The sequence below is a fragment of the Nocardioides ultimimeridianus genome (assembly GCF_054777895.1).
The window spans coordinates 111,947-167,786 of sequence record NZ_BAAHAB010000017.1 but is presented as its reverse complement, the minus strand read 5'-3'; the positions used below and the strand labels follow the sequence as shown (position 1 = coordinate 167,786).

The following is a 55,840-nucleotide window of genomic DNA, read 5'->3' as shown; positions in this document are numbered from 1 at the left end:
ACGCGCGCCCTCGACCATGACGTTCGCCATCGAGCGCTCGGCCCCGAACTCGGTGTTCAGCCGCTCGGTCGCCTGGTGCGCGGCCGAGCTCGCCGGCAGCACGCGGTAGTCGACGCTGCCCCAGCGCACACCCAGGAACGGCGATGCCACGGCGAGCAGGATCACCACGACACCGGCGGCCACCAGGACGGGACGGCGCATGACCGCGTTGCCCAGGCGGGCCCAGGCACCGCCGTCGGCCTGGTCCGCTCCCGCCCGGTTCAGGAACGGGATCCGGCCGGCATCGATGCGGGTGCCGAGCAGGGCCAGCGTGGCGGGAAGCACCGTCAGGGCGGCCAGCATCGCGACGAGGACGGCCGCGATGCCGCCGTACCCGATCGACTTGAGGAAGGTCTGCGGGAACACCAGCAGCGAGCTCATCGAGGCCGCGACCGTGAGCGCCGAGAACATCACCGTGCGCCCGGCCGTGGCCATCGTGCGCAGCAGCGCGCCGTTGGTGTCGGCGGGGGTGCGGGCCACCTCCTCGCGGAAGCGGGAGACCACGAAGAGCGCGTAGTCGATCGCCAGGCCCAGGCCGATCAGGGTGATGATGTTGGGGGCGAAGATCGAGACGGACACCAGGCTGTTGAGGCCGGCGATGACCGCGCGGGCGCCGAGCACGGCGACGATGCCGACCAGCAGGGGCATCAGCGCGGCGACCATGCTGCGGAAGATGATCAGCGACAGCAGCAGCACGAACGGCAGCGAGATCAGCTCGGCACGCGCCAGGTCGGTCTTCGTGGCGTGGTTGACGTCGTCGTACACCGCGTACGAGCCGGCGAGGTCGACGTCGAGCGTGCTGTCCTCGAGGTAGGGCTTGATGGCGTGGAAGCTGTCCATGAAGCTGTTCTGGTCGGTGCCCGCCAGCGAGATGTAGACGGCGGTCGCGTGCCGGTCACGGCTGACCATCGCCGGGTCGTGGGTGCGGTAGTAGCTCGCCACGGCGGTGACGTCGTCGGCCGGGATCCGGCTCAGCGTCGCCTGCACGGCGGCCCGGAACTCCGGGCTGGACACCACCGCGTCCTCGTCGGTGAAGATCGCGACCACGTCGACCGAACGGTTGCCGAAGGTCGCGCGCTCGAGGTCGAGCTCCTTGGCGGACTGGCTGGAGGGATCGTCGAACCCTCCGGCGGACAGCTTGCTCTCCAGGCCGGTCCCGGCGACCGCGGCGGCCGCGGTCAGGATCAGCCCCACCAGGAGCACGACGACTCCGCGACGTACGACGACGCCGGCCCAACGCTCGATCATCTCGATCCCCATCTCGTTCCAGTGACACACCATCAGCATGGTTAACGGCGTTAACGGTAAACGGTGTAAACTGCGGTAGTCAAGTGTTCACTGGTGTGATCGCACCTAGACTCCGACCACCCGCCGCGAAAGGACCTCGATGCCGCACCTGCAGGCTCCGCCCACCCGACGGGAGCGCCAGCGCGAGGCGACGTACGACGAGATCGTGCGCGTGTCGGCCGAACTGCTGGCCGAGGGCGCGGACCTGTCGCTCCGGGCGGTCGCCGGACGGATGGGCATGACCGCGCCGGCGCTGTACCGCTACGTGGCGAACTACCAGGAGCTCATCGACCTCGTCGCGTTCGAGCTCGACAAGGCGGCGACCCTCGAGTGGCAGCGGGAGGCCGCCCGCGCCCCCGAGCACGACGCAGCGGCCCAGCTGTGCATCGCCTGCTGCGCCTTCCGCCGGTGGGCCCTGGCCAAGCCGGCCGAGTTCCGACTGGTCTTCGCCAACCCGATCGCGACCCTGGAGTCGAAGCGGCGGGAGATGCTCACCGTGTCGACGTCGGGCAACTACTTCACCGACCTGCTCTACCGGATCTGGGAGCTCTACCAGTTCCCGTTCCCCGCCCTGGACGAGCTCGAGGACGTGGTGCGCGAGGCCGTGCTCGACCCCCTCATCCCCGCCACCACCGAGCACATCGCGCCCGAGGACCGCGGCCTGCTGTGGATCTACATGCGGTCCTGGTCGGCCCTGTACGGCGTGGTCACCCTCGAGTCGACCGGCCACTGCGACCCGCGCGTGATCGCGTCGGGCGCACTCTTCCGCGCCACGCTGCTGGACTGGCTCGCCCCGCTGGGCCTGGACGCCGAGCGCGATCGCCTCACCCGGATCCTCGACGAGGAGATCGCGCGGGCCTGACCGCCGATCGACAGGCTCTCAGCCGAGCAGCTCGTCCACCCAGACGGGCACCAGGTCCCCGGCGCGACCTTGCCGCGCCTCGTGGAAGAAGAAGCTGCCCTCGCTCGGCTCGAGGTTGAGCTCGAGGGTGCGGGCGCCGTACCGCCGCGCCTGCTGGACGAAGCCGGCGGCGGGGTACACCGCGCCGGACGTGCCGATCGACACGAACAGCTCGGCCCGCGAGAGCTCGGCCTCGATCCGGCTCATCTCGTACGGCATCTCGCCGAACCACACGACATCCGGTCGCAGCGCGCGCTGCCCGCAGCCCGGGCACGGCGGCTCGTCGACCAGCGTCGTGCGCCACGGGTAGCGGTGACGGCACTCGGTGCAGAGCGCCTTGTAGGCCTCGCCGTGCATGTGGATCACGCCGACCGAACCGGCCCGCTCGTGCAGGTCGTCGATGTTCTGGGTGACCAGCACCAGGTCGTCGCCGATCGCCTCGCCGAGCCTGGCCAGCGCGAGGTGCGCGGCGTTCGGCTCGACCAGCTCCATGGCGGCGCGCCGCTCGTCGTAGAAGCGCTGCACCGTCTCCGGGTCGCGCGCGAACCCCTCCGGGGTGGCGACGTCCTCGACGTGGTGGCCCTCCCAGAGACCGTCGGAGTCACGGAACGTCGGCACCCCCGACTCCGCGGAGATGCCGGCACCGGTGAGGACGACGACGCGAGGCACGGATCGGAGGCTACCCGGGCCTGCGGTGACCCGGATCACGCGTCTCGGGTACAGAAGCGCCCGTCGCGACTTATGGTTCCGCTGTGACGCAGAATCCCGGCAGCTCGGAGCCCTCGCAGGAGCCGACCGCGCCCACCTATGGTCAGTACCCCGCCAACCCCGCGCAGCCCGGCACGCCGCCGCCTCCGCCGACCGGCCCGGGCAACCCGAGCTCCCCGACGTACGCCGCCCCGCCCACCTACGCGAGCGGCCCGCCACCCCAGGCCCCCAACCGTCGCCGCCGCTTCGGCCGCATCGGCGGGCTCGTCGCCCTCGTCCTCGTCGTCGGCGGCAAGATCGCGCTCGTGCTCGGGCTCGGCAGCGCGCTCGGCTTCGCCCACGACAAGGTCGAGCACAAGGTGCCCGAGGCCGAGACGGTCGTGCAGACCGTGCTCCAGTCGAACTCCTCGTCCGAGATCAAGGGCTACCTCGCCTCCGGGGTCACGCTCGGCACGGTCACCGACACCCAGTGCGGGGCGTTCCTGAGCGACAAGTCCTGGACCAAGTTCACGATCCCGAAGTCCACCAAGGAGGACGACGGTTCGGCGGACGTGAAGGTCGACGTCGAGGGCAAGTCGACCAACATCAACTTCCACATGGTCGACCAGGGTGGTTGGAAGGTCGAGCGCTTCACCTGCGACGGCTGATCCTCAGGCCGCGGTCCGCGACCGCAGCCCGAGCACACCGGCCGAGACGCAGGCGAGCGCGACGGCTGCGGTGAACCACGGGAACACCGCGGCCAGGCCCCAGGTCGTGGCGGCCCAGCCGGCCAGGATCGTGGGGACGGCCATGGCGCCGTACGCCAGCAGGTAGTACGCCGACATGACCTCCCCGCGCCGGCCGGCGGGCACCACGCCGCCGAGGTGGCGCAGCGAGCCGCCGAAGGCGAGCCCGAACGCCAGGCCCATGACGACCGCGGATCCCGCGACCAGCGCGGGCTGGTGGGTGTCGAGGGCCGCGACGCTCAGGCCGAGGGTGGCAGCGGTCGCGAAGTCGCCGAAGATCGCCGCCTTCCGCGGGACGATCCGCCCGCCCAGCGCCTGGCTGACGGCCGCGGCGCCGGCCATCGCGGCGACCACCGGGCCGCCGAACACCAGGCTGTGCATGCCGGTCCGCTGCCCGGCGAAGGCCGGGAACAGCGACAGGTAGACCCCCAGCACCGACCACGCGGCCATCACCCCGAGCACCGAGAACCGGAAGTCCGCCCGGATGCTCTCCGGTACGCCGGGGCGGGCGATCCGCAGCGGCGCCGCGCCCCGCCCGGCGTGCGGCTCGGGCACCGCCAACAGGGCGAACAGCAGCACCAGGACGACCAGCGCGACCACGGCGTACGGCGTCACGAGCGGGTCGGGTGCGTACTGGGCGAGCAGCGCGGCGCCCAGGATCGTCACCGCCATGCCGACGTTGAACATGATCCCGGTCAGGTGCCCGCTGCGGGCCCCGTGGTCCGGACGCAGGTCGAGGAGCGCGGCCGAGCCGACGACGACCGTCGTACCGACCGCGGCGCCGTGGAGGGCGCGGGCGACGATCAGCGCGGCGACGCCGTGCGCGGTCATGAACACCGCGAGACCGGCGATCATCGCGACGACGGCGCCGATCAGGAGCGGCTTGCGGCCGACCCGGTCCGACACCACGCCGGCGAGCAGCACCGCGGCCAGCGCGCCGACGGCGTACACCGCGAAGACGACGGTGGTGGTGATGGGGGCGAGCTGGAACTTCGCCTCGTAGAGCCCGTAGAGCGGGGCCGGCGCGCCGGAGACGCCGAGGGCGACGGCCATCAGCGCGATCAGCAGCGGGTACGCCGGCACCGACCCGGCCCGGGGAAGGGAGAGCGTGCTCATGGGAATGCCTCTCGTCCGGATGGTGTTCGATGGGTGTCGAACCACGACACAGACGACAAGTTCGATGATCGTCGAACTATTCCGACGCACAGCGGGGAGCAACGAGATGCCCGTCACGGACCCGGCCGCCGACCTGAGTCGCGACAGCGCGCTGACCCCGGTCGCGGGCCTGCAGGACGTGCTGGCCGCGCTGGCCGACCCGGTCCGCCTCGAGATGGTGCGCCGGCTCGCCTCCACCGACGGGCCCGTCGCGTGCGGCGCCCTCTACGACGGCATCAGCAAGTCCACCGCGAGCCACCACTTCAAGACGCTGCGCGAGGCGGGTGTCATCCAGCGCGTGGTGGTCGGCGGCAACACCCATCAGCGGCTGCGGGCCGAGGACGTGGAGGCGGCGTACCCGGGCGTGCTGGACGCGATCGTCCGCGCCGCGCACTGACCCCTCGGAAAATAGGTACGCCGCTTCCGCATCACCACGGTGACCTTCGGGGTCATCGGGTCGTTGACCCGGTACGAACGATGCCGAGCACGCGGGGAGGCGGGCCGTCATGACGACCGACACGGACACGACAGAGATCAACCGCATCCGAGCCATGCTGCTCGAGCTCGCCCTCCGCCAGGACGAGCTCGCGGCCCAGGAGCTGGCCGCGACGCCGTACTGGGCCACCGCTCCGGAGACGGTCGCCGGGCACCGCGACGCGGCCGAGGCGCTGCGGGCCGCCGCCGACCTGCTGCTCGCCGGCTGAGGGCCCTGAGCCGGAGGCGCTCCCCGCACCCGCGGACTAGGGTGCGCCCATGCCGCACCTGACCCCCGAGCACCGGGCGTGGATCGACGAGGCGGTGCGCCGCGTCGAGGCGGACGCCCAGCGCTCGGCGGACACGCATCTGCACGCCGTCACGCTGCCGGGCGGGAGCGACGTGCAGCTCTACCTCAAGGACGAGTCGGTGCACCCGACCGGCTCGCTCAAGCACCGGCTGGCGCGCTCGCTGTTCCTCTACGCGCTCTGCAACGGCTGGCTGCACGCCGGGTCGACCGTCGTCGAGGCGTCGTCGGGCTCGACCGCGGTCTCCGAGGCCTACTTCGCGCGGCTGATCGGCCTCCCGTTCGTGGCGGTGATGCCGTCGTCGACGTCGCAGGAGAAGGTCGACCTGATCCGTTGGTACGGCGGGACCTGCCACTTCGTCGAGCGCGCAGGCGACGTGTACGACGCCGCCCGCGACCTCGCCGCGGAGCTCGGCGGGCACTACATCGACCAGTTCACCTACGCCGAGCGCGCGACCGACTGGCGCGGCAACAACAACATCGCCGAGTCGATCTTCGAGCAGCTGTCGCGCGAGCTGCATCCCGTGCCGGCCTGGATCGTGGTCTCCGCGGGCACCGGCGGTACGTCGGCGACCATCGGCCGCTACCTGCGCTACCGCCGCCTGCCGACCCGCCTGCTGGTCGCCGACCCGGAGGGCTCGGCGTTCTACCAGGGGTGGCTCGAGGACTCCTCGGCCCCGGTCGCGCGCGGCTCGATGATCGAGGGCATCGGCCGCCCGCGGGTGGAGCCGTCGTTCGTCGGCGGGGTCGTCGACGAGATGGTCCGGGTGCCCGACGCCGCATCGATCGCGACCATGCGCTGGCTCTCGGCGCGGCTCGGCCGCCGGGTGGGCCCCTCGACCGGCACCAACGTCTGGGCCGCGCTCGGCCTCATCTCCTCGATGCGGTCGCGGGGCGTGGAGGGGTCGGTCGTCACGCTGCTGTGCGACGCGGGCGAGCGCTACCTGTCGACCTACTACGACGATGCCTGGGTCGCGGCGAAGGGCATCGACCTGGCGCCGTACGCGACCGCGCTGGCGGCGTACGACGCGAACGGGGAGCTCGCCTTGCCTAGCGTGTAATCATGATTACATGATTACTAACGAAGCAACAGAGCGGGTGCGCGGCTGGTTCACCGGCCGGCTCCCGAAGGACTGGACGAGTGCGGCGCCGCGGGTCACCGTGGACCGCGAGGAGATCACGGTGGTGCTGACCATCGAGGACGCGGCCGTTGCGGCCGAGGCGTCCCCGGCGGAGGCCGCCGAGACGCGGGCGGGACGGGCTCGGGCGTTCCGCGAGGAGACCCGGGAGGCGCGGATGGAGATCGCGCGCGAGGCCCAGCACCGCTTCGAGCGCAAGGTCTCGTGGGGCGTGGTGGTCGGCGAGCACGAGGAGCTCTGGACCCACGTCGCGGCCCCCGTCATGACCCGCCTGCGGCAGCCCCAGCGGCTGGTCCTCGACACCCTGGTCGAGGCCGGCGTCGCGAAGTCGCGCGCCGACGCGCTCGCCTGGTGCGTGCGGCTGGTCGGTCAGCACCAGGACGAGTGGCTGGAGCAACTGCGGACGGCGATGCAGTCGGTCGCCGACGTACGACGCAACGGGCCGACCGCCTGAGGGTCCCCGACCGGATCAGCCCCCGGCCCGCGGCCGCCGGAAGAGCGGTGGGAGGAACCGGAGCATCAGGGCCGACCACGTCAGGTGGGTGAGCAGTGGGGCCTGGATGCCGCCGGAGGCCCGGCGCTGTCCGGCGAACAGGGTCCCCATCACCGCGGCGGCGAGGACCAGGGCCGGGTTGCGGGTCGTGGTGGTGGCCAGGGCGTACACCCCGGTCGAGCCGGCGACCGGGTGGTGCTCGAGCGCGGAGTAGAGCGCGCCGCGGAAGAAGATCTCCTCGGCCAGGCCGTTCGCGAGGGTCGTGGCCATCACCAGGCGGTCCTCGCCCTCGTCGGCGAAGCGCAGCACCTCGATGAGCGCCTGGTCCAGCACCGGGATGCGGCGGGCGACGAGCGCCGCGCCGTAGAACGCGGCGAACGCGCCGACCCCGGTGAGCACCGGGGTGACCAGCGGCCGGCGCAGCTCCTGGTCGCGACGCTCGATCCAGCCCAGGTGCAGCGGCCCCGAGAGCAGGCCGCCGACCGTCCAGGTCGCCGCCACCGCGGCGGTCGAGGTGTAGAAGTCGCGCGAGCCCGGCTCGGTGGAGGACAGCGACCGCCCGAGGAGCACGGCCCCGCCCAGGGCGGTGGCGGCCACGACCCGGCGGCGCCGGCGGCGTACGACGAGGGGCTCGGCGGCCACCAGCGGCGGCGTGTGCCAGATCGACGTCGGGAGGAGGCGGCGCCACCGCTCGGACCGGGTACGCCGGCTCACCGGTCGGCCTCCCTCTCCGCGAGCGCGATCCGCACCGCTTCGTCGTACCCCATCGGCTCGAAGGGCACGACCTCGCGGATGGCGGTGTCGTGCACGACGACGGTGTTCGTCATCGAGTCGACCAGGTTGCGGCCGGTGCGGGTGTCGACGTCGGTCACGAACGCGAGCCAGCGCGCGGACAGCCCCGGCGTGAGCAGCGGCACCGGCAGGATCGGCAGCGGCCGGCCCTCGATCGCGGCGACCCGCTTGAGCATGTCGGCGTAGGCGAGGACGTCCGGGCCGCCGATCTCGAAGACGCGGCCGCGCGCCTCCGGCCGGTCGAGCACACCGGTGAGGTAGCGGATCACGTCGTCGACCGCGATCGGCTGGGTCAGCGTCCGCACCCAGCGCGGCGTGACCATGGCCGGCAGGTGCTCGACGAGCTGCCGGGTCATCTCCCACGAGATGCCGCCGTGGCCCACCACGATACCGGCCCGCAGCACGGTCACGGGCACACCGGCCGCCCCGAGCAGGCCCTCCACCTCGCGGCGGCTGCGCAGGTGCGCCGACAGGTCGTCGCCGTCGGCACCGAGCCCGCCCAGGTAGACGATCCGGTCCAGTCCGGCCGCTGCGGCCGCCTTGCCGAACGCCCGCGCGGCGACCGCGTCGTGCGACTCGAAGTCGCTGCGGTCCAGCGAGTGCACCAGGTAGTACGCCGAGGCACAGCCGGCCACCGCAGGGGCGAGCGTGTCCGGCTGGCTGACGTCGCCGCCGACAGCGGTCCCCGGGCCGCGGTAGCGCTCGGGGCGCCGCGTCAGCACCCGCACCTCCCGTCCGGCGTCGGCGAGCGCAGCGACCAGCCGGCGACCGACGAAGCCGGTCCCACCGGCCACGAGCACAGGACCGTCCGCGGCCATCAGCTCGCCACCGCGATCTCGCTGCGGACGTCCACGCGGGCGGTCGGCACGTCGAGTGCGATCAGCCAGGCCAGCGGCGACCGCCCACTGGTCGCATGCTCGGCGGCCGCGGCCCAGGCGGCGACGTACCGGTCGCGGGCGGCCTGCTCGGCGATCTCGTGGATCGGTCCGCAGCAGCGGCCGCCGGCCTGCGCCCGGGCGAGCTCGTAGGCGAGAACGCGGGCGCAGGTGAGGTCGTAGAACCGCGCGAAGGCGGCAGTGTCGCGCTTCGCCGAGCGGCGCAGGAGGACAGCAAGCTCCGCCGCTCCTCCCCGGCTGCTGGTGCTCATGACGCCTCCCCAATATGTGAACAACGATATTCAACGGCTTGTTTAGATTATGCTACGAGCATGGACCCTGACGTGCACTCCGCGCAACCCCGGCCCGCCACCACGGCTGCCGGCGCCGCGACCCTGACGATCGGCGAGCTCGGCGAGCGCACCGGCCTGAGTCCCGCGGTCCTGCGGATGTGGGAGACCCGGCACGGCGTGCCGAAGCCGCACCGGCTCGCCTCGGGTCACCGGCGCTACACCGAGGCGGACGTCGCGCTCGTCGCGCAGGTGCTGCAGCGCAAGGAGGCCGGGCTGCACCTGGAGGCCGCGATCGCGGCGGTGACCGCCGCCTCCGCGCCCGCGCCGGCCTCGATCTTCGCCGAGCTGCGCCGCCGGCACCCGGGGCTCGCGGTCCAGCGGCTGCGCAAGCCCACCCTGGTCGCCCTGTCGCGCGCCATCGAGGACGAGTGCTGCGCGGCCGCCGACCGGCCGGTGCTGTTCGGTGCGTTCCAGCGCGACGAGTTCTACGCCGCGTCGGCGGCGCGCTGGTCCGACCTGGCGCGTACGGCGCGGACCGCGATCGTCTTCGCCCACGACTGGGGCGCGGCCGATGCCGGTGCACCGGTGCGCGCCGCACTGCCCGACGACGCCCCGCTGCGCCGCGAGTGGGCGGTCGTCTGCGACGCGCCCGACGCCACGGCGTGCGTGTCCGCGTGGGAGCTGCCCGGGCAGGCCGGCGTACCGGACCGGGAGCGGATCTTCGAGGCCGTCTGGACCGTCGACCCGGTCGTGGTGCGCGATGCGGCCCGGGTGGCCGCCGGGGTCGCGGCGGGCGTGGACACCCCGGGCGCGGCCGCCCTCGTCGCCGAGCTGGCGGACCGGCCGCTCGCCGCGGGCCCGCCGCTGGCGACGACCACGGCGCTCTTCAACCGGGTCGTCGCCTACGCCGACCGGCTCAGCCGCCGCTGACCCCTGCTCCGACCGGAAATACGTAGCCGAACAGGTATCACCACGGACGCCCGCGCGGTCCTCCTGACGTTGACTCGGTACGACGCTCCCGAGCACCCGGAAAGGCGGACCGTCATGGACATCAGGATCGAGACCTCAGTGGCCGGCCGGATCCGCGCACTGCTGCTGGAGCTCGCGCGCAGCCAGGAGGACATGGCGGCGGAGGAGCTGGCGGCGACGCCGTACTGGTCCTCGACGCCGACGACCGTGCTCGGCCACCGCGACGCCGCGCTCGCGCTGCGCACGGCCGCCGACGAGCTGCTCGCGAGCTGACCCGGCGGTCAGCCGGTGATCCGGTCGCCCGTCGCGGGGTCGAAGAGGTGGATGCCCGGCCGGTCGACGGCGACATGGACGACCTCGCCCTTGCGGACGACATCGCGGCCGGGGAGCCGGACGGTCAGCGTCGTCGGCGTACCGCCCAGGTCGGCGGTCCCGTAGGCATAGCCGTCGGCACCGAGCTCCTCGACGACCTGCACCTGGACCGGGATCCCGTCGTCCGCATCGCCCACGAGGCGCCACGCGTCGGGTCGTACGCCGACGGTCACCGCTCCGCTCGCCGGTACGCCGGTGGCCAGCACCCGGCCTCCGACCGCGACCTCGGTGCCGGTGGCGACCCCGTCGAGGAAGTTCATCTGCGGCGAGCCGATGAAGCCCGCCACGAACCGGTTGACCGGGGCGTCGTACAGGCGCAGCGGGGTGTCGACCTGCTGCAGCTCGCCGTCCTTCATCACCGCGACCCGGTCGCCCATCGTCATCGCCTCGACCTGGTCGTGGGTGACGTAGACGGTGGTGACGCCGAGGTCGGCCTGCAGCTTGGCGATGTCGGTGCGGGTGCTGACCCGCATCTTCGCGTCGAGGTTGGAGAGCGGCTCGTCCATGCAGAACACCTGCGGCTCGCGGACGATCGCCCTGCCCATCGCGACCCGCTGCCGCTGACCGCCGGACAGCGCCTTCGGCTTGCGGCGCAGGTACTCGGTCAGGCCGAGCAGCTCGGCCGCGTGCCCGACCCGGCGCTCGCGCTCCTCCTTGCCCACCTTCGCCATCTTCAGCGCGAAGCCCATGTTCTCCGCGACCGTCATGTGCGGGTAGAGCGCGTAGCTCTGGAACACCATCGCGATGTCGCGGTCCTTGGGTGGCAGCCTGCTGACGTCGCGGTCCCCGATCAGCACGCGGCCGGAGGTCACGTCCTCGAGACCGGCGAGCATCCGGAGCGTGGTCGACTTCCCGCAGCCCGAGGGGCCGACGAGCACCATGAACTCGCCGTCCTCGATCTGCAGGTCGAGCCCGGCGACCGCGGGCTCCTCGGCGCCCGGGTAGAGGCACCGGGCCTTCTCGAAGGTGATCGAGGCCATCAGATGCTCCTGTCCAGCCCGTTGCGGGCGATCGTCTCGGCGTACCAGCGCGCCGAGTCCTTCGGCGTACGGTCCAGGGTGTCGTGGTCGACGTGGATGATCCCGAAGCGCTTGTCGTAGCCCCAGGCCCACTCGAAGTTGTCGAGGAAGGTCCACAGGAAGTAGCCGCGGACGTCCGCGCCCTGCGCGATCGCCGCGTGCACGGCCGCGAGGTGGGCGTCGACGTAGTCGATCCGGTCGGCGTCGTGGACCACTCCGTCCGGGCCGACGACGTCCGCGCAGGCGATGCCGTTCTCGGTGATGGCCTGGGGGATGCCGTACTCGCGGTCGACCCGCAGCAGCAGGTCGGTGAGGCCGGAGGGCTGGATCGGCCACTCCATGACGGTGCGCGGGCCCTCGATCTCCCGGTAGAACGCGCGATCGGTGCCCGGGAACGGCAGCCCGTCGGAGGCCGCGACCGCCGCGGGGTTGTAGAAGTTGACGCCCAGGAAGTCGAGCGGCTGGTGGATGACCTCGAGGTCGCCGTCCTCGACGTAGGACCAGTCGGTGAGGTGGCGGGTCTGCTCGACCAGCTCGGCCGGGTAGTGACCACGGAGCATCGGGTCGAGCCAGATCCGGTTGGCCACCAGGTCGGCGTGCTCGGCGGCCGCCTTGTCCGCCTCGCTGTCGGAGGCCGCCCAGATCTCCTGCAGGTTGAGGGTCACCGACACCTCGGATGCCTCCGGGAGTACGGCGCGCAGCGCGGTCACCGCGCGGCCGTGGGCGAGGTTGAGGTGGTGCGCGGCCCGCAGCGACAGACCGTTGTCCTGGAGGCCGGGCGCGTGCTCGCCCTTCGCATAGCCGAGGTACGCCGAGCACCACGGCTCGTTCAGCGTGGTGAACGTCGGCACCCGGTCGCCGAGGACACGGCCCATCAGCTCGGCGTACTCCGCGAACCGGTCGGCGACGTCCCTGCTCAGCCAGCCCTGGTGCGGGCCGTCGTCGAGGACCTGCGGGAGGTCCCAGTGGTAGAGCGTGGCCATCGGCGTGATGCCGCGCTCGAGCATGCCGTCGACGAGCCGGCTGTAGAAGTCCACCCCCGCCCGGTTGACCGTGCGCGCGTCCGGGAGGACCCGCGACCACGACATCGAGAAGCGGTACGACCGGGCCCCCAGCGACGCCATCAGGTCGAGGTCCTCGGCCCACCGGTGGTAGTGGTCGCAGGCCACGTCGCCGTGGTCGCCCCCGGCGATCCGGCCGGGTGTGTGCGCGAACGTGTCCCAGATGCTGGGGCCGCGGCCGTCCTCGGCCACCGCGCCCTCGATCTGGTAGCTCGCGGTGGCGACCCCCCAGACGAAGTCGGCGGGGAAGGTCAGGGGCGCGCTCATGGAGGTCTCCTCGTGGGATGGGTCGATGGACGCGACGGCCGCGGTGGCGGCCGACGCGCTGGAACGTTCGGGTGGGGTGGGGATCAGACCGAGTCGCGGCGTACCAGCTCGGGGACGAAGATGACCCGGCGTGGCGCACCGCGGCCGCCCTCGTCGATCACCTCGGTGAGCAGCCGGCAGGCCTCCGCGGCCATCTGATCGACAGGGCTGTGCATGGTGGTGAGGGCAGGGGTGGTGCGCTCCGCGGCGCCGAGGTCGTCGTAGCCGATGACGGCGACGTCCTCGGGCACCCGCACACCCCGCGTCGCGAGCACCCGGATCGCGCCGAGGGCCATCAGGTCGGACGCGGCGAAGATCGCGTCCACGTCGGGGTGGGCGTCGAGCAGTGCGGCGCACGCGCGCGCGCCGCCCTCCTCGGTGAAGTCGCCGTAGGCGACGCGGTCCGGGTCCATCCCCTCGGCGGCGAGCTGCTCGCGCCAGCCCTCGAGCCGGTCGTGGGCCGCGCGCATGTCGAGAGGGCCCGCGATCGTGCCGATCCTGGTGCGGCCGGCCTCGACGAGCACACGGACCGCGGCCCGAGCCGCGCCGCGGTTGTCGGTGTCGACGAAGGAGACCCGCTCCTCGCCGGTCCACGGACGGCCGACGAACACGCACGGCAGCCCCAGGTCGGAGAGGTGCTCGGCCAGCCGGTCGCCGCGGTGGTGCGAGGCGACGATCGCGCCGTCGACGTACCGGCCGCGCAGGTAGCGGAGCAGGCGCTCCTCCTCCTCCCCCGGCTCGGCGATGAGCAGGACCAGCTGGAGGTCGTGCTCGCGCAGCGATCGCGCGATGACATGCAACATCCGGGCGAAGAACGGATCGGTGAAGATCCGCTCGTCGGACTCCGGGAGGATCAGCGCCACCGAGCCGGTACGACGCGTCGCGAGCGACCGTGCCGCGGCGTTAGGCGTGTAGCCGAGCTGGCGGACGGCTGCGTCGACGGCGTGCTGGGCCTTGGCGCTGACCTTCGATCCCCCGTTGATCGCCCGGGAGGCGGTCGCCTTGCTGACACCGGCCATCCGCGCGACCTCGTCCAGGGTGGGAGCCTCTCCGCCGCTCATCCCTTCACCGCCCCCTGCATGATGCCGGCCACGAGCTGGCGGCCGGTCGCGATGAACAGCAGCAGGAGGGGCACGGTGGCCATCATCGTCCCGGCCTGCAGCACCGCCATGTCCGACAGGCCCTGACCGGGCGCGATCTTCAGCTGGTCGAGCGCGGTCTGCAGGGTCTGCGTGCTGGAACCCTGCAGCACCAGCAACGGCCACATGAAGTCGGTCCAGGTGGACATGAAGGTGAACAGCGCCAGGATCGCCATCGCAGGCCGGGCCGCGGGGACCGCGACGGTCCAGAACGTCCGCAGCATCGAGCAGCCGTCCACGCGGGCGGCCTCGATCAGCTCGTCCGGGATCGCGTCTACCAGGTACTGCCGCATGAAGAAGACGCCGAAGGCCGTCACCAGCCAGGGCAGCACCACGGCGGTCCGGGTGCCGCTGAGCCCGAGGTTGCTGAACTCCTTGAGCAGCGGCACCAGCGCCAGCTGGGTCGGCACCGCCATGGTCATCACGACGACCACCATGAGGGCGTTGCGCCCGCGGAAGCGGAGCTTGGCGAAGGCATAGCCGGCCAGGGTCGAGAAGATCACCACCGAGCAGGCCGCGATGCTGGAGACGATGACCGAGTTCGCCAGGGCCGACCAGAAGTCGATCTGGTCGAAGACCCGGCGCGCGTTCTCCAGGAAGTGGCCGCCCGGGTAGAGCGGCAGCGGCGTCTGTCGGGCGCGCTGGGCCGTCACCGAACCGATGACGAAGGACCAGTAGAGCGGGAAGACCGAGCCGAGGACGAACGCCGAGAGCAGTCCGTAGACGACGAATCCGGGACGCCGGTTCATGCGGCCGACCTCCGTTGCAGGACACGCGTGAGCAGATAGTTGAGCAGCGCGATGCCGACGATGATGAGGACCAGGATCCAGGTCGCCGCAGCGGCCCGCGGGTACGGGTTGGTCGCGCTGTTGGCGGTGTTGACGACGTACATCGTCAGCGTCTGGTACTGGTAGTCCGCGCCTCCCTGCTGCTGCAGGTTGGTGTCGAACAGGCTGGGCTCGGTGAAGATCTGCAGCCCGCCGATCGTGGATGTGATGATCACGAACAGCATGGTCGGCCGGATCGACGGCAGGGTCAGGTGGAGGAACTGCCGCACCCGGCTCGCGCCGTCGATGCACGCGGCCTCGTACAGGCTGCGGGGGACGGCCTGCATCGCCGCCAGGATGATCAGGGTGTTGTAGCCGGTCCAGCGGAAGTTCACCATCGACGCGATCGCGACCCAGCTGGCGAACCGGTCCGAGTGCCACTGCACCTCGGGGAGCCCGATCGTGTGCAGGACCTCGTTGACCAGACCCGACTTGTCGGCGAACAGGGAGCCGAAGATCAGCGCGATCGCGGCGGGCGCGACCACGAAGGGCAGGAGCACGCTCATCCGCCACCACGTCCGCCCGCGCAGCTGCGAGTCGAGCAGCGCCGCGATCGCCGTGGCGATCAGGATCTGCGGCACCGACGACAGCAGGAAGATGCCGATGGTGTTCCAGAAGGCCTTGTGGAAAACGGGGTCCGAGAGGACGTGGGCGTAGTTGGCCCACCCGACCGCGGCACCGTGGCCCGACCCGAACCGCGGCCAGGAGAAGAAGGACAGGTAGCCGGTGTAGAGAATCGGGTAGAGCCCGATGACGATGAAGACGAGGAAGAAGGGCGCGACGTACAGGTACGGCGACACCGCCGCGTCCCAGCGCGAGAGCCGCTGACGCAGCGTCAGCCGGGTCGGGGTGGTGGCCACGTCGCTCCTCCTCGCTCGTCGGGGCCCACCCCGGGCCGGGGACGTGGTGTCCCCGGGCCCGGAGCGGAGGTTGGTCATGGACATCTCGGTCGGCTCAGGATCAGCTGAGGCTCGCCACGGCCTGGACGAACGTGTTCCAGGATGACGTCGCAGGCGTCCCCTCGTCGACCCGCTGGATGGCGGTCTGGAAGAGGCCCAGGATGTCGGAGTACTCGTCACCCTTGAACGGCAGGTTCGGCTTCACGGCCGCCGCGCGGTCCGCGAGGATCTTCGACGTGGGGGCGTTGTTGAAGTAGGGGTCGGTGGCGTTGGCCTGGGACAGCGACTGCTCTGCGGCGACGTTGGCCGGGTAGGCACCGGCCGCCTTGAAGGCGCCGAGCTCCTGGTCCTTGTCGGTCAGCCAGGCGGCGAACTGCTTGGCCTCGGCCTGGTGCTGGGACTGCTGGGGGACGGCCAGGAACGATCCGCCCCAGTTGCCGCCGCCGCCCGGGAAGGCGTCGACGATGTTCCAGCCCTTCACGTCGGGCGCGGAGGACTTGATGTTGGCGAACATCCACCCCGGGCACGGGATCGTGGCGAACCCGTCGTTGGTGAAGTTGGCGGTCCAGTCGTCGGACCACTGCACGGTCTTCGTGGACAGGGTCGGGGCGTGCTCGGCCACCGTGGTGAACACCGCCTTGAGGCCGTCGTTGTCGACGGCGACGGTGTTGTCGGCCGTCTGGAACGGATACTCGGTCTGGTTGAGCATGGCCTGGGCGATGGAGCCGCTGGAGTCGTACCACTTGGTGTTCGGCAGCTTCTTGACCAGCTGCTCGCCGGCCCGGAAGTAGCTGTCCCAGCTGCTGAAGATCGACTTCACGGCCTCGGGGGAGCTCGGCAGGCCGGCCTTCTGGAACAGGTCCTGGCGGTAGCAGAAAGCCTCCGGGCCCGCGTCGGTCGGGTAGCCGATCTGCTCGCCGCTGCCGGTCTGGCCGGCCTTGTACTTGTAGTCGACCCAGCGGGACGCGAGCGAGGAGTCGGTGAGGTCGACGAACTGGTCGGAGGCACCGTCGGCGAGGAACTGCGGCATCGAGTCGCCCTCGATGGCGACGATGTCGGTCAGGCCGGTGCCGGCCTGGAGGTCCGAGGTGAGCGTCTTCTTCCAGGTGTCCCACTGGGCGATCGTGGTCTGGTGGACGGTGAACGGACGGTTCGGGTCGGCGTTCCAGGTCTTGATCAGGTCGTCGTACCCGAAGTCGCCGAAGGTCGTGATGGTGAGGACGTCGTCCTTGCCGAGGGCGGTCTGGCTGCTGCCGGACCCGTTGCCGCAGGCGGCGGTGAGGCCGACGACCAGCGCCGCAGCGGCACCGAGGGCAGCCCCTCGTCGTACGGCGGACCGGCGGGCCGGCCCGAGGGAGAGCTTGCGCATCGTGGACGCTCCTGGTGATGGGGGGGTGTGGAACCGTTTCCACTTCTGTGACGCCGTAACTATGACGGGGGTCACAACGGGAGTCAAGAGTAAGCGTGAAAACGGTTCCACAATTTCGATGCCGTGGGTGGGAGCGCTCCCATTTCTTGTGTCGAAGAAGCGGAACGGCACCGATCCCCGGTCCTCCTCGAGGGCCGGGGATCGGTGCGTTCGGTGGCGGCGTCCTCAGTCGAGCAGGGCGCCGACCGCACCGGCGGCCACGGTCCGGCCGCCCTCACGGACGGCGAACCCGAGACCGGCCTCCATCGCCACCGGCTTGCCGAGCTGCACCACCACCTCGACGGTCTCGCCCGGCAGCACGGACTCCCGGTCCTGCAGCTCGATGGCACCGGACACGTCGGTCGTCCGGATGAAGAACTGCGGGCGGTAGTCGGCCGCGAACGGCGTGTGCCGGCCGCCCTCCGCCGCCGTCAGGACGTGCAGGCTCGCGACGAACCGTGCATGCGGCGTGACCGAGCCGGGAAGGGCGAGCACCTGGCCACGGCGTACGTCCTCACGGCGCACGCCGCGGAGCAGGACCGCCGCGTTGTCACCGGCCCGGATCTCCTCCAGCCTCTTGCCGAAGGTCTCCAGCCCGGTCGCCACACTCGAGGCCGTCGGACCCAGCCCCACGACCTCGACGCCGTCACCGACGCGCAGGGAGCCCCGCTCGACGGCACCCGTGACCACCGTGCCACGACCGCTGATCGTGACGACGCCCTCGATCGGCATCAGGAACGGCTCGCCCAGCGCCCGCTCGGGCACCGGCACGTAGCGGTCGACGGCCGCCAGCAGGTCGAGGATCGACGCCGTCCACCGCAGGTCGCCCTCGAGCGCCTTCAGCGCCGACACCCGTACGACGGGCACCTCGTCGCCCGGGAACCCGTACTCGCCGAGGAGCTCGCGCACCTCCAGCTCCACCAGGTCGAGCAGCTCGTCGTCCTCGACCGAGTCGGACTTGTTGAGGGCGACGACCAGGTGCGGGACACCGACCCGCCGCGCGAGCAGCACGTGCTCGCGCGTCTGCGGCATCGCGCCGTCCTGCGCGGACACGACGAGGATCGCCGCGTCCACCTGGGCAGCGCCCGTGATCATGTTCTTCACGTAGTCGGCGTGCCCCGGCATGTCGACGTGGGCGTAGTGACGGGTCGCCGTCTCGTACTCGACGTGGGCGATGTTGATGGTGATCCCCCGCTGCACCTCCTCGGGCGCCCGGTCGATGCCGTCGAAGGCGGTGAACGTGTTGCGGGCAGGGTCGCTGTCGGCGAGCACCTTGGTGATCGCTGCGGTCAGCGTGGTCTTGCCGTGGTCGACGTGACCCATCGTCCCGATGTTGAGGTGCGGCTTGGTCCGCACGAACTGGCTCTTGGCCATGGTGTTGCTTCCTGTGAGTCGTTGCGCCGGCGTACGACGATGCGCAGCGGCCTGCCGAGGAGACCGCCCCGCCCGGGGCTGGAGGAGTGGACGACCCTCCTCCTTCAGCCCCGCTGGAACGGGAGGAGGGTCAGCGTCGCGCGCCGGCGAGGAACGCAGCATCCGCGCACGGCTCGATGCCCGACAGGAGACCCGCCGGGAGAGCGGTGGGGACGGCGTACATGTCGACGACGGTACGGACGTCGGCGGCGCGGGCGCCACCGGATTACGGATGGTCCCGGCTCGACGCCTCCCCGATGATCCGCTCCTCCAGCACCGACGCTCGAAGCACGGGAACCACGCAGCGGCCGGCGGCGTCGTAAGGACGTGGGCTTCGCCAAGGTTGTTGCGCGCGCCGGATCGCTGGTCGTCGCCCTCTTGCTCGTCGGGTGCAGCACCGCCTCGACACCGCACGGCGCGCCGGCGCCGCCCCCACCCATCGGCCCCTCGCCGACGGCGTGGTCGGTCGCCCACCTGGTCCACCACGTCTGCGTCCTCACATCGCCGCGACCGTCGGCCGTCCGGCCCGCACAGCTGCCCGATCGCGCCAGCGGTGGAGTCGCCCTGTGGTATCCCGGCATGAACGCACGCCCATGCCGCACTTACCGCAGTCGCATCGGCGCACGGAAGGCGGACGTCCTGCTCCACGACCTCAAGCAGGTGACCATCCCCAACGGGAGGTACAACTGCCCGATGGACGACGGCAGCTCGGTGCAGATCTGGTTCTCCACGACGAGCGGCAACGCCAGCTTCCGGATCGGGCTGCGGGGCTGCGCCTTCTACCTGTCGCCCGCACGCCGCGATCTCGGCACCTGGCCGGCTCCGATGCGGTCGTTGGCTGGCTCGTAGGCAGCCGGCGGCGAACAGGGCCCGTGCACGGCCAGGCCCGTTGGATCAGTAGTACCAGGGGAAGCGCGGCACGCTCAGCGGCTACTGATGGTCACTACCCGGCTGGCCAGCGGAAACGTGACTACAGGTGTCGATCGCCGACGGCCGCCGACGACTCTCCTGCCACGTTTTTGCCACGCACCACGCCGTACCGCCCGCCCCCCTTGGCCCCAGTCATGGCCGCTGAGCCAGCTACACGACTCGTAGTCGCGGCCATGTCGCAATATACGGATCATCCGTGCATTTGCAAAGATGATCTTTGCATTGGATCATGGCGTCATGATCTACGCAGTCCCCGCGCTCGACGATCGTGATCGCGAGGTCATAGAAGGAATCGATCAGTACCGAAGCCAACTCCGACACTTCATTGGCCGGCCGCGCCGTTGGCAGGGTCTGCTGCGCCGCAATCTGCGCGCAAGAGCCATGCGCGGATCGAACAGCATCGAGGGCTACGACGTGTCCTTGGATGACGCGCTCGCCATCCTCGAGAACGACGAAGAAGCGCTGACTGCTGACCAGCGGACAGTCCTTGAAGTCACGGGCTACCGGAACGCGATGACCTATGTGCAGCAGCTCGCTGACGACCCCGACTTCAGCCTGGACCAGTCGCTCCTGCGGGGCCTCCACTTCATGATGCTTGGACACGATCTCGACAAGAGCCCCGGGTCGTATCGACGCGGTGCCATCTATGTGCGAGACGACGACACCGAGGAGATCGTCTATGAGGGACCAGACGCTGGCCTAGTTCCGAGCTTGATGCGCGAGCTCGTGAGCCAACTTGAGACTCTGCTCAACGACCCCGACTGCCCGATATTCGTGGCCGCTGCGATGGCCCACCTGAACCTGGTCATGATTCATCCATTCCGCGACGGAAACGGGCGCATGGCCAGGTGCCTTCAGACCCTCATGCTGTCGCGAAACCAAGTCCTTGGGCAGGAGTTCGCCAGCATCGAGGAGTGGCTGGGGCGCAACACACTGGACTACTACGACGTGCTGGCCAGGACCGGACATGGCAAGTGGTCTCCAGCCAACGACGCGACAGCCTGGGTGCGCTTCAATCTGACGGCCCACCACATGCAGGCCCAAACGGTTTGGCATCGCGTTCAAGAGGCCGACGAACTCTGGACGAAACTGGAGGCGCTCGCGGCCGACAGGGGTTTTCCAGAGCGTGCTGTCCAAGCGCTGTACACCGGCGCCCTCGGGCTCCGGGTGCGCAGAATCGCGTACGAGGAAGCCACCGGCCTTGAGTACGCCACGGCCGGTCGCGATCTCCGCAACCTCGCGACGGCTGGCCTGCTCCAGGCGAAAGGCGAGACCCGCGGGCGCTACTACATGGGGAGCCCGGAACTCCGGGAGATCTACGGCGAAGTGCGCGCGGCGCACCGCGGACGGATCGTGAATCCGTACGACGCCCACTTAGACGGCGAGGCCGACGAGCCACTGTTCTAGACTGGATACCCCGGCAATATGGTCGATCAAGGCTTCAGCCGGGCCCCAGGCATTGCCTCAGTCAGTGCGGCTGAATCCCCGGTCCGCCAGTTCGGCCCGGAGTTCCCCGGCACTCGAAACGATCGTGGTCATGGGCCACGACGGAGGCTCAGGCGCTCCCTTCCACGTGACATGTGTCAATGCGATCTCACCGTCGGCGAGCGCCAAGAGGACGTCGTCGCGAGCCGGCACGCCGATGCCGATGATCCGCCAGCGCCGGCCGTGCAGGACATGCCCTTGAGCGATCTCGACGCTCAGCTCGCGCCGATGCCGAGCCAGCACCCGCCAGTTCGACAGCCGGGTGCGCCGCCGGCGTAGGTCGACCCACGGACCGGGGAACTCAACCCCGTCGATCCAGTCCGTCTTTGCACTCATCGGAACTCGCGAACGACTTCGATCAAGCCGACGATGTGACGGTTGAACGCTTCAAGGTCCTCTGCGGGGATCCAGTACTCCAGGATCGTCTCGCCGCCGGCGCGCTGGACGTCGTATTGGTCGAGGTAGCCCTTCTCGACGTCGAAGCGGGTCACGTAGCCGACACCGCTCGCCTTGACGTTCCAGTCGCGGGCGATCCGGACGGCGTAGTCCTCGTTCAGCACGGGATAGAAGATCGGTTGGTCCGGGAGTCGCGGCGGCCACTCTCGCCAGCCAGAGGCCTCGACGAGCGCTAGCTCCTTGGGGCCCGTCGGGCGCCAGAGGGTGACCGTCTCCATGCGTGAATTCTCCCTCACGCTCGACGCCCATCCCTAGCGATTTCCCACTGTCCTGCACCTCGCCCAACTCGACCCCCAACCATTGACAACCATTGACTCTTCACGGCTCCGAGAATCTCCTCCAGAGCCCCTCTTCGGAACCTCGTTCCACACGCCATTTCATTCGGCCCGTATGCGCATCTCTGGCCGACTGCTGAGGACAAGACACGTGCGGCTGCCGCTGAAATGGCCGCGGAGGTCCTGTCGAGCGAGGCGAGTGCGGAAAGTGCAGGGACCGCGAGCATGACAAGGTGAGACAGTTGCCGCGTGAAGCCGTTCCGCCGCCCGACGCCGCGCGGGGCCGAGCCCGCCCGAGGCATGGCGGGTGCGTTCTGGGACCTACGTGACCACGCCTACGACCGACCCGAGGACTGGGAAGGCGTCAGCCCCGAGGCCGTGTTCCAGGCGATAGCCGAAGTGACCGAACGGGTCGCCGACGCGGGCGGCGAGATGGACTGGTCGACATTCCCAACTGCCGTGGCAGCGGTGGCTCGTCGTCACACTGCTACGGCCGCGACGCCAGAGACGGACACGGACCCCAACGAGGTCGTCCGTGGACTGAAGATCACGGCCATCAACTTCGTCCACGACTTCATCGAGGTCCACCTGGACGACGTTGTTCTCACCGGATACACCCAGCCATTCGGAATCATCGGATGCGGCGGAGTTGGGCCGGCATCCATCACCCGACTGATCGGCAAGACGGTCGAACAACTCTCGGTCGTAGAGGGCGAGTACGTGGCACTCGACTCCGGCGAGAACCGCTTGGCGTTTCCAATCGGCGGCGAGTCCGCCAAGGGGCCCGAGTCCGTGCAGCTGTACCGACGAGCGCACTATGAACTCGGCGTGCCGAGAGCCCTGTGGATCTGGTGACCATGGACTGGGCAGCACCCCCACACTTCGCCGCCGGCGGAACCGTCTTGGTCGGCCTCATCCTGGCGCCCGAAGCCGAGCGCGCCCTTCGACCAGACGACCGCGCCCACGTCGACATCGAGATTCACGGCCACGATCCGCAGGGCCGGTCTCGGGCCGCGCTCGCCGCCGCGGAAGGCGTGCTGGCCGAGATCAACGAGCTGAGAGCCGCGGCGGTGGAGCTGGCTCCTAACGGCTTGCACACCGAGTACCCCGAGCGCCCCGATCAAGGGGCTTGGTCCTCGACGGACTCAGTTCCATGACACCGGGGTCGTTCGGGTGTTGTTCGACGTCGGAGACTTGGATCTCTCATCCTGGATCTCCATCCCGACGCTCGGCGGATCGCATCCGTTGAGAGCTGAAATCCTGATGTGCAGGACCTCTGACTAAGGGACTTCGCCGGCGCCCTCGATCACCCGGTCTCGGTAGGCCTGCCAAGGCGAGGAAGCTCTCTCCAGATGACTCCGTCCTGAAGAACTCCCCCTCGGAGCAGTCGATGGCACGGCGGCCGATGCGATCGAGGAGGGCGTCGATGACGTCAACAACGGGTCCGCCACCTCGGACGCGCAGCATCACCGAATCCACGACCTCGTCTGTTCCCATGTTGAACTCGATGACGAAATCGGGAGTTACAAGCTATCCCCGGGACGGGTCGGAGAAGTCGGCGCTTGGCGCCACCTCGCGAATCGCCGTGATCAGGTCAGCTCGGCTGCCAAGAGGCTGAGGCTCGAAGTCATCCGGCATGTCCGCGACCGAAGCGACGTCGCTCGGCAGGTCCATGACCGAGATGTCCCAACTCACGCCACCATCATCGCCGATCTAGAACCACCTCGGCGGTACAAGTAGGACACGCGCGGGGACCGCGTCGATCGAATAGGTGGCGCACAGTGACCAGCTCACCTTCCGGGATCAAGCAGAGGCTTGCCCCATTGGCGTACGCGTGCTCGTATCCATCGATAACCGAGACCCCGTCCATGCCGCGGAGCGACGGATACGGGATCGGGTCCGAGCGACCCTCCAGATCTGCAAGCGCTCGAGCACGCCACTCGTCGTTCGCGGCGGCCTCGGCATCGGTGATCGGCCGGAGGTCTGCGCTCCGGACGCACGCACCGAAATCCCGCTCGTCCACGGAGTGACGTTAGTCGTCATTGGCGCAGGTACGCACCGATCTAGAGCAAGGCGCAGCACCTCTCGATCCGGAGCTCAACCGCGATTCTTGCCGCGCATCTGCCACGCACGAGGCCCGAAAAGACCTCTGACCTGCGGAAACGCGGCAGATCAGTAGTACCAGGGGTACGGCGACCAGTCGGGGTCGCGCTTCTCCAGGAACTGGTCCCGGCCCTCCTGGGCCTCGTCGGTCATGTAGGCCAGGCGGGTGGTCTCGCCGGCGAAGAGCTGCTGGCCGACCAGGCCGTCGTCGAGGAGGTTGAAGGAGTACTTCAGCATCCGCTGGGCGGTCGGGGACTTGCCGTTGATCTTGCGGCCCCAGTCCAGCGCGACCTTCTCCAGCTGGGCGTGCTCGACGACGCGGTTGACGGCGCCCATCTGGAACATGTCGTCGGCGGTGTACTCCTCGGCGAGGAAGAAGATCTCGCGGGCGAACTTCTGACCCACCTGGCGCGCGAGGTACGCCGACCCGTAGCCGCCGTCGAAGGAGCCCACGTCGGCGTCGGTCTGCTTGAAGCGCGCGTGCTCGCGCGACGCGAGGGTCAGGTCGCACACGACGTGCAGCGAGTGGCCACCACCGGCGGCCCAGCCGGGCACCACGCAGATGACGACCTTGGGCATGAAGCGGATCAGCCGCTGGCACTCCAGGATGTGCAGCCGCGCGAGCTTGGCCTTGTCGATGACCGACGGCTCCTCGGCGCCGGTGTCGGCGGCGCCGATCTGCTTGTCCTCGTACTGGTAGCCGGCGCGACCGCGGATCCGCTGGTCGCCGCCCGTGCAGAACGCCCACTTGCCGTTCTTCGCCGACGGGCCGTTGCCGGTGAGGATCACACAGCCGACGTCGGCGGACATACGCGCGTGGTCCAGGGTGCGCAGCAGCTCGTCGACGGTGTGCGGGCGGAACGCGTTGAGCACGTCGGGCCGGTCGAAGGCGATCCGGACCGTGCCGTGCTCGCGGGCCCGGTGGTAGGTGAGATCCGTCAGGTCCTCGAAGCCGGGCACCACGTCCCAGTCCGCCGGGTCGAAGATCTCGCTGACGCCGTCGATCGCACTCATGCCGCTGAGGGTAGACGCGTCCCCGATCCGTGCGACCCGCGGCTCAGGCTGAGGCACACTGGAGCGCATGAGAGGTCCCCGGGTCTGGGTGGTCGCGCTCGCCCTGAGTGGTTCGCTGGTCGGCCCCGCCCGGGCCGCGGACGTCACTGGCACGCTGGTCGCTACGACCGACCTTCCCCACGACGACCTGGTGAACATCGGCTCCACCGACACCCTCGTCGGCGGACTGCAGCAGACCGACGCGAGCTCGCCACCGGTCGCGGGCGCCACCGTCACCCTGCGCTCGTGCCCGGTCGACAGGTCGTGCTCCCAGCGCACCACCACCGCCGACGCCGACGGCGCCTGGGCGTTCCCGGTCGCGCCGCACCGCAACACGTCGGTCGCCGTCTGGTACGCCGGTCCGCCCGCGGGACCGGCCGCGACGTTCCTCGTCCATGTCGCTCCGCAGGTCAGCATGCGCGTCAGCGCGCGGAGCGTGCCTCGCGGAGGGCGGGTCCGTATCCACGGCAGCGTGGCGCCGAATGACGCCGGCGCCTGGGCCGTGCTGAAGTACTACGTCGACGGCCAGTGGGCGACCGTCACCGGGACGAGGGTCACGGACGACTCGACGTACGCCTTCCGGCGCCGCCTCCGCTTCCCGGCCGGCACGAACGTATGGCCCAGAGTCGTGATCCGGAGGAACGCCCTCTTCGCGACCAATGACAGCCGCACCGTCGCCATCACGATCACGAGATGAAGCGGATGGTCATCGGCGGGTTCCACCACTCGCCCCGGCTGGCCTTGACCGCCGCGACGATGTGCAGCACCACGCCGACGATCGGCACGGCCAGCAGCACCAGGAAGCCGACCAGGACGAGGACCAGCACGAGGCCGATCACCGCCCACATCAGCATGTTGAGCTGGATGTTCATGGCGTTCGCGGCGTTGTGCCGGATGAACGGGCCGCGGTCCTTGTGCAGCAGGTAGACCGCGAGGGCCGCGAAGAAGCCGAGGGTGCCGGCGCTGAAGACGGTCGCGGCACCGACGCCGACGTGGGTGAGCATCGACCACGTGCGCTCCTCGTCGGGAGTGATGGCGGTCGAGGCAGGCGCGGCGTAGCTCGGGTAGGGGTGCTCGCCGTACGGGTTCTGGGACATGGGTGGTCCTCCTTCTCGTCTCCAGCCTTCCTCACCAGCGAGGCCCGCACACTCCGGGAGCCACCTGATCCGTCCCTGAGATGCCCCCGACGCGCGGGCCTTGGCAGCCGCCCCGGTCGGGTCCACACTCAGCACATGAGGCGCCTCGCGACCGTGGTCGCAGTGCTCGCCCTCGCCCTCGGTCTGGCGACTCCGAGTCCTGCCCGTGCCACCACCCCGGTGTGCAGCACCGATGCCACCTTCTGCATCTCGTACGCCGCCACGGCGTCCACCACCGCGACCCAGCAGCCGGTCGACCTGACCATCGACCTGGCGAACACCTCGCCGAGCCACGACACCGACACCGGCACCTGGGTCCACCAGGTCAGCGTCCGGCCGCTGGCGGTGTCGCTGACCTCGGGCCCGCTGATCACCCGCTCTGCCGACCTGCCGAACGGCCTGCTCGTCGCGGGCAGCAGCGCTGGCTGCGGCACGGGCAACGGATGCAGCGCCGGCTACGGCATCGGCTACGCACAGGGCGGCTACTGCGCCACCGGCATCTGCACCTTCACGTTCGGGATCCAGCGTGTCGCGAACGTGCAGGCAACGACGCACCGCAACGAGTTCGCGATCACGCTGACCGGCTGCCTCACGGCGCCGATCAACCTGTGCGGATCCTTCGGCGACATCACCATGACCAAGGACGTCTGGTTCGACCCGCCGGCCGACGGCCCGTCCACGACCGAGATGACCTTCGTCCTCGACCCGACCGGATCCGGCTTCGACAACTTCACGATCGACCAGCTCCACCTCACGCTGAACGGGACCGTCGACCAGTACCGATGGTTCCGGCTGCCGCCGACCTGCGGGAGCGCGAGCGGCTCGGCGACCGCCACCGACAACGCCGGCAAGAGCGCGACCGCCACGGCGGACTTCACCGTCACCGGCTGCCTGGACGTCACCGGCACCGCCTCCACCCCGCAGGTCCGGTACGGCGGTCACGCGACCCTCGCCGGCGGCCTGACGCCCTCCGACGACACCTCCCCTGCCGTCGCCGGCGCAGCGCTCCTGCTTCGCACGTGCCCGGCCGGCCGGGCGTGCACGACCAGCCCGGCGACCGCGGGCCCCACCGGCGGCTGGTCGTTCGCGGTCACGCCGCAGCGGACCACGACGTACTCCGTCCTGTACGCCGGTCCGGCCGGCGACACCGACTGGGTCCCGGTGGGCCGGTCCTTCACGGTGCGGGTGGTGCCGCTGGTCAGCCGGCGGGCGAGCGCGGCGCACGTGCCGCACGGCGGCCGGGTGACGATCAGCGGGGCGGTCACGCCGAACGACGCCGGGGCGAAGGTGGCGCTGCAGCGCTACCTCTCGGGCAGCTGGAGGACGATCGCCACGACGACGGTGACGTCGCGGTCGACGTACGCCCTCTCCGCGAGGCTGGCCGGACGGGCCGGGACCACGGCACGGCTGCGGGTGCGCGTCGCCGGCAACAGCCGGTTCGTGACGGCAACGAGTGCCGCGCTCACCATCGGCCTGACGTGAGCCAGGCCACACCGCGGGGCGGAATCGGCGTACCGCCTAGGTAGTTGAAACCTGCATGACCTCAACCCTCGAGCGACTCGACGAGCGCGGCCGCCAGATCGTCTTCACCGGCGCCCGCACGGCCAACTCCTTCTCCGACCAGCCCGTCACCGACGCGGAGCTGGCCGACATCTACGAGCTGGTGAAGTGGACGCCGACCGCGGCCAACACCCAGCCCCTGCGGATCCTGTTCGTCCGGACGCCGGAGGGCAAGGAGCGCCTGCTCAAGCACATGGGCGACGGCAACCGCGACAAGACCGAGGCAGCGCCCGTCACCGCGGTGCTCGCCGTCGACACCCGCTTCCACGAGCACGTGCCCACGGTGTTCCCGATCAGCCCCGGCCTCGAGGACGTCCTCGAGCAGAACGCCGAGATGCGCGACGGATGGGGCAACTTCTCCGCCGCGATCGGCGTGGGTGCCTTCATCCTCGCGACCCGCGCCGCCGGTCTGGCCGCGGGCCCGATGGCCGGCTTCGACAAGGAGGGCCTCGACGCGGAGTTCTTCGCCGACGGCCGCTGGAAGTCGCTGCTCGTCGTCAACATCGGCCACCCGGGCGAGAACGCCTGGTTCGACCGGCTCCCCCGTCTCGATCAGGAGGACGCGGTCAGCTTCGCCTGAACCCACCCCCGCACTCCGCGCCGCCGCGGGCCGTTCCCTGGAACAGCCCGCGGCGGTGTGCTGTTGTAGAGGGCATGACTCTTCTCGGCGAATACGTCCCCAGCAGCCAGCAGTGGGTCCGCGACCAGGTCGCGGCGTACGAGGCCTCCGGCGGCACCGAGGCCAACACCCTCCGCGCCACCGGTGACCCGATCATCGTGATCACCTCGGTCGGCGCGAGCTCGGGCAAGCTCCGCAAGAACCCCGTGATGCGCGTGGAGAAGGACGGCACGTACGTCGCCATCGCGTCCAAGGGCGGCGCCCCCGAGGACCCCGCCTGGGCCGACAACTTCCGCGCGCACCCCGAGATCGACCTCCAGGACGGCCCGGAGCCGAAGCCGTACCGGGCCCGCGAGCTCAGCGGCGAGGAGCGCCGGGAGTGGTGGGAGTACGCCGTCGCGACGTGGCCGACCTACGCGTCGTACCAGGAGAAGACCGAGCGGGAGATCCCGGTGTTCCTGCTGGAGCCCGTCTCCTGAGAGGGGCTACCGCGAGTCGGCGGTGGAGATGGTGACCGCCAGCGCGGCCAGGTGGCCGAGGCGGGCGAGCTCGGAGTCGAGGAAGTCCGGGCCACCACGGCGGCCGATGACCACGATGTCGTTGCCGTCCAGGCGGGCGGCCGCGAACAGGGTGTTCTCGTCGCCGTCCACCTCGAGCCGCTGCGGACCCTCGAGCTCGATGAACTCGAACTCCTCCGGCGCGGCGCTGGTGCCGTAGGCGGCCCCCTTCGCCCGGTGCACCCGCAGGCCCCAGTCGGCCCGGAAGGTGGCCGGGAGCAGGTCGACCAGCCGGTCGAAGGCCTGCTCGGGGTTGCCGGTGATCTCCTCGACCGCCTCGAGGTCGAGCACCAGGTTGCCGCCCGAGGGGTAGTGGCTGATCCAGAGCACGTGCACGCCCTCGAGCGCGCTGCAGGCCGAGACCACCGAGTCCGGCATCGTCCCCGCGGGGATCTCCAGCAGCACGTCGTCCAGCGCGGTGCCGTTCTGGCGCTTCTCGACGATCTCGATGGCCTCGATGTCGCCGCCGGCCATACCGATCGCGGACGCCACCCGGCCGAGCGATCCGGGGACGTCGGGAAGCTCGACGCGCATCAGGTACGGCATGGCACCAACCTAACCCTGTCGTGTTACGCCGGATTGCCCGGTCAGTGACTGAGCCGTGCCCGCAGGCCCGTCGCCCGCTGCGCGCGCCGCTCGACGGCCGCGGTCACGGACGCTGGGGTGCCGATGACGTGCACCCGGTCCTTGGCCCGGGTGACCGCGGTGTAGAACAGCTCGCGGGTCAGCAGCGGCGAGTCCTCCGGCGGCAGCAGCAGCGTCACCTCGCCCACCTGGCTGCCCTGGCTCTTGTGGATCGTCATCGCATGCAGGGTCTCGATCGCACCCAGCCGCGCGGTCGCGAGCCACAGGTGCTCGCGCACCCCGGCGATCACCGCGCGCAGCCGGTCGCCCTCACGGACCACCACGCCCGTGTCGCCGTTGAACAGGCCGAGGCCGTAGTCGTTGGCGGTCAGCAGGATCGGGCGCCCGGCGTACCACTCCTGCCAGACGGTGGGGTCGCCCACCGGGCTGTCGGCGAGCAGCCGCTCGGTGAGCCGGTTCCAGTGCGCGACGCCGTAGGGGCCGTCGCGGTGCGCGCACAGCAGGCGGTGTGCGTCCATGGCCTGCAGCGCGCCCTCGGCATCGCCGGCCAGCGCCGCGGTGCGTACGGCGACCGCGTGCTCGAGCAGCCGCTGCCGGAGCGCGTCGGCGTGCTCGACCGGGTCGACCAGTCTCACCCGGTCGCCGCCCGCGGTGAGCGTCTGCAGCACCCGGTCGGCGTCGCCGACCCGCAGCGCCTCGGCGAGCGCACCGATGCCCTCGCCGAACCGGTGCGTGGTGCGCAGCCCGGTCACGGCTCCGGGCGCGCGCTCGGCAAGACCCTGGACCAGGTCGGCGAGCACGGCGCCCGCCTCGACGCTGGCCAGCTGGTCGGCGTCGCCCACCAGCACCAGCCGGGCGTCGGGGCGCACCGCCTCGAGCAGCCGCGCCATCATCGTCAGCGACACCATCGAGGTCTCGTCGACGACGACCACGTCGTGCGGCAGCTTGTTGCGGCGGTGGTGCCGGAAGCGGTTGCGCGCATCGGGGGTCCAGCCCAGCAGCCGGTGCAGGGTCGAGGCCGTGAGGCCGTCGAGCCGGGCGCGGTCGGCATCGGTGAAGCGGTCCTCGCGCTGCACCTCGCCCACTGCCTGCTGGAGCCGGGCCGAGGCCTTGCCGGTGGGCGCCGTGAGGGCGATCCGCAGCGGCCGGTCCGACTGCTCGGTCAGCAGCGCCAGCAGGCCCGCGACCGTGGTGGTCTTGCCCGTGCCGGGGCCACCGGTCAGGACGGTCGTCCACTGCCGGGCGGCGGCGAGGGCGGCGGCCCGCTGCTCGTCGTACCCCTCGGGGAAGAGGCGGGCCGCCGTGGCGGTCAGCGCTGCCTCGTCGACCGGCGGAGCGGGGGCGGCGAGCCGGGCCAGCAGGTCGTCGCGGACCTGGCCCTCCTCGCGCCAGAACCGGTCCAGGTAGAGCAGCTCGCCCTCACGGCGCAGGACGCCCGTCGTCGCCAGCGGGCTGGCCGCGATCGCCGCCTGCCACTGCTCGGGCGACGGCCAGGGCAGGTCCTGGACCCCCTCGCTCGCGGCCAGCTCGGCGAGGTCGACGCACACCGATCCGTGCCGGACGGCGCGGACCGTCACGGCGACCGCGAGTGCGACGGCCTCGTCGCGCTCACCGCCGAGGGCGCAGATGCGGGACGCGCTGTGGACGTCGGCCGCGGTGAGCAGGCCGGCCCGGTTGAAGGTGGCCAGCAGGCCGGTGGCGCCGCGCGCGATCCGGGCGTCGTTGGCCTCGGCTTCGAAGAGCTCGGTCATCATCGGCCTGCCAGCCTCTCCGAGAGCGCGACCACGAGCGCGGCCGGCGGCCGCCAGCTGAACACCCCGCACGGGACCCCGTCGACCTCGGGCGTCTCCGGGCCGCACATGCCACGGACGTAGAGGTAGAGCACGCCGCCGAGGTGGGTCTCCGGGTCGTACGCCGGCAACCGCCAACGCAGGTAGCGGTGGACGACGACGGAGTAGAGCAGCGCCTGCAGCGGGTAGTGCGAGTGCAGCATCGCCTCGGTCAGGTGGGCCGGCGCGTAGTCGGCCGCGGTCGTGGGCCGGCCGATCTCGCCCAGCCGGTTGGTCTTGTAGTCCACGACCACGAACCGCCCGGACGGCAGGCGCAGGACGACGTCGACGCTGCCCGAGAGGTAGCCGCGGAGCGGCTGGTCGGCCAGCGGCGGCTGCTCGAGCCGGTCGGCGTAGGCCGCCATCGGGTCGTCGCCCACGTGCTGACGCAGCAACGGGGCGAGGTCGCCGAGCCGTACGTCGTGGCTGCCGTCCCGCACGCGGTCGCCGCCGTCCAGCGGGATCTCGAAGTCGAGCTCGCGCAGGCGGTCCGCCAGCGGGATCCCGGCCAGCGTCAGCCGGTCGGCCAGCGGGCCGAGGGAGGTGGCGTTCATGGGCAGCAGCGCCTCGGCGAGCTCGTCGGGCGTCGCCTCCGAGGGCCACCAGCGCAGCTGCTCCTCGGCGCGCTGGGCCAGCTCGGCCCGTAGATCGGGCGCGGACGGGTCGGCGTGCTCGAGGATCGCGTGCACCAGCGAGCCGAAGCCGGCGCCGGCGGGGAGGTCGGCCATCGGCGAGGGGAGGTCGAGGGCCTCGACCGGCACGACGGCCGTCTCGATCACCGGCGTCTCGTCGCTCTCGTCGGGCTCGTCGTCCTTGGCGGCGACCTCGGGCTCGCTCGTCGCGACGGCGCTCTCCTCGACCCGGATCAGGGCGGAGTACGACGTGCGCCGCCACTCGGTGTCGATGCGCCGGTCGAAGGCCCGCGCCAGCAGTGGCGCGTCGTCGGGCGGCAGGGGATCGAGCCGGGCACGGGTCGGGGCCGCGACCTCGGCCGCGGGTCCGGCGTACTGCGTCTCGATGAGGTGCAGGATCTCGCCGGCGCGGTCGTCGGGGTAGACCTGCGCGGTCTCCGGGACGTCGCGCCCGCCCGGCCGGCGGCCGAAGACCATCCGGCTGAGCGCGCCGCGCTCGGAGCCCTCGGCCGGCGCCCACCAGGCGACGACCTGCGACTGGGCGCGGGTGAGGGCGACGTACAGCTTGCGGAGGTCCTCGCCCGCCTCCTCGGCGCGATGGAGGTCGAGGTTGGCGTTCCACTGCCGGCCGCTGCCGGAGACGTCGAGGACCCGGCGCAGCGCGGCGGGGTCGGAGCGGTCGTGGAAGAGGGCGGTGCTGGTGGGGCGGTCGTAGAAGTTGAAGGCGTAGGGCAGGTAGACCACGGGGTACTCCAGGCCCTTGCTGCCGTGGATCGTGACGATCTGCACCGCCTTGGCGTCGGAGTCCAGCCGCCGCGGCCGCTCGCCCGCGGCGGTGCGGAGCCGCTCGTCGCGGAACCACTCCAGCAGCGCGGTGAGGCCGAGCCGGTCGCGCACCGCACGGTCGTGCAGCACCTGCCCGAGGTGGCGCAGGTCGGTCAGCAGCCGCTCGCCGCCGACCCGGCCGAGGATGCGGTCGCTCAGCCCGCGCTCCTCGAAGGCCTCCATCAGCGCCGCGACGCCGCGGCTGCGGACCAGGATCGCGCCGTCGCGCAGCGCGTCGGCGATCTCGCCGGTGAGCGTGTCGCCGCCCTCGACCAGGTCGGCCGCACCGAGGCCGAAGAAGCAGGTCAGACCGGCGGAGCGCACCAGCGGGGCACGGTGCGGCGCGTCCAGCGCCTTGAGCAGCACCAGCCAGTCATCGGCGGCTGGGGTGCGGAAGATGTCGCCGCCGCCGTTGAGCACGACCGGCACCTGCCGCTTCTGCAGGGCCGCCTGCACGACCTCGCCCTGGGTGCGGTCGGAGACGAGGACCGCGACCTGGTGCGCCTCGAGAGGTACGCCGGACCAGGTCGGCCGGCTGCCGAGCAGCTCGGCGACGTCGGCCGCGAGGTCGTCGGCGATCCGGTCGCGGGCGGCCCACCACGACACCATCCCGCGGTTCAGCTTCAGGTCGCCGCGGGGCATCCGGCGGATCCGGAACGGCGCGGGGTGCGGCGCCCCGGCCAGCCGGCTCTCCTGGTGGAACGCCTCGACCGGGTGCACCACGATGTCGGTGCTGCCGAGGCCGGCGTTGCCCATCGAGGCGTTGAGCCGGTCGACCAGGCCCGCGTCGGAGCGGCGGTTGGTGGCGAGGGTGTAGTGGCTCGTCGCCCGGCCGGCCGCGGCCAGGTAGGTGTCGACGTCGCCGCCGCGGAAGCCGTAGATGGCCTGCTTCGGGTCGCCGATCAGGATCACCGTGGAGTGCCCGTGGAAGGCGCGCTCGATGACCTGCCACTGCACCGGGTCCGTGTCCTGGAACTCGTCGACGAGCACGATCCGCCAGCGGTTGCGCATCCGCGCGCGGGCGGGGGCCGCGTCGTCCTCGAGGGCGTGCGCGAGGCGGGCCAGCAGGTCGTCGTACGACTGGATGCCGAGACGCTGCTTGCGCCGCTCGACCTCCGCGCGCACCCGCTGCGCGAAGTCGGTGCGGGCGGCCGCCACGGCGTGGCTGGGGTCGGCCGGCGCGAGGTCGACGTTCTGGTGGCCGACGGCCTCGCGGCCGATCGCGGCGGCGGTGGCGCGGTCGACGAGCGGCTGACCCTGCCGCTGGCCGTTGTCGGCGAGGTAGAGGTCGTCGACCACCTCGAGCACCAGCTCGTCGAGGGACTCGACCAGGGTCGCCGCGGTGTCGCTCTCGCTGGCGACACCGAGCGAGCGCAGCACCACGTGGCAGAACTGGTGGGTGGTCGCGATGGTCGCGCTGTCGAAGGCGGCGAGGGCGTCGCCGAGCCGCTCCCGCCGGGTGGCGAGCTCGGCGGGGGTCGCGTCGAGCAGGTGGGCGATCAGCTCGTCCTCCGCGTCGGCGTCGCCGGTGGCCAGCTGCCGCGCCAACGCCCGCTCCGCGCGGGTGAGCTGCTCGCGGACCCGGGTCCGCAGCTCCTGGGTCGCGGCCCGGCTGAAGGTGATGACGAGCATCTCGTCGAGGGTGGCCAGCCCCTCGGCGACGTACCTGGCCACGAGGGCGCCGACGGTGAAGGTCTTGCCGGTGCCGGCACTGGCCTCGAGCAGGGTGGTGCCGGTCGGCAGGTCGCCCGCGATGGCGAACGGGGTGGGCTCGGTGGTCACCAGCTCCCCACCTCGCTCTCCAGCAGCGGGCCCCAGACCCGCATCGCCAGCGCACCGAAGCGGGACGTCTCGGTGCCGTCAGCGGGCTCGCGACCCGGCAGTGGCGCGCGCTCGCCCCAGACCAGGACGTTCTCGACGTCCGCGACCTCGCCGGCGAACTTCCCGTCGCGGCGCCACAGGAAGCCGGCGCGGTCCAGGGCGGCGTCGGCATCGGTGCGAGTACGACGGGCGCGGGCGTACTGCAGCGACGTCTTCAGCGGCAGCGGCAGCGGCGCCGCCATGCCCTCGTCGCGGAGGGCGACCAGGTCACGCAGCCAGGCGGTCGCGCGCTGGTCGAGCGGGGCGATGCGGGACAGGTCGACGTCGGCACGGCCCCAGCCCTCGGGGCGGCCGATGGTCAGCGCGCGCCAGGGGCGGTCCTCGTCGCTCGCCGCGAGGGCGAGCAGCTTCACCCAGCTGTGCAGCCGGTGCTTGGGACCGAGCCGGGAGTAGCTGACCCGCACCAGGAGGTCGCCGTACAGGTCGGGGACGGTGCCGCGCAGCCGCCGGCCGCCGCCGAGGTCGACGTCCACGTCGACGGCCTGTGGGGCCGAGGCGGTGTGGGCGAGGGCCTCGCGCGCCAGCGGCTTGGCGCGGTCGATGACCTTGCGCAGCAGCCGCTCGCCGAGCTCTCCGGGAGGTACGACGCCGCGACGCCGCTCGCGCTCCACGGCCGGATCGGGGTAGTGCCCGCGCATCAGGTCGTCGAGGATGCGCTGGCCGATCGCCCACTCCTCGAGCGGCTCGACCGTGATCGGGATGCGGTCGTCGACCGGGTCGTCCTCGCGCGGGAGCGCGATGCCCAGGCGCTGCTTGAGGAAGCCCTGCACCGGGTTGCCGAAGAAGGCGACCAGGTCGTCGAGCGCGACGTCGCCCGGCTCGGGCGCGGGCAGCGCGCCGGCGAGGAAGTGGGGTGCGTCGTCGCGCTCCCGCTCGATCGCGCGGGCACCCGCGAGCGCGAACCGGTCGAAGGCGAACGGCTGACCGGGCACCAGCGCCCCGGCCACCAGGTTGCGCCGGTCGAAGGGCTGCAGGGGGTGGTCGAGCACGATCCGGTCGCGCACCTCGCCCGCGGGCGCCGTGGCCGTGAGGTCGAGGGCGTCGAGCAGCTCGCCGACGGGGACCGCGGGCGGCCGCGGCTGCCCGGTGTACTCGTTGGCGCCGGTGTAGGTGACGACCAGGGTGTCGGTCGCGGCGAGCACGGCATCGAGGAGCAGCTGCCGGTCCTCGCTGCGAGGATCGCGCTCACCGGTGAGCGGACGGCGCGCGAGCACGTCGTCGCCGTCGGTCACGCCCACCCGCGGGAACACGCCCTCGTCCAGACCGAGCAGGCACACGACGCGGTGCGGCACCGACCGCATCGGGACCAGGGTCGACACGGTGAGGACCCCGGTGCGGAAGTTGGCGCGGGTCGGGCGGCCTGCGAGCCGCTCGGAGAACATGGCGCGTACGTCGGGCAGCCGCAGCTCGACCGCCTCTCCTGCCGTGGACCGCAGGCTGTCGAGCTCGCGCTGGACCTGGCCGTGCTGCCAGGAGTCGGCGGGCCGCACCGCGGTCAGCGCCGCGACGCCGTCCTCGATCGCCCGCAGCCAGTGGTCGAGGCTGTGGACGCCGACGAGCCGGTCGGTCACGTCCTGCAGCCGGGCCACGAACTCGGCCAGGCGCCCGATCAGGTCGACGTCGCCGCTGCCCACGTCGTCGAGCGGCAGCACGTCGCCCAGCATCAGGTCGCTGTCGTCGGACAGCGCGACGCCGGACAGCAGCCGGTCGAGGCCGGAGCGCCAGGTGTTGTCGTCGTACGCCGACAGGCCGAAGCCGTCGCGGTGCGCACCGTCGAAGCCCCACTTCACCCCGGTCTGCTGCACCCAGGTGGCCAGCAGGTCGAGGTCGTCGTCGCGGAAGCCGAACCTGCGCCGCACCGGGTCGCAGTGTGCGAGGTCGAGCACCGCACCCACCCCGACCCGGCCGCCGGCCAGCTCGAGGAGCCGCGCCACGACCGACATCAGCGGGTTGGTCTGGTCCAGCGCGCGGTCGGCGAGGCTGACCCGCAGCCGGTGGGCGGGATGGCCCTCGTCCCCCACGACGTCGGCCAGCCCGAACGCCGCGGACAGCAGCGGCGCGAAGCCCTCGATGTCGGGGCACATCACCACGATGTCGCGGGGCTCCAGCGTCGGGTCGTCGGCGAGCAGGCCGAGCAGCACCTCGCGCAGCACCTCCACCTGGCGGGCCGGGCCGTGGCAGGCGTGTAGCTGGACGGAGCGGTCGTCGTCGCGGAGATGGCGGGCGGCGCGTGGGCCGGGGGCGTTGGCGCGCAGGTCGTGCTGGAGCCAGCCCAGCAGCGTGGTCGGCTCCGGCGCCGCCGCCGGACCGGGAATGTCGACGTGGTCGACGGTGCCGAGGAGCCGCTGCAGCTCGCGGGTGTCGCGCCCGAGGGTGGCCAGGAGCGGCAGGCCGACACGCTGGTGCGAGCGGTCCTCGGAGCGAGGGACGACGCGACGCAGGTCGGGGTCGTCCAGCGCGGACCAGAGCGCGGGCGAGGGGTGCGGCAGCCACAGGTGGACGTCGCGGTGCGTGGCGAGCGCGTCGAGCAGCTGCAGGTCGCCGGCCGCCAGCCGGGTGTGGCCGAAGAGGCTGACCCGCTCGGGGAGGTCGACGGCCTGCACATCGGCACGCAGCCGCGTCACCGCCTCGTGGTGGCGCTGGACCGGGTCGGGCCCGGCGACGACCGCGGCCAGCCGGCGCCACAGCTCGGGCTGCCAGGCCAGGTCGGCCGGGACCTCGCGGCCCGCGCCGTCGTGGTCGGCGCCGGAGGCCCAGTCGGCGAGCAGGCTCGGCCGCTGGGCGGCGTACGACGCGAACAGGCCGGCCAGCCGGCGCGCCGTGGCGAAGCGGCGGCCGCGCCGGAGCTCGGCCTCCTCGCCCTCGATGGTGCGGCCGAGGTGGCGGGCGAGGACGTCGGCCCACGGCTCTCCGACGACCTCGTCGATCACGCCGAGCAGGGGCCAGGTCAGCGCGGCCGGCGACCACGGGTCCTCGTCCGGGCGGCCCGAGACGAGCGCGAAGAGGGACTGCGGGCTGCGGAAGTCAACGGCCGCGCACACGCCGTCGTCCGCGCCGGGGGTGGTGCCGAGGTGGTGCGAGAGCCGCTGGGAGAGCCAGCGCTCGACCCCGCGCGCCGGCACCACGACGACCTCCTGCGCGAACGGGTCGGCCAACGGCTGCGTGAGCAGCCCGGCCAGCCCGTCGGCCAGGGCATCGGTCCGCGGGGCGCGGTGCAGCAGGAGGGTCATCGGTGGCGAGGCTAGTGGGTGCCCCCGACGCATCGCCGGGCCGCGGGTGGCGTGGCCCGCACCCGCGACGTCAGGCGCGGCGGACGTGCACCCAGGTGCTCCAGGCGCTGCGGCCGGCCTTGGACGTCGCGGCGACCCGGCAGTCGTAGGCCTTGGCCGCCCGCAGGCCGCCCACCCCGATGCCGGTGGCGGTTGCGGCGGCGGTGCCGGTGAGGACCGAGGAGCCGTTGACGCACTGGGCGACGTACCCTGTCACCTTCGCGCCGCGCGGCTTGGCGAGCGTGTGGGTGAGCCAGATCCGTCGGCCGGAGACGCGCTTGGCCTTGGTGATCACCGGCTTGGTCGGCTTGATCGTGCCGACGCGGACCTTGATCGTGCGCTTGACCCGGGTCAGCGTGGTGCGCATCCGGGCGGTGCTCGTCGCCGGCGCGAAGGTGAACCCGCTGACATCGATGTACATGCCGCCGCCATCGGGGTCCTGGGCGATCACGAACGTGGCCGCGCTGCCGTTGACCGTGCCGGTCATGCTGCCGGACGTCATCGTGCTCGGGTCGGGGATGCCGAAGTCCTCGCGCAGCATCACGTTCGGGACGCGGAAGTGCACCGAGCCGTGGACGGGCGTGGTCCCGTCGTCGAAGTACTGCGGAGCGACCGCCTCCATCTCCAGGAACTTCGCACCGGTCGAGTCCTGGTCCATGAAGATGCCGTTGTACGTGACATTGGTGCCGGCGTAGAACCCGACGAAGTCCTGGTTCGTCACGGCGTCGTACGCCGTCACGTCGCCCTCGAAGTAGACCGAGTCCCCTGCCGAGACGGTCGGACACGGCCACGGCCATGCGGCTGCGTCGTTGCAGCCGCTGCCGACCCGCACCGCGGAGCCCGTCACGCGCAGCATCCAGTCGCCCGAGGTGGCGTCCTGCCAGACGTCGACGTCACTCTGGTGCTCGAACCCGGAGATGTAGTCGGTGTGCTGGGCGCCGGTGTCGAGCACGAAGCTGACCGTGTCGCCCGCCGCGAGCGTGGCCGGGATCGGGGCGCTGCCGTCGGGCTGGACCGAGAAGGTGAACGTGCGGCCGTAGCCCGGGTCGGTGAAGTGGGTCACCGTGAGGTCCATCGGGTCGGCCGCCGTCATGACCGTGTCGTTGTAGGTGAACGACTCGATGCACGGCTTGGCCACCCCGGCGCCGCACCACCGCTCATCGGTGGAGGCGTGGGCGCTCCCTGCGACGGCGGCCAGCGAGGAGGCGACGACGAGCGCCGCACAGAGTCGAGCAACGATGCGCATCCTCGGATCGTAGGAGCGAATCAGGATCCCCGCAGCCGAATCGGGATCAGTGCCGGTGGCGCTCCTCGTCCGCCTCCTCCACCTCGCTGGTGAGCTCGGCGAGCGCCTCCGGCCTCCCGTGGAAGCGGCGGTAGGAGTACACGATCAGGGCGTACGCCGCCGCGCACGACACCAGCAGCGTCGCGCCTGTCCACACCCCACCGATCAGCCAGCCCCCGGCGTCGTCGGGCCACCACCCCGGCTCGTCCGGGCCGACGATCCAGAGCACCCCGAGCGCCCCGAGGCAGGCCGCGCCGAGGCACGAGCCGAGGATCCGCGGCCAGGTCTGCACGCCGTCGGCCGCACCCCGCAGCGCCCGCAGCCGGACCGGCTCCACCCAGCGGCGGGCCCAGGCGTACTGCCGCGACAGGACCGCCAGGCCCGCGAAGAGCAGCAGCAGTCCGGGGCCCGGCAGGATCAGCGCGGCCACCCCGGCGGCCAGCAGGAGCCAGCCCAGGATCTCGAGGAGGATCCGCTTCGCCGCCGCGCTCACGCTCCACCGCCCCACTTCTCCAGCCACGCCAGTACGTCGGCATCGGCCCGGCCGTGCGCGGCGGCGATCCGCGCCCAGGTCAGCGCCATGGTGTGGAAGCGCAGCGGGTTGTAGACGTCCTCCTCGCAGGAGAACAGCCCGTCCCCGGCGTACGTCATGATCGTGATGTTGGGCTCCTCGAGCATCGTCCCGTCGCCGGGATCGGGCATCGGGTTGCGGACCTCGCAGACCAGCCGGCCGGCGGCCGGATCGACGACCTGCCACGCCAGCGGGAACCCCGTCATCACCCGCCCCGGGTACGACGTCATCGTCCGCACCGCCCACGCCCGGATCTCCTCGCGGCCGCGGAACGTGCCCATCGCGTGCTCGACGTAGGTGGCGTCGGGGGTGAACAGGTCGGCGTACCCGCTCCAGTCGCCGGACTCCACGAAGGTCGCGACCTGACGGTGGAAGACGGCGTACGCCTCGGTGATCTCCTCGGCGCTGAACATCACGTCGGCGTTCATGCTCCCGATCCAACCAGAGCCAATACCCTTCGATCATGGTCGACGCGGGGGACTCCGGTCGGCGCAGCCCCTTCGGCTCGCGCCTGCTCGGGCCGCGCGAGCAGGACCCCCGCCGACTCCGGCTGCGGATCCGGCTGCTGCTGACCGCGATGCTGCTGTTCACCAACCTCGCCGGCGCGGCCGTGACTCTCGTGATCAACCTGTGGGCGGTGCCCGCGCCCCCGCCGAGCCACCGGCTCGAGATCGCCATGGCGATCGGCATCCCCGTCTACGTCCTGGCCGGCGCGATCGCGGGCGTGCTCTGGGGCACCGCCGCGAGCCTGCGGGCACTGCGCTGGGCGACCGAGCCGGGCGCCGTACCGAACGACGACGAGCGGCGCCGGGCCCTCCGCGTGCCGCTGCACCTGACCGCCATCCAGTTCGTCATCTGGTTCGGCGGCTGCGTGCTGTCGACCGCGATCCTCACCCGGCTGCAGCCCTCGCGGGCCGTGATGACGGGCCTGACGATCCTGATCGGCTCGATCGTGGTCTCCGGGATCGCCTACCTGCTGTGCGAGTTCGCGCTGCGCCCGGTCTCCGCGCGCGCGATGAGCGGGATCCAGGTGACGCACCGGGTCCGCGGCGTCGGCGTCGGGCCGCGGATGGTGCTGTTCTGGATCGTCGGCACGGCAGCGCCCGTGCTCGGCCTGCTCGCCATCGCCTCGATCGCGCTGCACAGCAGCCGCGCGACCCTGGACCAGCTCGCCATCGTCACGATCGCCACCTGTGCGGTGGTGCTGCTGACGGGGTTCGTGCTGACCGACCTCAACGCGCGCTCGGTCCGTGCGCCCATCCTGGCGGTCCGCGACGCCATGCTCGACGTCGGGCACGGGCGCTTCGAGGAGGTCGCCGTGTACGACGGCACCGAGCTCGGCGCCCTGCAGAGCGGGTACAACGAGATGGTCCGCGGCCTGCGCGAGCGGGACAAGATCCGCGACCTGTTCAGCCGGCACGTCGGCACCGAGGTCGCCGAGGCCGCGACCGCCGCCGAGACCGGCGAGGTGTCGCTGTTCGGCGAGACCATGATCGCGACGGTCCTCTTCGTCGACCTGGTCGGCTCCACGGCGTACGCCGCCACCCGGCCGCCCGCCGAGGTCGTCGCCATGCTCAACCGCTTCTTCGGCGTCGTCGTCGACGAGGTCGACCGCGAGCACGGGCTGGTCAACAAGTTCATCGGCGACGCGGTGCTCGCGGTCTTCGGGGCGCCGGCGCACCGGCCGGACCACGCCGCCGCCGCGCTCAGCGCCGCCCGGATGATCGCGGCACGCCTGGAGACCGAGGTGCCCGAGGTGGCCGCCGGCATCGGCGTCGCGACGGGCACCGTCGTGGCCGGCAACGTCGGACACGAGCAGCGCTACGAGTACACCGTCATCGGCGACGCCGTGAACTCCGCCAGCCGGCTCACCGACCTCGCCAAGGACCTCCCCGGCCGGCTCGTGGCGTCCTGGGACTCGGTGCTCGCCGCCCGCGACGCCGGCTCCTCGGAGGCCGGGCTGTGGATCGAGGCGGGCGCGACGACGCTCCGCGGCCGCTCCACGCCCACCCAGCTGGCGCTGCCGAACCCGGCGTCGGTGGAGCAGTAGACCCCCGTCGTACCTGACGAACGCGTTGGGTCTCGCCCGGAAAACCAACGCGTTGGTCAGGTACGACGGTCGGCCGCCAGCGCGTCGAGCGCGTGCACGACGCGGCCGAGCACCGAGCCGAGGTCGACCTCGGGGTAGGCCGCGGCGGCATGCCCGCCGCGCTGCAGGACCGCGAGCCCGTGCACCGCCGCCCAGCCGAGCAGGGCGAGCTCGGCGGTCGGGACCGACGCACCCCACCCGGTGGCCTGGGCCCGCGCGACCGCATCGACCAGGAGGTCGCGGTGGCGCTGACCGGCGGCCAGCAGGGCCGGGTCCTCGGAGTGCAGCAGCTCGGGTCGGTACATCAGGTCGAACATCGTGGGCCGCCGCTGCGCGAAGGAGACGTACGCCGCTCCGGCGGCGGCCACCTGCAGCCCGCCCTCGACCGGGGCGGCCTCGATGGCGGCCAGCGTCGCGTCGTACAGCTCGGTGGTGCCCTCGAGGACGAGCGCGGTGAAGAGCCCGGCACGGTCGTCGAAGTGGTGGGCGGTGGCCTGGTGGGACACGCCGACCCTGCGGGCGATGGCGCGCAACGAGGCGCGCGACGGCCCGCAGGCAGCGATCTCCTGCTCAGCCGCCCGAAGCAACCGGTCCCGCAGGTCCCTCACGACGCCGGCCCCCCGGTCGCGATCCGCTGCGGCCACCAGAGCCGCCGGCCCAGCAGCGCGGCGATCGACGGCACCACCATCGAGCGGACGATGAAGGTGTCGAGCAGCAGCCCGATGCCGATCGCGAAGCCGACCTGACCCATCGTCGTGACGCTGCCCGCGAGCATGGCGAACATCGAGCTCGCGAAGATCAGGCCGGCCGAGGTGATCACCCCGCCGGTCACGGCGGTGGCGCGCGCGATGGCGGCACGGTCGCCGGACGGCGCGTCCTCGTGCATCCGCTTGGCGAGCAGCAGGTTGTAGTCGGCGCCGACCGCGACGAGGAGCACGAACGAGACCGCGGTGACGGTCCAGTCGATGCGCACACCGAGCAGCACCTGCCACACCAGGACGGACGCACCCATGGCGGCAGCATAGGAAAGCAGGACCGTCAGCATCAGCAACGCCGCGGCGACGATGGCGCGCAGCAGGAGCACCAGCACCAGGAACACCGCGAGCAGGGCGCAGACCGCGATGAGCAGGAGGTCCTGCTGGGAGTAGTGCTCGAGGTCGTGGTTGGCGCTGGCCATGCCGGTGGTGCTGACCGCCGCGCCGCCGAGCGCGGTGTCGCGCAAGGCGTCGTCGACCGTGCGCCGGATCCGCACGCTGCGATCCGCCGCCGGGGTGTCGAAGGCGTTGGTGGTGCCGAGGACGACGAGCCGGGCGGTCCGGCCGTCGCGCGACAGGAACAGCCCGCTGGCCGCGGCGAACCTCCGGTTCCCCAGCGCCGCGGGTGGCAGGTAGAAGCCGCCCACGGCCGGGTCCCTGCCGACGCGCCGCGTCTGCTGGAGGTACGCCGCCGCGTGGGCCAGGCCCCGCCGCAACCGGGGCAGCGAGGTGGCCACCTGCTCGGTGCCGTCGTGCAGCGCGCCGACACCGGTCGCGAGCCGGTCGGCGCCGCCGGACAGCTGGTCGAGGCTGCCCGCGAACCGGCGCTGGCCGGTGGCCAGCGACGTCGCCCCGGCACGCGCCTGCGCGATGCCGCCGCGGAGCTGCCGCAGCCCGGTGCGGAGGCTGCCGGTGCCCGCGGCCAGCCGGTGCGCCGCTCGCGCGGCCTTGCGCAGTCCCGGCACCAACTGGGTCTTCTCGGCACGCCAGACCCTCTCGAGCCCGTCGCGGCTCTGCGAGCAGGCCGGGTCCAGGCCGCAGGTCAGGCTCTTGGTCCGCAGGGCCTGGTAGATGACTCCGAGCGCGTCCGCGGCGGTGTCGGTCTGGGTGGCGGCGGCGCTGAGGCCCGACGCCAGCTGTCGCATCCCGGTGGAGAGCCGGCCGCTGCCACGGGCCGCACGATCGGCGCCGTTGAGCAGCCGGGCGAGACCGGAGCCGAGCCTCGTCGTACCGGCGGCGAGTCGGTCGGCGCCGTTCGCCGCCCTCCCCGCACCGGTGGCGAGGCGACCCGCGCCCTCGCCGAGCCGGCCGGCTCCGGCGGACAGCCGACGCGCACCCGCGGCTCCCGAGGCCATCTGCCGGCTCGCGCCGCCGAGCCGATCGCCGACCCGCCCGGACTGGTAGGCGATCGAGGCCTGGGTGATGGGGGTGCCGAGCGGTCGGGTGATGCCGCGGACCATGGCCACCCCCGGCAGCCGTGCGACATCGGCCGAGGCGCGCTCGATGAGCGCGAGGTCGCGGGCGTTGCGCAGGTCGTGATCGGCCTGGATCAGCACGTAGTCGGGCAGCACCTCGTTGATCGGGAAGTGCCGGCCGAGCAGGGCGTAGCCGTCGTTCGACTCGGTGTCGGAGGGCTGCGTGCTGCGGACGTCGTACGACAGGTTCACGGCGGGGTAGACCAGCGCGAGCAGCAGCAGGGGCACCAGCGAGATCCCGAGCCACCGCACGGGATGGGCCACGACGGTGCCGGCGACCCGGCTCCAGGCCCCGCTCGAGCGCACCGGCCGCGGCTCGCACCAGCCCCGGCGGCCGGCGAGCATGAGCAGGGCGGGCGTGAGCGTCAGCGAGAGCAGCAGGTTGACGGCCACGCTGACCGCGATCGCGGGACCCGTCGTGCGGAAGAAGCCCATGGTGGCCAGCTCCATGAAGGAGGTGGCGACGACGACGGTGACGGCCGAACCGGCGACGACCGAGCCGATCCGACCGATCGCACCGGCGGCGGCCGGGCCCGGGTCGATGCCGGCACGCCGGTTCTCGTGGTAGCGGCTGATGATGAAGACCGCGTAGTCGGTGCCGGCACCGAGCACGACCGCCGTCAGGAACGAGCCGCTGAAGGTCGACACCGCGAAGACGTGGTGCAGCCCGCACCACGCGGTGACGGCACGGGCCAGCCCGAGGCCCAGGCCCACCACGGTCAGGATCACCAGCGGCGTCGAGAGCCGGCGGTAGATCAGGAAGAGGATGATCCCGATCATCACGATCGTGACGACGGTGATCCGCGCGACGCTGCGGTCGGTCTCGGTGGCGAGGTCCGCGACAGTGGCGGTCGGGCCGGTGACGGCCACGGTCAGACCACCCGGACGGAGCCGATCCACCAGCGCCCGCACCGCGTCGACCTGCACGATCGAGGCGGGCGCCCCGGTCGGGCCGGTGATGCCGATCTGCAGGTAGCGCGCCTCGCCGTCACGCGAGGTGAGCGCCTTGAGCAGCTCGGGCCGGCGTACGTCCTGGACGAAGGAGACGTCCTCGGTGTCGGCGCGCAGCTGCGCGGCCAGGCGCAGCACGAACCGCCGGTCCGCGGCGGTCAGCCCCGTGCTGCGCTCCATCGCGATGATCAGGAAGCTCTGGCTCGACGTCGACCCGAACGCCTTGTTCATCGCCTCCACCGCTCGCGAGGAGGGCGCGTCCAGCGGGACCATCGGCGAGGCGTCCTTCTTGCCGACGACCTCGAGCTGCGGGACGGCCACGTTGAGCACGGCCACCAGCACCAGCCAGCCGAGGACGATCCAGCCGGCTCGGGCGATCGCGAAGCGGCCGATCCGCGCGAACCGTGGCGACTCGTGGTCCACCGACACCTCCGGGTCACCGGGACGAGGACCTTGCCAGTGGCAAGGAAGGGAGACGCTCACGCTAGAACGTGTTCCTTGCCAGTGGCAAGGACTCCGGTGGAGACCCTGCTCACAGCCGGCTGCTTCGTCGTACCCACCGCGAAGGTCGTGGATCGGGTGCGGGACCGACGGTTCCGGTGGGTACGACGCAACTACGCTCAGCCCCGTGAGCGAGATCGACGACTTCAAGCCGGACGCCATCATCGTCGGAGCGGGGCTCGCGGGCCTGGTGGCGACCTACGAGGCGACCCGCGCGGGGCGCAAGGTCCTGGTGCTCGACCAGGAGAACCGCGCCAACCTGGGCGGCCAGGCGTTCTGGTCGCTGGGCGGGCTGTTCTTCGTCGACTCCCCCGAGCAGCGCAGGATGGGCATCAAGGACTCTTATCAGCTGGCCTGGCAGGACTGGCAGGGCTCGGCCGGGTTCGACCGTGAGGCGGACGAGGCCGACGGCACGCCGGGCCAGGACCACTGGGGCCGCAAGTGGGCCGAGGCGTACGTCCGGTGGGCCGCGACCGGCAAGCGCGACTACGTCCGCTCGCTCGGCCTGCGGGTGCTGCCGTTCGTGGGCTGGGCCGAGCGCGGTCGTGGCGACGCTTCCGGCCACGGCAACTCGGTCCCCCGCTTCCACCTGACCTGGGGCACCGGGCCCGAGGTGGTCCGCGTGTTCCTGGAGCCGGTGCTCGAGGCGGAGAGGCGCGGCCTGGTGCGGTTCGCGTTCCGGCACCGCGTCGACGAGGTCGTGCTCACCGACGGTGCGGCGACCGGCGTCCGCGGCGCCGTCCTGGCCCCGTCCGACGAGGAGCGCGGGGTGGCGTCCTCGCGCGACGTCGTCGAGGAGTTCGAGTACGACGCCCCCGCGGTCGCCATCACCACCGGCGGCATCGGCCACAACCACGAGCTGATCCGCGCCAACTGGCCGACCGACCGCCTCGGTCCGGCTCCGCGGCACATGATCAGTGGGGTGCCGGCGTACGTCGACGGCCGGGGTCTCGGCATCGCCCAGGCCGCCGGCGGGCGGCTGGTGAACTCCGACCGGATGTGGCACTACACCGAGGGCATCCACAACTGGGACCCGATCTGGCCCGACCACGCCATCCGGATCATCCCGGGTCCCTCGTCGCTGTGGTTCGACGCGACCGGGAAGCGGCTGCCGGCGCCGAACTACCCCGGCTTCGACTCCCTGGGCACGCTCGGTGCGATCGGGCGGACCGGCTACGACTACACGTGGTTCGTGCTGACCCAGGCGATCATCGAGAAGGAGTTCGCGCTCTCCGGCTCGGAGCAGAACCCCGACATCACCGGCAAGGACCTCCGGTTCATGCTGAAGTCGCGCGCCGCGAAGGGTGCGCCGGGTCCGGTCGAGGCGTTCAAGCAGCACGGGGTGGACTTCGTCGTCGCGGACACGCTCGAGGAGCTGGTCGCGGGGATGAACGGCATCGTCGACGGCGACGCGCCCGCGCGCGGGCCGCACCTCGACCCGGCCGTCCTGCGCCGCCAGATCGAGGCACGCGACGCCGAGACCACCAACGGCTTCAGCAAGGACTTCCAACTGATGTCGATCGCCAACGCCCGCCGCTCCTGGACCGACAAGCTGGTCCGGGTCGCCAAGCCGCACCGCTTCCTGGATCCGGAGCAGGGCCCGCTGATCGCCGTACGGCTCAACATCCTGACCCGCAAGACGCTCGGCGGCATCGCCACCAACCTCGACTCCCAGGTCGTTCGTCCCTCCGGCGAGGTCGTCCCCGGCCTGTACGCCGCCGGCGAGGTCGCCGGGTTCGGTGGCGGCGGCGTCCACGGCTACAACGCGCTCGAGGGCACCTTCCTCGGCGGCTGCATCTTCAGCGGCCGGGCGCTGGGGCGGACGCTCGCCCGGGGCTAGCCCTACCGGATCGGGAGCGGGGTCGTCGCGGTGTACTCGTCGATGGCCGTGGTCCGCACGGTCACCGACAGCGTCCACGAGCCCACCACCGGTACGGCGACGGTGCCGGTCATGTGACCGATGCCGGCCCGGTGCAGGGTGATGGTCAACGGGCCGAGGTCGCGACCGGGAAGCGAGACCGCGGCGTCGACCTCGGCCGGGCTCGTCGGTCGCTCGCTCGCGTCGAGCACGACGAGGTCGAGGCGCATCGTCCGGTCCCCCGCCGGCACCGCCGAGACCTGGACGACGTCGGGCCCGGTGGTGAGCCGCGCCGACGCTGACGGGTGGTAGGCCACCGTGGCGGGCATCGTCGTGGCGATCACGGCCGTGACCCCGATGACCGCCATCGCGAGCACCAGCTCGATCTCGACGCTGCGCTGCAGCCGCGCCGCCGGCCCGGTCGCGGGCCCGTGCGCCCAGCGCCGGGAGAAGGTCGCCGCGGCGAGGATCAGCAGCACCAGCCCGAGCTTGACCAGCAGCTCGCGCCCGTAGGTCGTCGCCGTCAGCGCGCCCCAGGCACCCACCTGGCGCCAGGCCTGGTAGGTCCCCGTCGCGACCAGGACCGCGACGCATCCGGTCGCGACGAGCGAGAACCGCGCCACCAGCGGGCGCACGTCGCCGGTCCCCCTCGGCAGGACGATCAGCGCCAGCACGGCCAGCCCGCCGACCCAGATCGAGGCGACAGCGACGTGCACCGAGGTGGAGGCGAACTGGAGCGGCGAGGAGACGCCGTGGCCGGTCATCGCGAAGGAGGCGACGACGCCGATCCCGGCCAGTGCCAGGACCACCGAACGGAGCCTCCCGCCGGTGCGGACGAGAGCCAGCCCGAAGACCGCGGCCGCCGCCAGGCGCAGCACCACCCCGCGGCCGAAGGTCGTGGCGAGCACGTCGCCGACCAGCGACGGCCGGCCGATCGAGGACCAGCCCAGCCCGGCGTCGTACCCGCCCTGAACCAGGAGCGCGACCACGGCGCTGACCACCAGTGCGACGAGGCCGAGGCCGACCAGCCGCCCCACCCGGCGCCCTCGGCCCGCGCCGGTAGCGCCGGCACCGCCTGCCAGCCCGAGCAGCACGGTGCCGCCGAGGAGCAGCGCGGATCCGGCGTACCCGACTGCTCGGGAGAGACCGAGCAGCTTCGAGAGCCCGTCGTCCGAGCCGACGGCGGCGACGGCCGGCGCGGTGGAGCGCCGCCCGACCGAGAACGTGAACGCGCCCGTCACCGGGTGCGAGTCGGCGGACACCACCCGCCACGAGACCAGGTAGGTGCCCTCGGCCGCCGCGTCGACCGCGACCTCCACCTCGTCCCCGGACCCGCCCGGTCGCAGCACCGCGCCGTGGTCGACCCGCGACCCGTCCGGGCCGTACACCCGCACGGCATCGGGTACGACGCTCACCGACTCGTCGAAGGTGATCGTGACGTCCTGCGGCGCGACCTCGAGCAGGCTCCCGGGAGCGGGGGTGCTCGCGACGACCATCGCGTGCGCGGACGCCGACGGTGCGAGCAGCAACAGCGGCAGCACCACGAGGACGGCGACCACGGCACACCGACAGGCCCGAGAGAGTGCCACGTGGATTCGTCCTTGTGGGGTAGTAATTCGTTTCGTCAGCATCGTAGGACCAAGGTCCCGGCTGGCCTTCGATCCGCTCGCCGCTCGGGGCGCCGGACGAAGTCACCGAAAGGCAGATCGATGCGTCGCTCCCCGCTCCGCGGCATCGCCACCCTCGTGCCCATCGCCCTCGTCACCCTCGTCGCAGCCGGCGGCCCCGCGCTCGCACACGTGACCGTGAACCCGGATACCGCGGCCGGCGGCGGCTACACCAAGGTCTCCTTCCGGGTGCCGACGGAGTCCGACACCGCGTCGACGACGCGGCTGCAGGTCTTCTTCCCGGCCGACCACCCCTTCGGCTCGGTCAGCGTCCAGCCGGTTCCGGGCTGGTCGGCCAAGGTCGTCGACGAGCGGCTGAAGAAGCCGATCACGACCGACGACGGCCAGGTCACCCAGGCCGTCTCGCGGATCATCTGGACCGCCACCTCGAGGGCGACGGCGATCAAGCCCGGCCAGTTCCAGGAGTTCGGCGTCTCCCTGGGCCCGCTGCCCGACTCCGGGTCGATCGTGTTCAAGGTGCTGCAGACCTACTCCGACGGCAAGGTCGCGCGCTGGATCGACCCCACGACGCCGGGCCAGGGCGAGCCGGAGCACCTCGCACCCACGCTGACCCTCACCCCCGCGGTCGAGAGCACGACGGCCGCCGCGGACGGCTCGCCGGACTCCGGTGCCGGCCGCTCCACCTGGGCCCTCGGCCTGTCCGGCCTGGCCGTGCTCATCGCTGCCGGCAGCGCGGTGCTGGGACGGCGCAAGGGGTCCTGAGCCGTCAGGCCGGCACGAGCCGGCGGGCCGAGCCGAACCACGCGACCGCCTCGGCCGCCGTCGTCGGCTCCGGGAGCGGGGAGGTCAGCAGCCGCTCGTCCGGTACGCCGCCGGGGTGCTCGCCGCACAGCGCCGCGAGCAGCTCCGGACCCTCCAGGCCCGCCTCCCCCAGCGCCAGGACCTCCGCCTCGTTGAGGCCGACCGGGGTGGGCCCGTTGCCCATGTCGGTGCCGTAGCGGACGGTCCCGCCGAGCGCCCGGAAGCGACGGATGTTGTCCGTGGCCACATCGCGGTCGGCCCGACCGTGGATGGCGAGCGTCGAGATCCACGTCATCGCGCGCCCGCGCTCGAGGACCGCGTCCGGCAGCGGCTCCCACGGCGCATGCACGAGTACGTCGGCGCCCGCGTCGATCGCCCGCGCCGCCTGACCGGGGCCCTCGGCGTGCACGCCCACCGTCAGTCCGGCCGCATGCGCCTCCTCGACCAGCGCGCGGAGCACCCCGTCCGACAGCAGCGGCATCGCGGCGTTCAGCGCCACCTTCACCAGGTCGTACGCCGCCGCCACCGCCTCCCCGACCGCCACCCGGGCGTCCTCGGCGGTCGCCACCGCGCGCACCGCCCCGTCCGGCGCCCACGACCGCCCCGACGGGTAGCCGCCGGGAGCCGTGTGGAAGGGACCGGCCACCCGCACCCGCACCCCGGCGGGCGGCGAGGACCGCAGCGCCAGCACCTCGGCCGGCACCCAGCCCAGGTCGTGCACCTCCACGACCGGCCCGCCGGCCAGCAGGGAGTGGTCCACCAGCCCCAGGTGCACGTGGCGGTCGCACACACCCGGCAGGACCGTGTCACCCACCGATGCCGGTCCGCACCGAGTAGAGCTCGGGGAAGAAGGTCAGGTCCAGCGCCCGCTTCAGGAACGCGGCCCCGGACGACCCGCCGGTGCCGGTCTTGAAGCCGATCGTGCGCTGCACGGTCCGCAGGTGCCGGAAGCGCCAGAGCTGAAAGGCGTCCTCGAGGTCGACGAGGTCCTCGCAGGTCGCGTACTCCTCCCAGTGGGCCTCGGTGTCGGCGTAGATCCGCTGCAGCACCGGCACCAGGTCCGCGGACTCCACCCACGCGGCCCGCACGTCCCGCTCCAGCACCTCGGCCGGGACCTCGTGGCCACGACGGGCCAGGAAGCGGAGGAACGCGTCGTACACCGTCGGCTCGTCGAGCAGCTCGGCCAGCACGGCGTGCACCTCCGGCTTCGCCTCGAACACCCGCAGCATCCCGGCGTTCTTGTTGCCAAGGATGAACTCGACGGCGCGGTACTGGTGCGACTGGAATCCCGACGAGGCGCCCAGGAAGCCGCGGAACTCGACGTACTCCGTCGGCGTGAGCGTGGCCAGCACCGACCACTGCTCGGCGAGGGTGCGGAAGATGTGCTTGACCCGCGCGAGCGCCTTGCGGGCGCGGCTGACGTCGTCCTCGTCGAGGTAGGCGCGGACCGAGCGCAGCTCGTGCAGCACCAGCTTGAACCACAGCTCGGTGGTCTGGTGCTGGACGATGAAGAGCAGCTCGTCGTGGTGCTCGGGCCGGCTCAGCGGGTGCTGCGCGGACAGCAGGGTGTCCAGGTCGAGGTAGCCGGCGTAGTCCATGGTCGAGCGGAAGTCGGTGCGGATGCCCGACTCGATCTCGCGCTCGCCCCTGCTCCGCGGATCGGCCATGCTCAGGCCCCGAGCGAGGGGTCGATGAGGATCTTCGCGTGCCGCTCCGGGTCGGCGAGGTCCGCGAAGGCCCCGGCCACGCCGTCCAGCCCGACCGTCCCGGTGATCAGGGGCGCGACGTCCACCTTGCCCTTCGCGATCCACTGCAGCGTCTGGTGGAACTCGCTGGGGTCGTAGGCGAACGCGAAGCGCAGGTCGATCTCCTTGTTGATCGCCATCGAGGGCCGGAACGCGTCGGTCTCCATGCACACGCCGACCACCACCACCCGCGACAGCAGCGGCGCCGACGACACCACGTGCTCGATCATCCCGGGCACGCCCACGCACTCGAAGACGACCGGTCCGCGCGGCGTCGCGCCGGCCTTCTCCGCGGCCCGCATCAGGTGCTGCCACGGCAGGAGGGGTACGGCGGTCAGCTTGTCCATCGCGTCGATGCCGATGCCCGCCAGGGCGGTCGGATCGGTGAGATAGCGCTTGCTGTCCGCGAACGTCGTCCACGGCGAGTCGACGGCCGGGTCCACCACCACGTCGGCACCGCAGCGCTCCGCGAGCGCCCGGCGGCCCGGCGAGAAGTCCGAGGCGATGACGTGCCGCACGCCGGACGCCTTGAGCATCAGGATCACGGCGAGCCCGATCGGCCCGCAGCCGAGGACGACGGCGGTGTCCTTGGCACCGACCCTGCCCTTGCGCACGGCGTGCAGCGCGACCGCCATCGGCTCGGTCAGCGCGGCGGCCTCGACCGCCACCCCGTCCGGCACGGGCATGGTCATCGACTGCGTGCCGAGCACCTGCTCGGCGTACCCTCCGGGCGCCTTCTGGGACAGCCCGGTCAGCTGGATCGCGTCGCCCTGGCGCAGCACCGGCAGCGACACCACGCGGGTGCCGACCGGCCACGCCTTGCGCGTCTTCGGCCCGTAGTCGGCGATCGTACCGACGAACTCGTGGCCCATCACCACGTGCTGGTCGGAGCGCATGAAGTCGGCGTACCCCAGCTCCGCGACGTCGCGCGCGGTCGCGTCGCCGTGCACCCGGGCGTGCAGGTCCGAGCCGCAGATCCCGCACCGCTCGACGTCGATGAGGACCTGTCCGGGCCCGGGCGCCAGGTCCGGCACCTCCTCGACCGAGAGCTCGGACCGGTGGCAGACGACGGCGCGCATGGCTGCAGCGTATGCCGCCCCTATCCGCGCGAGCGGCGCGGCGGGTAGCTGTCGACGTACTCCTGGCCGCTCATCGCCTGGATCCGGCGCATCAGCTCGTCGGTGGCGGCACGGCAGTCCTCCGGGCTGCTCGGGTCGTACGACGACAGCGGCAGCGGCTCCCCGAACTCGATCCGCACGCGGCCACGCTTCCAGCCCTTGCGGCCCGGGTTGTCGACCTCGCGGGCGCCGCTGATGGCGACCGGCAGCACGGTCACCCCGGGCACCTCGAGCGCGACGCGCACGGCGCCGGTGTGGCCACGGTAGAGCCGACCGTCCGGGGAGCGCGTGCCCTCGGGGTAGACGGCCCACACGTCACCCTGGCGCAGCACGTCGGCCGCCGCCTCCAGCGCCGCCGACTTGTCGCCGCCCGCGGCCCGGTCGACGGGGATCTGCCCGGTCGCCTTGACGATGATCCGGTCGGCCATCCCGCGCAGGCCCTTGCCCGAGAAGTACTCCGCCTTCGCGATGAACCGCGGCTGGCGGCGCAGCACCAGGCAGAGCACGAACGACTCGATCTCGCTGGTGTGGTTCGGCGCGATGATCACCGGGCCCTTGCGCGGCATCCGGTCCATCCCGATCACCTGCGGCCGGCTGTACCACCGCACGACCGGTCCGAGCACGACCCACTTCAACAGGTTGAACCACATGTCCGAAACCTAGCCCTCCGCGGACGGAAAAGACCCGAGCCGGCGGGAGTCAGGGACTCCCGCCGGCTCGGGCGTGGTCGATCGCGGTGGATCGAGGAGGTCAGTCCTCGAGCGCCTTGGCGACGCGGCGGTGCGCCTCCCAGATGGCCTCGGGAAGACCCTCGAACTGCGCGAGGTGCTTCTCCCGGTAGCCCATCTCCTGGATCCAGCGGTCCTTGTCGATGGTCAGGATCGTGTCCAGGTCGGCGAGCGTCTGCTCGTCGAGGCCGTCCAGGTTGAGCTCGTCGCGGGCCGGGATGGTGCCGACCGGCGTCTCGACACCGCTGACCTCGCCGTTGCGGTACTGCATGAGCCACACCAGCGGGCGCAGGTTCTCGCGGTAGCCGGGCCACAGGAAGCGGCCGTCCTCGCCGCGCTGGAACCAGTTGACGTGCGCGAAGATCGGGTTGTTCGTCGCCTTGCCGACGACGTCGATCCAGTGCTGCGCGTAGTCCGCCTCCGGGTAGGACATGAACGGGCGCATCGACATCGGGTCGTAGCGGAGGACGCCCTCGAGGCCGTCGGCCGCGGCCGTCGCCTCGGCACCGAGCGTGAGGCCGTCGTACACACCCTCGGCGAGGTCGTCGATCGCGCGGATCAGCGGCTCGCGGTCGCGGGTGCGGCCACCGAAGATGATGCCGTGGATCTCGACGCCGGCGGCGTCGTCGTAGTCGCCCGCGACGTTGGGCACGTTGGCCAGCGTCGTGGTGAAGCGGGAGTTCGGGTGCGCCCACGGGGCGTCGATGTCCTCGCCCTGGCGGTCGGCGATCCTCTCGCCCTTCCAGTCCAGCCAGCCGTCGAGGTCGGTCGGCTTGTCGCCGCGACCCTCCCACCAGACGTCCTGCGTCTTCTCGTTGTAGGCGACGTTGGTGTAGATGACGCCGAGGCCCGGCTTGATCGACTCGATCGCTGTCGGGTTGGTCTTCTCGTTGGTGTCCTTGGCGACGCCGAAGACGCCGTTCTCCGGGTTGAAGCCGCGGAGCACGCCGTTCTCGTCGACCCAGATCCACGCGATGTCGTCGCCGTAGAACTCCACGTGGTAGCGGTCGCCCAGTGCGTCGGGGGCCAGCGTCATCGCGAGGTTGGTCTTGCCGGAGGCCGACGGGAAGCCGCCGCAGATGTTGTACTTCGTGCCGGCGACCTTGTCGGTGATGCCGAGCAGCATGAACTGCTCCACCAGGAAGCCGTTCTTCCAGCCGTCGTAGGAGCCCTGGCGCAGGCCGTGGGCGATCTTGCCGAGCAGCGCGTTGCCGCCGTAGGAGGACCCGAAGTGCAGGATCGTGCGCTCGTCGGCGACGGTCACGAAGTAGCGCTTGTCGTCGGGGGTGCCCTGGCCGAGGTTCGGCAGGTCGCCGGTGACGTGCACCGCGCGGACGAAGTCGTCGCCCATGTGGTTGATGTAGTCCACGCCGACCCGCGACATGCGGATCATCTGCAGCACGACGTTGACGTTGTCGGTGAGCTCGACGCCCGCCGCGAACTTGTCGAGCGGGCCGCCGGCCGGAGCCATCAGGTAGGGGATGACGTACATGGTCTTGCCCTCGGAGGCGCCGGTCATCAGCTCGACGAGCTTCGGCTTCATCTCCGCGGCGGGCTTCCAGTTGTTGTACGTGCCCTTGTCCCGCTCGTCGCTCGTCGCGACGATGGTCCGCTCCTCGGCGCGCGCGGTGTCCTTGTAGTAGGACCGCGAGTAGTAGCTGCCCTCGCCGGCGGGGAGGAGCTCGCCGGAGGCAAGCGCCTCCTCGATCAGCCGGGCGTCGTCCGCGGCCGAGACGACCTGGACGTCGGCCGCTCCGGTCACCCCCGCCCAGTGCGCGACGTACTCCCGAACGTGGGGGTTCGTGAGGCCTGCCTCATCGAGCGCCTTCTCCACATCCACCATGTGCCTTGCCAGCCTTTCGGTCCTGTTCAGGGTGGGGCGACGTTACCTCATCGAAATAGAGGTGACGACGGCCCAGTGCATTGCTGCTGAGTCCGTTGGGACACCGTCGTCCGCATCGCCACCCTCGCACGCCGGGTGCGGGTGGGCACGCCGGGGGTCGAATCCTGTGGCGGTCCCCCCGACGGCGCACGAGTTGGATCGGCAAGCCGCAGCGCGGAGGGCGGGACGTCGGGGTCAGCATACGGGAGGATGGGCCGGTGAGCCGATTCACGATCGGGGACTGCCTGCAGGGCTATCTCGCCCATCAGGTCGGCGAGGTGCGCCGCCTGAGCGAGCAGCGGTACGCCGACGGCCGGCTCGGCGGGGACGACGACACCGCCGCCGAGGACGTCCACGACCTGCGGGTCGCCCTGCGGCGGATCCACAGCACGCTGTCGGCCGCGGCCCCGGCGTACCGGAGGCAGGCGGTCGCGCCGCTGCGCGCCTCGGTCAAGGAGCTGATCGGCGTGCTCGGGGGTCCGCGCGACCTGGAGGTGCTCACCGGGCTGCTGGCGCCGCGCATCGAGGACCCCGCCGACCGGGTGCTCGTGCACGACGTGCTGGCCGCGCGGCACCAGCGGGCCGAGGCGGCCGCCCTGGCCGCGCTCGGGCCGTCGTCGCTGGAGCACCTCGACCGCGCGCTGTCCCACCTGCTCG

53 protein-coding genes (2 of these 53 cut by a window edge) are annotated in these 55,840 nt (G+C 71.9%); 20 read left to right on the top strand and 33 right to left on the bottom strand.

Annotated features, from left to right (window positions below):
* Positions 1-1,287, bottom strand: the 5' portion of a protein-coding gene (locus ACYU8V_RS16150; RefSeq protein ID WP_460848794.1) for an MMPL family transporter. Its footprint begins 885 nt before the window's first position; only the first 1,287 of its 2,172 coding nucleotides appear in the window; the start codon lies at positions 1,285-1,287; its stop codon lies off the left edge, out of view.
* A 139-nt stretch (positions 1,288-1,426) separates the two neighbouring features.
* Between ACYU8V_RS16150 and ACYU8V_RS16145 the strand changes: the two genes are divergently transcribed.
* Positions 1,427-2,188: a TetR/AcrR family transcriptional regulator gene (locus tag ACYU8V_RS16145; protein WP_460848793.1), complete on the top strand. Its 762-nt coding sequence runs from the start codon at positions 1,427-1,429 to the stop codon at positions 2,186-2,188.
* 18 nt (positions 2,189-2,206) lie between these two features.
* On the opposite strand, the gene ACYU8V_RS16140 is transcribed toward ACYU8V_RS16145, so the two are convergent.
* Complete coding sequence (locus ACYU8V_RS16140; RefSeq protein ID WP_460848792.1) at positions 2,207-2,896, bottom strand: NAD-dependent deacylase; 690 nt, start codon at positions 2,894-2,896, stop codon at positions 2,207-2,209.
* Between the two features lie 83 nt (positions 2,897-2,979).
* Here ACYU8V_RS16140 and ACYU8V_RS16135 point away from each other — a divergent pair, with 83 nt between their 5' ends.
* Positions 2,980-3,582 carry a hypothetical protein gene (locus tag ACYU8V_RS16135; RefSeq protein WP_460848791.1) on the top strand — a complete coding sequence of 201 codons (603 nt, stop codon included), beginning with the start codon at positions 2,980-2,982 and terminating at the stop codon, positions 3,580-3,582.
* A 3-nt stretch (positions 3,583-3,585) separates the two neighbouring features.
* On the opposite strand, the gene ACYU8V_RS16130 is transcribed toward ACYU8V_RS16135, so the two are convergent.
* A complete protein-coding gene (locus ACYU8V_RS16130) occupies positions 3,586-4,776 on the bottom strand; it encodes an MFS transporter (protein WP_460848789.1) in 1,191 nt (396 codons plus the stop codon).
* Positions 4,777-4,882: 106 nt separating this feature from the next.
* Between ACYU8V_RS16130 and ACYU8V_RS16125 the strand changes: the two genes are divergently transcribed.
* The 4 genes from ACYU8V_RS16125 to ACYU8V_RS16110 all read left to right on the top strand — a co-directional run bounded on the left by ACYU8V_RS16125 (position 4,883) and on the right by ACYU8V_RS16110 (position 7,189).
* Positions 4,883-5,212 (top strand): ArsR/SmtB family transcription factor, encoded by a 330-nt coding sequence (locus tag ACYU8V_RS16125; protein ID WP_460848787.1) that lies wholly within the window; start codon positions 4,883-4,885, stop codon positions 5,210-5,212.
* A 109-nt stretch (positions 5,213-5,321) separates the two neighbouring features.
* Entirely contained in the window at positions 5,322-5,519 is a 198-nt protein-coding gene (locus tag ACYU8V_RS16120) for a hypothetical protein (protein ID WP_460848785.1), read from the top strand.
* 49 nt (positions 5,520-5,568) lie between these two features.
* Entirely contained in the window at positions 5,569-6,657 is a 1,089-nt protein-coding gene (locus ACYU8V_RS16115; RefSeq protein WP_460848784.1) for a PLP-dependent cysteine synthase family protein, read from the top strand.
* A gap of 10 nt (positions 6,658-6,667) precedes the next feature.
* A complete protein-coding gene (locus ACYU8V_RS16110) occupies positions 6,668-7,189 on the top strand; it encodes a hypothetical protein (protein WP_460848782.1) in 522 nt (173 codons plus the stop codon).
* Between the two features lie 15 nt (positions 7,190-7,204).
* Here the strand turns inward: ACYU8V_RS16110 and ACYU8V_RS16105 are convergent, their stop codons facing one another.
* Genes ACYU8V_RS16105 through ACYU8V_RS16095 form a run of 3 tightly spaced genes read right to left on the bottom strand, consistent with a single transcriptional unit; the run spans position 7,205 to position 9,167 of the window.
* Positions 7,205-7,942 carry a lysostaphin resistance A-like protein gene (locus ACYU8V_RS16105; RefSeq protein WP_460848781.1) on the bottom strand — a complete coding sequence of 246 codons (738 nt, stop codon included), beginning with the start codon at positions 7,940-7,942 and terminating at the stop codon, positions 7,205-7,207.
* On the bottom strand, positions 7,939-8,838 hold the full coding sequence (locus ACYU8V_RS16100) for an NAD(P)H-binding protein (RefSeq protein WP_460848780.1): 900 nt from the start codon (positions 8,836-8,838) through the stop codon (positions 7,939-7,941). The genes ACYU8V_RS16105 and ACYU8V_RS16100 overlap by 4 nt, the downstream gene beginning before the upstream one ends.
* Entirely contained in the window at positions 8,838-9,167 is a 330-nt protein-coding gene (locus ACYU8V_RS16095; protein WP_460848778.1) for a sigma-70 family RNA polymerase sigma factor, read from the bottom strand. The genes ACYU8V_RS16100 and ACYU8V_RS16095 overlap by 1 nt, the downstream gene beginning before the upstream one ends.
* Before the next feature lie 60 nt (positions 9,168-9,227).
* On the opposite strand from ACYU8V_RS16095, the gene ACYU8V_RS16090 reads away from it, so the two are divergent.
* Entirely contained in the window at positions 9,228-10,118 is an 891-nt protein-coding gene (locus tag ACYU8V_RS16090) for a DICT sensory domain-containing protein (RefSeq protein WP_460848775.1), read from the top strand.
* A 114-nt stretch (positions 10,119-10,232) separates the two neighbouring features.
* Positions 10,233-10,430, top strand: coding sequence for a hypothetical protein (locus tag ACYU8V_RS16085; RefSeq protein ID WP_460848773.1), 198 nt, complete (start codon positions 10,233-10,235; stop codon positions 10,428-10,430).
* A gap of 8 nt (positions 10,431-10,438) precedes the next feature.
* On the opposite strand, the gene ACYU8V_RS16080 is transcribed toward ACYU8V_RS16085, so the two are convergent.
* The 7 genes from ACYU8V_RS16080 to tuf all read right to left on the bottom strand — a co-directional run bounded on the left by ACYU8V_RS16080 (position 10,439) and on the right by tuf (position 18,562).
* Entirely contained in the window at positions 10,439-11,509 is a 1,071-nt protein-coding gene (locus tag ACYU8V_RS16080) for an ABC transporter ATP-binding protein (protein WP_460848771.1), read from the bottom strand.
* Positions 11,509-12,876, bottom strand: coding sequence for a GH1 family beta-glucosidase (locus ACYU8V_RS16075; protein WP_460848769.1), 1,368 nt, complete (start codon positions 12,874-12,876; stop codon positions 11,509-11,511). Before ACYU8V_RS16075 ends, ACYU8V_RS16080 begins: the two co-directional genes overlap by 1 nt.
* Before the next feature lie 83 nt (positions 12,877-12,959).
* The gene (locus ACYU8V_RS16070) at positions 12,960-13,976 is read right to left on the bottom strand and encodes a LacI family DNA-binding transcriptional regulator (RefSeq protein WP_460848768.1); all 1,017 of its coding nucleotides are present in this window, start codon (positions 13,974-13,976) and stop codon (positions 12,960-12,962) included.
* A complete protein-coding gene (locus ACYU8V_RS16065) occupies positions 13,973-14,803 on the bottom strand; it encodes a carbohydrate ABC transporter permease (RefSeq protein ID WP_460848767.1) in 831 nt (276 codons plus the stop codon). Before ACYU8V_RS16065 ends, ACYU8V_RS16070 begins: the two co-directional genes overlap by 4 nt.
* Positions 14,800-15,741 carry a carbohydrate ABC transporter permease gene (locus ACYU8V_RS16060; protein ID WP_460848765.1) on the bottom strand — a complete coding sequence of 314 codons (942 nt, stop codon included), beginning with the start codon at positions 15,739-15,741 and terminating at the stop codon, positions 14,800-14,802. Before ACYU8V_RS16060 ends, ACYU8V_RS16065 begins: the two co-directional genes overlap by 4 nt.
* Positions 15,742-15,841: 100 nt before the next feature.
* Positions 15,842-17,149, bottom strand: coding sequence for an ABC transporter substrate-binding protein (locus tag ACYU8V_RS16055; RefSeq protein ID WP_460848764.1), 1,308 nt, complete (start codon positions 17,147-17,149; stop codon positions 15,842-15,844).
* A 225-nt stretch (positions 17,150-17,374) separates the two neighbouring features.
* Positions 17,375-18,562: an elongation factor Tu gene (tuf, locus tag ACYU8V_RS16050; protein ID WP_460848762.1), complete on the bottom strand. Its 1,188-nt coding sequence runs from the start codon at positions 18,560-18,562 to the stop codon at positions 17,375-17,377.
* Positions 18,563-19,180: 618 nt separating this feature from the next.
* Between tuf and ACYU8V_RS16045 the strand changes: the two genes are divergently transcribed.
* Together ACYU8V_RS16045 and ACYU8V_RS16040 are read left to right on the top strand one after the other, a co-directional pair.
* The gene (locus ACYU8V_RS16045; protein WP_460848760.1) at positions 19,181-19,450 is read left to right on the top strand and encodes a hypothetical protein; all 270 of its coding nucleotides are present in this window, start codon (positions 19,181-19,183) and stop codon (positions 19,448-19,450) included.
* Positions 19,451-19,768: 318 nt separating this feature from the next.
* Positions 19,769-20,938: a Fic family protein gene (locus ACYU8V_RS16040; protein ID WP_460848759.1), complete on the top strand. Its 1,170-nt coding sequence runs from the start codon at positions 19,769-19,771 to the stop codon at positions 20,936-20,938.
* 57 nt (positions 20,939-20,995) lie between these two features.
* Here the strand turns inward: ACYU8V_RS16040 and ACYU8V_RS16035 are convergent, their stop codons facing one another.
* The gene (locus tag ACYU8V_RS16035; protein WP_460848758.1) at positions 20,996-21,352 is read right to left on the bottom strand and encodes a hypothetical protein; all 357 of its coding nucleotides are present in this window, start codon (positions 21,350-21,352) and stop codon (positions 20,996-20,998) included.
* Positions 21,349-21,690, bottom strand: a complete 342-nt coding sequence (locus ACYU8V_RS16030; protein WP_460848757.1) for a hypothetical protein — start codon at positions 21,688-21,690, stop codon at positions 21,349-21,351. The genes ACYU8V_RS16035 and ACYU8V_RS16030 overlap by 4 nt, the downstream gene beginning before the upstream one ends.
* Before the next feature lie 306 nt (positions 21,691-21,996).
* On the opposite strand from ACYU8V_RS16030, the gene ACYU8V_RS16025 reads away from it, so the two are divergent.
* The gene (locus tag ACYU8V_RS16025; protein ID WP_460848756.1) at positions 21,997-22,602 is read left to right on the top strand and encodes a hypothetical protein; all 606 of its coding nucleotides are present in this window, start codon (positions 21,997-21,999) and stop codon (positions 22,600-22,602) included.
* Complete coding sequence (locus tag ACYU8V_RS16020; protein ID WP_460848755.1) at positions 22,590-22,904, top strand: hypothetical protein; 315 nt, start codon at positions 22,590-22,592, stop codon at positions 22,902-22,904. Before ACYU8V_RS16025 ends, ACYU8V_RS16020 begins: the two co-directional genes overlap by 13 nt.
* Before the next feature lie 373 nt (positions 22,905-23,277).
* Here the strand turns inward: ACYU8V_RS16020 and ACYU8V_RS16015 are convergent, their stop codons facing one another.
* On the bottom strand, positions 23,278-23,442 hold the full coding sequence (locus tag ACYU8V_RS16015; RefSeq protein WP_460848754.1) for a hypothetical protein: 165 nt from the start codon (positions 23,440-23,442) through the stop codon (positions 23,278-23,280).
* A gap of 477 nt (positions 23,443-23,919) precedes the next feature.
* Positions 23,920-24,864, bottom strand: coding sequence for a 1,4-dihydroxy-2-naphthoyl-CoA synthase (locus ACYU8V_RS16010; RefSeq protein ID WP_460848753.1), 945 nt, complete (start codon positions 24,862-24,864; stop codon positions 23,920-23,922).
* Positions 24,865-24,931: 67 nt separating this feature from the next.
* On the opposite strand from ACYU8V_RS16010, the gene ACYU8V_RS16005 reads away from it, so the two are divergent.
* Entirely contained in the window at positions 24,932-25,600 is a 669-nt protein-coding gene (locus tag ACYU8V_RS16005) for a hypothetical protein (protein WP_460848752.1), read from the top strand.
* Here the strand turns inward: ACYU8V_RS16005 and ACYU8V_RS16000 are convergent.
* Positions 25,590-26,000, bottom strand: coding sequence for a DUF4870 domain-containing protein (locus ACYU8V_RS16000; protein ID WP_460848751.1), 411 nt, complete (start codon positions 25,998-26,000; stop codon positions 25,590-25,592). The two genes, ACYU8V_RS16005 and ACYU8V_RS16000, sit on opposite strands and share 11 nt — an antisense overlap.
* Before the next feature lie 135 nt (positions 26,001-26,135).
* Between ACYU8V_RS16000 and ACYU8V_RS15995 the strand changes: the two genes are divergently transcribed.
* The 3 genes from ACYU8V_RS15995 (at position 26,136) to ACYU8V_RS15985 (ending at position 28,697) form a co-directional block, all read left to right on the top strand.
* A complete protein-coding gene (locus ACYU8V_RS15995) occupies positions 26,136-27,521 on the top strand; it encodes a hypothetical protein (protein WP_460848749.1) in 1,386 nt (461 codons plus the stop codon).
* A gap of 55 nt (positions 27,522-27,576) precedes the next feature.
* Positions 27,577-28,179: a malonic semialdehyde reductase gene (locus tag ACYU8V_RS15990; protein ID WP_460848748.1), complete on the top strand. Its 603-nt coding sequence runs from the start codon at positions 27,577-27,579 to the stop codon at positions 28,177-28,179.
* Between the two features lie 74 nt (positions 28,180-28,253).
* Positions 28,254-28,697, top strand: a complete 444-nt coding sequence (locus ACYU8V_RS15985) for a nitroreductase family deazaflavin-dependent oxidoreductase (protein ID WP_460848746.1) — start codon at positions 28,254-28,256, stop codon at positions 28,695-28,697.
* Between the two features lie 6 nt (positions 28,698-28,703).
* Here the strand turns inward: ACYU8V_RS15985 and ACYU8V_RS15980 are convergent, their stop codons facing one another.
* The 7 genes from ACYU8V_RS15980 to ACYU8V_RS15950 form a co-directional block, all read right to left on the bottom strand.
* Entirely contained in the window at positions 28,704-29,321 is a 618-nt protein-coding gene (locus tag ACYU8V_RS15980; RefSeq protein WP_460848745.1) for an ACT domain-containing protein, read from the bottom strand.
* Positions 29,322-29,362: 41 nt separating this feature from the next.
* Complete coding sequence (recD, locus tag ACYU8V_RS15975; RefSeq protein ID WP_460848744.1) at positions 29,363-31,111, bottom strand: exodeoxyribonuclease V subunit alpha; 1,749 nt, start codon at positions 31,109-31,111, stop codon at positions 29,363-29,365.
* A complete protein-coding gene (locus tag ACYU8V_RS15970) occupies positions 31,111-34,428 on the bottom strand; it encodes a UvrD-helicase domain-containing protein (RefSeq protein WP_460848742.1) in 3,318 nt (1,105 codons plus the stop codon). The genes recD and ACYU8V_RS15970 overlap by 1 nt, the downstream gene beginning before the upstream one ends.
* Entirely contained in the window at positions 34,425-37,757 is a 3,333-nt protein-coding gene (gene recC, locus ACYU8V_RS15965) for an exodeoxyribonuclease V subunit gamma (RefSeq protein WP_460848740.1), read from the bottom strand. Before recC ends, ACYU8V_RS15970 begins: the two co-directional genes overlap by 4 nt.
* A 70-nt stretch (positions 37,758-37,827) precedes the next feature.
* Positions 37,828-39,042, bottom strand: coding sequence for a fibronectin type III domain-containing protein (locus ACYU8V_RS15960; protein ID WP_460848738.1), 1,215 nt, complete (start codon positions 39,040-39,042; stop codon positions 37,828-37,830).
* Between the two features lie 46 nt (positions 39,043-39,088).
* Positions 39,089-39,574, bottom strand: a complete 486-nt coding sequence (locus tag ACYU8V_RS15955; protein WP_460848737.1) for a PGPGW domain-containing protein — start codon at positions 39,572-39,574, stop codon at positions 39,089-39,091.
* Entirely contained in the window at positions 39,571-40,080 is a 510-nt protein-coding gene (locus ACYU8V_RS15950; RefSeq protein ID WP_460848736.1) for a nuclear transport factor 2 family protein, read from the bottom strand. The genes ACYU8V_RS15955 and ACYU8V_RS15950 overlap by 4 nt, the downstream gene beginning before the upstream one ends.
* Positions 40,081-40,115: 35 nt before the next feature.
* Between ACYU8V_RS15950 and ACYU8V_RS15945 the strand changes: the two genes are divergently transcribed.
* Positions 40,116-41,702 carry an adenylate/guanylate cyclase domain-containing protein gene (locus tag ACYU8V_RS15945; protein ID WP_460848735.1) on the top strand — a complete coding sequence of 529 codons (1,587 nt, stop codon included), beginning with the start codon at positions 40,116-40,118 and terminating at the stop codon, positions 41,700-41,702.
* 56 nt (positions 41,703-41,758) lie between these two features.
* Here ACYU8V_RS15945 and ACYU8V_RS15940 read toward each other — a convergent pair whose 3' ends face one another.
* Together ACYU8V_RS15940 and ACYU8V_RS15935 are read right to left on the bottom strand one after the other, a co-directional pair.
* Positions 41,759-42,349 carry a TetR/AcrR family transcriptional regulator gene (locus ACYU8V_RS15940; protein WP_460848734.1) on the bottom strand — a complete coding sequence of 197 codons (591 nt, stop codon included), beginning with the start codon at positions 42,347-42,349 and terminating at the stop codon, positions 41,759-41,761.
* Positions 42,346-45,345 carry an MMPL family transporter gene (locus tag ACYU8V_RS15935; protein ID WP_460848733.1) on the bottom strand — a complete coding sequence of 1,000 codons (3,000 nt, stop codon included), beginning with the start codon at positions 45,343-45,345 and terminating at the stop codon, positions 42,346-42,348. Before ACYU8V_RS15935 ends, ACYU8V_RS15940 begins: the two co-directional genes overlap by 4 nt.
* A gap of 205 nt (positions 45,346-45,550) precedes the next feature.
* On the opposite strand from ACYU8V_RS15935, the gene ACYU8V_RS15930 reads away from it, so the two are divergent.
* On the top strand, positions 45,551-47,263 hold the full coding sequence (locus tag ACYU8V_RS15930; protein ID WP_460848730.1) for an FAD-binding dehydrogenase: 1,713 nt from the start codon (positions 45,551-45,553) through the stop codon (positions 47,261-47,263).
* Between the two features lie 2 nt (positions 47,264-47,265).
* Here ACYU8V_RS15930 and ACYU8V_RS15925 read toward each other — a convergent pair whose 3' ends face one another.
* On the bottom strand, positions 47,266-48,870 hold the full coding sequence (locus tag ACYU8V_RS15925; protein ID WP_460848729.1) for a copper resistance CopC/CopD family protein: 1,605 nt from the start codon (positions 48,868-48,870) through the stop codon (positions 47,266-47,268).
* 120 nt (positions 48,871-48,990) lie between these two features.
* On the opposite strand from ACYU8V_RS15925, the gene ACYU8V_RS15920 reads away from it, so the two are divergent.
* Positions 48,991-49,671, top strand: a complete 681-nt coding sequence (locus tag ACYU8V_RS15920) for a YcnI family copper-binding membrane protein (RefSeq protein ID WP_460848727.1) — start codon at positions 48,991-48,993, stop codon at positions 49,669-49,671.
* 4 nt (positions 49,672-49,675) lie between these two features.
* Here the strand turns inward: ACYU8V_RS15920 and ACYU8V_RS15915 are convergent, their stop codons facing one another.
* The 5 genes from ACYU8V_RS15915 to ACYU8V_RS15895 all read right to left on the bottom strand — a co-directional run bounded on the left by ACYU8V_RS15915 (position 49,676) and on the right by ACYU8V_RS15895 (position 55,144).
* Complete coding sequence (locus ACYU8V_RS15915) at positions 49,676-50,524, bottom strand: hypothetical protein (protein WP_460848726.1); 849 nt, start codon at positions 50,522-50,524, stop codon at positions 49,676-49,678.
* The gene (locus ACYU8V_RS15910) at positions 50,517-51,377 is read right to left on the bottom strand and encodes a tryptophan 2,3-dioxygenase (protein ID WP_460848725.1); all 861 of its coding nucleotides are present in this window, start codon (positions 51,375-51,377) and stop codon (positions 50,517-50,519) included. The genes ACYU8V_RS15915 and ACYU8V_RS15910 overlap by 8 nt, the downstream gene beginning before the upstream one ends.
* 2 nt (positions 51,378-51,379) lie before the next feature.
* A complete protein-coding gene (locus ACYU8V_RS15905; protein WP_460848723.1) occupies positions 51,380-52,534 on the bottom strand; it encodes a zinc-binding dehydrogenase in 1,155 nt (384 codons plus the stop codon).
* 20 nt (positions 52,535-52,554) lie between these two features.
* On the bottom strand, positions 52,555-53,223 hold the full coding sequence (locus ACYU8V_RS15900; protein WP_460848722.1) for a lysophospholipid acyltransferase family protein: 669 nt from the start codon (positions 53,221-53,223) through the stop codon (positions 52,555-52,557).
* A gap of 100 nt (positions 53,224-53,323) precedes the next feature.
* Positions 53,324-55,144, bottom strand: a complete 1,821-nt coding sequence (locus ACYU8V_RS15895) for a phosphoenolpyruvate carboxykinase (GTP) (RefSeq protein WP_460848721.1) — start codon at positions 55,142-55,144, stop codon at positions 53,324-53,326.
* A 257-nt stretch (positions 55,145-55,401) separates the two neighbouring features.
* Between ACYU8V_RS15895 and ACYU8V_RS15890 the strand changes: the two genes are divergently transcribed.
* Positions 55,402-55,840, top strand: partial view of a CHAD domain-containing protein gene (locus ACYU8V_RS15890; RefSeq protein WP_460848719.1) — the 5' end (the start) only. Its footprint extends 443 nt past the window's final position; only the first 439 of its 882 coding nucleotides appear in the window; its start codon is at positions 55,402-55,404; its stop codon lies beyond the right edge, outside the window.

What these genes read in the sequence shown, in the direction of transcription:
- ACYU8V_RS16145 (WP_460848793.1), top strand. Translation starts at nt 1,427, where the DNA reads ATGCCGCACCTGCAGGCTCCGCCCACCCGACGGGAGCGCCAGCGCGAG.
- ACYU8V_RS16130 (WP_460848789.1), bottom strand. Translation starts at nt 4,776, where the DNA reads ATGAGCACGCTCTCCCTTCCCCGGGCCGGGTCGGTGCCGGCGTACCCG.
- ACYU8V_RS16125 (WP_460848787.1), top strand. Translation starts at nt 4,883, where the DNA reads ATGCCCGTCACGGACCCGGCCGCCGACCTGAGTCGCGACAGCGCGCTG.
- ACYU8V_RS16120 (WP_460848785.1), top strand. Translation starts at nt 5,322, where the DNA reads ATGACGACCGACACGGACACGACAGAGATCAACCGCATCCGAGCCATG.
- ACYU8V_RS16115 (WP_460848784.1), top strand. Translation starts at nt 5,569, where the DNA reads ATGCCGCACCTGACCCCCGAGCACCGGGCGTGGATCGACGAGGCGGTG.
- ACYU8V_RS16110 (WP_460848782.1), top strand. Translation starts at nt 6,668, where the DNA reads ATGATTACTAACGAAGCAACAGAGCGGGTGCGCGGCTGGTTCACCGGC.
- ACYU8V_RS16100 (WP_460848780.1), bottom strand. Translation starts at nt 8,838, where the DNA reads ATGGCCGCGGACGGTCCTGTGCTCGTGGCCGGTGGGACCGGCTTCGTC.
- ACYU8V_RS16095 (WP_460848778.1), bottom strand. Translation starts at nt 9,167, where the DNA reads ATGAGCACCAGCAGCCGGGGAGGAGCGGCGGAGCTTGCTGTCCTCCTG.
- ACYU8V_RS16090 (WP_460848775.1), top strand. Translation starts at nt 9,228, where the DNA reads ATGGACCCTGACGTGCACTCCGCGCAACCCCGGCCCGCCACCACGGCT.
- ACYU8V_RS16085 (WP_460848773.1), top strand. Translation starts at nt 10,233, where the DNA reads ATGGACATCAGGATCGAGACCTCAGTGGCCGGCCGGATCCGCGCACTG.
- ACYU8V_RS16080 (WP_460848771.1), bottom strand. Translation starts at nt 11,509, where the DNA reads ATGGCCTCGATCACCTTCGAGAAGGCCCGGTGCCTCTACCCGGGCGCC.
- ACYU8V_RS16075 (WP_460848769.1), bottom strand. Translation starts at nt 12,876, where the DNA reads ATGAGCGCGCCCCTGACCTTCCCCGCCGACTTCGTCTGGGGGGTCGCC.
- ACYU8V_RS16070 (WP_460848768.1), bottom strand. Translation starts at nt 13,976, where the DNA reads ATGAGCGGCGGAGAGGCTCCCACCCTGGACGAGGTCGCGCGGATGGCC.
- ACYU8V_RS16065 (WP_460848767.1), bottom strand. Translation starts at nt 14,803, where the DNA reads ATGAACCGGCGTCCCGGATTCGTCGTCTACGGACTGCTCTCGGCGTTC.
- ACYU8V_RS16055 (WP_460848764.1), bottom strand. Translation starts at nt 17,149, where the DNA reads ATGCGCAAGCTCTCCCTCGGGCCGGCCCGCCGGTCCGCCGTACGACGA.
- tuf (WP_460848762.1), bottom strand. Translation starts at nt 18,562, where the DNA reads ATGGCCAAGAGCCAGTTCGTGCGGACCAAGCCGCACCTCAACATCGGG.
- ACYU8V_RS16045 (WP_460848760.1), top strand. Translation starts at nt 19,181, where the DNA reads ATGAACGCACGCCCATGCCGCACTTACCGCAGTCGCATCGGCGCACGG.
- ACYU8V_RS16040 (WP_460848759.1), top strand. Translation starts at nt 19,769, where the DNA reads ATGATCTACGCAGTCCCCGCGCTCGACGATCGTGATCGCGAGGTCATA.
- ACYU8V_RS16035 (WP_460848758.1), bottom strand. Translation starts at nt 21,352, where the DNA reads ATGAGTGCAAAGACGGACTGGATCGACGGGGTTGAGTTCCCCGGTCCG.
- ACYU8V_RS16030 (WP_460848757.1), bottom strand. Translation starts at nt 21,690, where the DNA reads ATGGAGACGGTCACCCTCTGGCGCCCGACGGGCCCCAAGGAGCTAGCG.
- ACYU8V_RS16010 (WP_460848753.1), bottom strand. Translation starts at nt 24,864, where the DNA reads ATGAGTGCGATCGACGGCGTCAGCGAGATCTTCGACCCGGCGGACTGG.
- ACYU8V_RS16005 (WP_460848752.1), top strand. Translation starts at nt 24,932, where the DNA reads ATGAGAGGTCCCCGGGTCTGGGTGGTCGCGCTCGCCCTGAGTGGTTCG.
- ACYU8V_RS16000 (WP_460848751.1), bottom strand. Translation starts at nt 26,000, where the DNA reads ATGTCCCAGAACCCGTACGGCGAGCACCCCTACCCGAGCTACGCCGCG.
- ACYU8V_RS15995 (WP_460848749.1), top strand. Translation starts at nt 26,136, where the DNA reads ATGAGGCGCCTCGCGACCGTGGTCGCAGTGCTCGCCCTCGCCCTCGGT.
- ACYU8V_RS15990 (WP_460848748.1), top strand. Translation starts at nt 27,577, where the DNA reads ATGACCTCAACCCTCGAGCGACTCGACGAGCGCGGCCGCCAGATCGTC.
- ACYU8V_RS15985 (WP_460848746.1), top strand. Translation starts at nt 28,254, where the DNA reads ATGACTCTTCTCGGCGAATACGTCCCCAGCAGCCAGCAGTGGGTCCGC.
- ACYU8V_RS15980 (WP_460848745.1), bottom strand. Translation starts at nt 29,321, where the DNA reads ATGCCGTACCTGATGCGCGTCGAGCTTCCCGACGTCCCCGGATCGCTC.
- recD (WP_460848744.1), bottom strand. Translation starts at nt 31,111, where the DNA reads ATGACCGAGCTCTTCGAAGCCGAGGCCAACGACGCCCGGATCGCGCGC.
- recC (WP_460848740.1), bottom strand. Translation starts at nt 37,757, where the DNA reads ATGACCCTCCTGCTGCACCGCGCCCCGCGGACCGATGCCCTGGCCGAC.
- ACYU8V_RS15960 (WP_460848738.1), bottom strand. Translation starts at nt 39,042, where the DNA reads ATGCGCATCGTTGCTCGACTCTGTGCGGCGCTCGTCGTCGCCTCCTCG.
- ACYU8V_RS15950 (WP_460848736.1), bottom strand. Translation starts at nt 40,080, where the DNA reads ATGAACGCCGACGTGATGTTCAGCGCCGAGGAGATCACCGAGGCGTAC.
- ACYU8V_RS15945 (WP_460848735.1), top strand. Translation starts at nt 40,116, where the DNA reads ATGGTCGACGCGGGGGACTCCGGTCGGCGCAGCCCCTTCGGCTCGCGC.
- ACYU8V_RS15920 (WP_460848727.1), top strand. Translation starts at nt 48,991, where the DNA reads ATGCGTCGCTCCCCGCTCCGCGGCATCGCCACCCTCGTGCCCATCGCC.
- ACYU8V_RS15910 (WP_460848725.1), bottom strand. Translation starts at nt 51,377, where the DNA reads ATGGCCGATCCGCGGAGCAGGGGCGAGCGCGAGATCGAGTCGGGCATC.
- ACYU8V_RS15905 (WP_460848723.1), bottom strand. Translation starts at nt 52,534, where the DNA reads ATGCGCGCCGTCGTCTGCCACCGGTCCGAGCTCTCGGTCGAGGAGGTG.
- ACYU8V_RS15900 (WP_460848722.1), bottom strand. Translation starts at nt 53,223, where the DNA reads ATGTGGTTCAACCTGTTGAAGTGGGTCGTGCTCGGACCGGTCGTGCGG.
- ACYU8V_RS15895 (WP_460848721.1), bottom strand. Translation starts at nt 55,144, where the DNA reads ATGGTGGATGTGGAGAAGGCGCTCGATGAGGCAGGCCTCACGAACCCC.